Source organism: Pseudomonas boreofloridensis (genome assembly GCF_030580795.1).
Lineage (GTDB): Bacteria > Pseudomonadota > Gammaproteobacteria > Pseudomonadales > Pseudomonadaceae > Aquipseudomonas > Aquipseudomonas boreofloridensis.
Window position 1 is genome coordinate 112,180 of record NZ_JAUQOQ010000010.1, and the last position, 55,913, is coordinate 168,092.

55 protein-coding genes and 1 other RNA gene (2 of these 56 only partly in view) are annotated in these 55,913 nt (G+C 63.1%); 41 read left to right on the forward strand and 15 right to left on the reverse strand.

The window, feature by feature from the left end; all coding sequences use genetic code 11:
- The 3 genes from alg8 to yaaA all read right to left on the reverse strand — a co-directional run.
- Positions 1–676 carry the 5' portion of a mannuronan synthase gene (gene alg8 / locus Q6A47_RS14060; RefSeq protein ID WP_039579927.1) on the reverse strand. The gene continues 806 nt to the left of window position 1, outside the view, so the window shows 676 of its 1,482 coding nt (coding positions 1–676); its start codon is at positions 674–676; its stop codon lies beyond the left edge, outside the window.
- 63 nt (positions 677–739) lie between these two features.
- Positions 740–2,056 carry a nucleotide sugar dehydrogenase gene (locus Q6A47_RS14065; protein ID WP_304484605.1) on the reverse strand — a complete coding sequence of 439 codons (1,317 nt, stop codon included), beginning with the start codon at positions 2,054–2,056 and terminating at the stop codon, positions 740–742.
- Positions 2,057–2,973: 917 nt separating this feature from the next.
- The gene (gene yaaA / locus Q6A47_RS14070; RefSeq protein WP_304484606.1) at positions 2,974–3,753 is read right to left on the reverse strand and encodes a peroxide stress protein YaaA; all 780 of its coding nucleotides are present in this window, start codon (positions 3,751–3,753) and stop codon (positions 2,974–2,976) included.
- 134 nt (positions 3,754–3,887) lie between these two features.
- On the opposite strand from yaaA, the gene Q6A47_RS14075 reads away from it, so the two are divergent.
- The 5 genes from Q6A47_RS14075 to moaE all read left to right on the forward strand — a co-directional run bounded on the left by Q6A47_RS14075 (position 3,888) and on the right by moaE (position 7,983).
- Positions 3,888–5,015, forward strand: coding sequence for a polysaccharide deacetylase family protein (locus tag Q6A47_RS14075; protein ID WP_304484607.1), 1,128 nt, complete (start codon positions 3,888–3,890; stop codon positions 5,013–5,015).
- A 303-nt stretch (positions 5,016–5,318) separates the two neighbouring features.
- Positions 5,319–6,713, forward strand: coding sequence for a PhoH family protein (locus Q6A47_RS14080; RefSeq protein WP_039579916.1), 1,395 nt, complete (start codon positions 5,319–5,321; stop codon positions 6,711–6,713).
- 102 nt (positions 6,714–6,815) lie between these two features.
- Entirely contained in the window at positions 6,816–7,286 is a 471-nt protein-coding gene (moaC, locus tag Q6A47_RS14085) for a cyclic pyranopterin monophosphate synthase MoaC (protein ID WP_039579913.1), read from the forward strand.
- Positions 7,286–7,531 (forward strand): MoaD/ThiS family protein, encoded by a 246-nt coding sequence (locus Q6A47_RS14090; protein ID WP_029614993.1) that lies wholly within the window; start codon positions 7,286–7,288, stop codon positions 7,529–7,531. The genes moaC and Q6A47_RS14090 overlap by 1 nt, the downstream gene beginning before the upstream one ends.
- A 2-nt stretch (positions 7,532–7,533) precedes the next feature.
- Positions 7,534–7,983 carry a molybdopterin synthase catalytic subunit MoaE gene (gene moaE / locus Q6A47_RS14095; RefSeq protein ID WP_039579911.1) on the forward strand — a complete coding sequence of 150 codons (450 nt, stop codon included), beginning with the start codon at positions 7,534–7,536 and terminating at the stop codon, positions 7,981–7,983.
- Between the two features lie 10 nt (positions 7,984–7,993).
- Here the strand turns inward: moaE and rhlB are convergent, their stop codons facing one another.
- Both rhlB and Q6A47_RS14105 read right to left on the reverse strand, forming a co-directional pair.
- A complete protein-coding gene (rhlB, locus tag Q6A47_RS14100) occupies positions 7,994–9,469 on the reverse strand; it encodes an ATP-dependent RNA helicase RhlB (RefSeq protein WP_039579908.1) in 1,476 nt (491 codons plus the stop codon).
- Between the two features lie 102 nt (positions 9,470–9,571).
- Positions 9,572–10,228: an alpha/beta hydrolase gene (locus Q6A47_RS14105; RefSeq protein WP_039579906.1), complete on the reverse strand. Its 657-nt coding sequence runs from the start codon at positions 10,226–10,228 to the stop codon at positions 9,572–9,574.
- A gap of 335 nt (positions 10,229–10,563) precedes the next feature.
- On the opposite strand from Q6A47_RS14105, the gene Q6A47_RS14110 reads away from it, so the two are divergent.
- From Q6A47_RS14110 to Q6A47_RS14125, 4 genes are all read left to right on the forward strand, one after another.
- Complete coding sequence (locus tag Q6A47_RS14110; RefSeq protein ID WP_039579903.1) at positions 10,564–11,592, forward strand: amino acid ABC transporter substrate-binding protein; 1,029 nt, start codon at positions 10,564–10,566, stop codon at positions 11,590–11,592.
- A 67-nt stretch (positions 11,593–11,659) separates the two neighbouring features.
- A complete protein-coding gene (locus Q6A47_RS14115) occupies positions 11,660–12,838 on the forward strand; it encodes an amino acid ABC transporter permease (protein ID WP_039579901.1) in 1,179 nt (392 codons plus the stop codon).
- Between the two features lie 10 nt (positions 12,839–12,848).
- On the forward strand, positions 12,849–13,946 hold the full coding sequence (locus Q6A47_RS14120; protein WP_039579898.1) for an amino acid ABC transporter permease: 1,098 nt from the start codon (positions 12,849–12,851) through the stop codon (positions 13,944–13,946).
- 10 nt (positions 13,947–13,956) lie between these two features.
- Positions 13,957–14,721, forward strand: a complete 765-nt coding sequence (locus Q6A47_RS14125; protein WP_039579896.1) for an amino acid ABC transporter ATP-binding protein — start codon at positions 13,957–13,959, stop codon at positions 14,719–14,721.
- A gap of 54 nt (positions 14,722–14,775) precedes the next feature.
- Here the strand turns inward: Q6A47_RS14125 and algW are convergent, their stop codons facing one another.
- Positions 14,776–15,936 (reverse strand): Do family serine endopeptidase AlgW, encoded by a 1,161-nt coding sequence (algW, locus tag Q6A47_RS14130; RefSeq protein WP_039579893.1) that lies wholly within the window; start codon positions 15,934–15,936, stop codon positions 14,776–14,778.
- 181 nt (positions 15,937–16,117) lie between these two features.
- On the opposite strand from algW, the gene Q6A47_RS14135 reads away from it, so the two are divergent.
- The 4 genes from Q6A47_RS14135 (at position 16,118) to cysN (ending at position 20,340) form a co-directional block, all read left to right on the forward strand.
- Entirely contained in the window at positions 16,118–16,876 is a 759-nt protein-coding gene (locus Q6A47_RS14135) for a Nif3-like dinuclear metal center hexameric protein (RefSeq protein WP_116889016.1), read from the forward strand.
- 148 nt (positions 16,877–17,024) lie between these two features.
- Entirely contained in the window at positions 17,025–17,942 is a 918-nt protein-coding gene (gene cysD / locus Q6A47_RS14140) for a sulfate adenylyltransferase subunit CysD (RefSeq protein WP_029612121.1), read from the forward strand.
- Positions 17,943–18,043: 101 nt separating this feature from the next.
- Positions 18,044–18,385 (forward strand): four helix bundle protein, encoded by a 342-nt coding sequence (locus Q6A47_RS14145; RefSeq protein WP_029612122.1) that lies wholly within the window; start codon positions 18,044–18,046, stop codon positions 18,383–18,385.
- 53 nt (positions 18,386–18,438) lie between these two features.
- Positions 18,439–20,340 carry a sulfate adenylyltransferase subunit CysN gene (cysN, locus tag Q6A47_RS14150; RefSeq protein WP_304484608.1) on the forward strand — a complete coding sequence of 634 codons (1,902 nt, stop codon included), beginning with the start codon at positions 18,439–18,441 and terminating at the stop codon, positions 20,338–20,340.
- A 195-nt stretch (positions 20,341–20,535) separates the two neighbouring features.
- On the opposite strand, the gene Q6A47_RS14155 is transcribed toward cysN, so the two are convergent.
- Complete coding sequence (locus Q6A47_RS14155; RefSeq protein ID WP_029612123.1) at positions 20,536–21,015, reverse strand: Lrp/AsnC family transcriptional regulator; 480 nt, start codon at positions 21,013–21,015, stop codon at positions 20,536–20,538.
- Positions 21,016–21,142: 127 nt separating this feature from the next.
- On the opposite strand from Q6A47_RS14155, the gene Q6A47_RS14160 reads away from it, so the two are divergent.
- Complete coding sequence (locus Q6A47_RS14160; RefSeq protein WP_304484609.1) at positions 21,143–22,339, forward strand: methionine gamma-lyase; 1,197 nt, start codon at positions 21,143–21,145, stop codon at positions 22,337–22,339.
- A 63-nt stretch (positions 22,340–22,402) separates the two neighbouring features.
- Here the strand turns inward: Q6A47_RS14160 and Q6A47_RS14165 are convergent, their stop codons facing one another.
- The gene (locus Q6A47_RS14165) at positions 22,403–22,840 is read right to left on the reverse strand and encodes a Z-ring associated ZapG family protein (RefSeq protein ID WP_029612124.1); all 438 of its coding nucleotides are present in this window, start codon (positions 22,838–22,840) and stop codon (positions 22,403–22,405) included.
- A gap of 135 nt (positions 22,841–22,975) precedes the next feature.
- On the opposite strand from Q6A47_RS14165, the gene Q6A47_RS14170 reads away from it, so the two are divergent.
- From Q6A47_RS14170 to zapE, 3 genes are all read left to right on the forward strand, one after another.
- Entirely contained in the window at positions 22,976–23,611 is a 636-nt protein-coding gene (locus tag Q6A47_RS14170; protein ID WP_304484610.1) for an alpha/beta hydrolase, read from the forward strand.
- Between the two features lie 25 nt (positions 23,612–23,636).
- Positions 23,637–24,986: a tryptophan--tRNA ligase gene (locus tag Q6A47_RS14175; protein WP_029612126.1), complete on the forward strand. Its 1,350-nt coding sequence runs from the start codon at positions 23,637–23,639 to the stop codon at positions 24,984–24,986.
- A 113-nt stretch (positions 24,987–25,099) separates the two neighbouring features.
- A complete protein-coding gene (gene zapE / locus Q6A47_RS14180; protein WP_029612127.1) occupies positions 25,100–26,194 on the forward strand; it encodes a cell division protein ZapE in 1,095 nt (364 codons plus the stop codon).
- 105 nt (positions 26,195–26,299) lie between these two features.
- Here zapE and Q6A47_RS14185 read toward each other — a convergent pair whose 3' ends face one another.
- The gene (locus Q6A47_RS14185) at positions 26,300–27,196 is read right to left on the reverse strand and encodes a GlxA family transcriptional regulator (RefSeq protein WP_162889598.1); all 897 of its coding nucleotides are present in this window, start codon (positions 27,194–27,196) and stop codon (positions 26,300–26,302) included.
- Between the two features lie 287 nt (positions 27,197–27,483).
- Entirely contained in the window at positions 27,484–28,524 is a 1,041-nt protein-coding gene (locus tag Q6A47_RS14190) for an NADP(H)-dependent aldo-keto reductase (protein ID WP_029612129.1), read from the reverse strand.
- 261 nt (positions 28,525–28,785) lie between these two features.
- Here Q6A47_RS14190 and rplM point away from each other — a divergent pair, with 261 nt between their 5' ends.
- The 7 genes from rplM (at position 28,786) to Q6A47_RS14225 (ending at position 33,657) form a co-directional block, all read left to right on the forward strand.
- Positions 28,786–29,214, forward strand: a complete 429-nt coding sequence (gene rplM, locus Q6A47_RS14195) for a 50S ribosomal protein L13 (protein WP_029612130.1) — start codon at positions 28,786–28,788, stop codon at positions 29,212–29,214.
- Positions 29,215–29,228: 14 nt separating this feature from the next.
- Complete coding sequence (rpsI, locus tag Q6A47_RS14200) at positions 29,229–29,621, forward strand: 30S ribosomal protein S9 (RefSeq protein WP_029612131.1); 393 nt, start codon at positions 29,229–29,231, stop codon at positions 29,619–29,621.
- A 261-nt stretch (positions 29,622–29,882) separates the two neighbouring features.
- A complete protein-coding gene (gene petA, locus Q6A47_RS14205) occupies positions 29,883–30,476 on the forward strand; it encodes a ubiquinol-cytochrome c reductase iron-sulfur subunit (RefSeq protein ID WP_029612132.1) in 594 nt (197 codons plus the stop codon).
- A complete protein-coding gene (locus Q6A47_RS14210) occupies positions 30,476–31,687 on the forward strand; it encodes a cytochrome b (protein WP_304484622.1) in 1,212 nt (403 codons plus the stop codon). Before petA ends, Q6A47_RS14210 begins: the two co-directional genes overlap by 1 nt.
- The gene (locus Q6A47_RS14215) at positions 31,687–32,466 is read left to right on the forward strand and encodes a cytochrome c1 (protein ID WP_039579871.1); all 780 of its coding nucleotides are present in this window, start codon (positions 31,687–31,689) and stop codon (positions 32,464–32,466) included. Before Q6A47_RS14210 ends, Q6A47_RS14215 begins: the two co-directional genes overlap by 1 nt.
- 122 nt (positions 32,467–32,588) lie before the next feature.
- Positions 32,589–33,212, forward strand: a complete 624-nt coding sequence (locus tag Q6A47_RS14220; RefSeq protein WP_029612134.1) for a glutathione S-transferase N-terminal domain-containing protein — start codon at positions 32,589–32,591, stop codon at positions 33,210–33,212.
- A gap of 10 nt (positions 33,213–33,222) precedes the next feature.
- A complete protein-coding gene (locus tag Q6A47_RS14225; protein WP_029612135.1) occupies positions 33,223–33,657 on the forward strand; it encodes a ClpXP protease specificity-enhancing factor in 435 nt (144 codons plus the stop codon).
- A 47-nt stretch (positions 33,658–33,704) separates the two neighbouring features.
- Here Q6A47_RS14225 and Q6A47_RS14230 read toward each other — a convergent pair whose 3' ends face one another.
- The 5 genes from Q6A47_RS14230 to Q6A47_RS14250 form a co-directional block, all read right to left on the reverse strand.
- On the reverse strand, positions 33,705–33,923 hold the full coding sequence (locus Q6A47_RS14230) for a YgdI/YgdR family lipoprotein (protein WP_029612136.1): 219 nt from the start codon (positions 33,921–33,923) through the stop codon (positions 33,705–33,707).
- 78 nt (positions 33,924–34,001) lie between these two features.
- Entirely contained in the window at positions 34,002–34,580 is a 579-nt protein-coding gene (locus tag Q6A47_RS14235) for a BON domain-containing protein (protein WP_304484611.1), read from the reverse strand.
- Positions 34,577–35,170: a phosphoheptose isomerase gene (locus Q6A47_RS14240; RefSeq protein ID WP_029612137.1), complete on the reverse strand. Its 594-nt coding sequence runs from the start codon at positions 35,168–35,170 to the stop codon at positions 34,577–34,579. The genes Q6A47_RS14235 and Q6A47_RS14240 overlap by 4 nt, the downstream gene beginning before the upstream one ends.
- Before the next feature lie 88 nt (positions 35,171–35,258).
- Positions 35,259–35,630, reverse strand: a complete 372-nt coding sequence (locus tag Q6A47_RS14245; RefSeq protein ID WP_295481189.1) for a YraN family protein — start codon at positions 35,628–35,630, stop codon at positions 35,259–35,261.
- Entirely contained in the window at positions 35,630–37,447 is a 1,818-nt protein-coding gene (locus Q6A47_RS14250; protein WP_304484612.1) for a penicillin-binding protein activator, read from the reverse strand. Before Q6A47_RS14250 ends, Q6A47_RS14245 begins: the two co-directional genes overlap by 1 nt.
- A 187-nt stretch (positions 37,448–37,634) precedes the next feature.
- Here Q6A47_RS14250 and rsmI point away from each other — a divergent pair, with 187 nt between their 5' ends.
- The 17 genes from rsmI to ftsZ form a co-directional block, all read left to right on the forward strand.
- Positions 37,635–38,510 (forward strand): 16S rRNA (cytidine(1402)-2'-O)-methyltransferase, encoded by an 876-nt coding sequence (rsmI, locus tag Q6A47_RS14255; RefSeq protein ID WP_304484613.1) that lies wholly within the window; start codon positions 37,635–37,637, stop codon positions 38,508–38,510.
- A 67-nt stretch (positions 38,511–38,577) separates the two neighbouring features.
- Positions 38,578–38,937: RNase P RNA component class A (rnpB, locus tag Q6A47_RS14260), an RNA gene on the forward strand.
- Positions 38,938–39,247: 310 nt separating this feature from the next.
- Complete coding sequence (gene mraZ, locus Q6A47_RS14265; RefSeq protein WP_029612140.1) at positions 39,248–39,703, forward strand: division/cell wall cluster transcriptional repressor MraZ; 456 nt, start codon at positions 39,248–39,250, stop codon at positions 39,701–39,703.
- Entirely contained in the window at positions 39,700–40,647 is a 948-nt protein-coding gene (gene rsmH, locus Q6A47_RS14270; RefSeq protein WP_162889560.1) for a 16S rRNA (cytosine(1402)-N(4))-methyltransferase RsmH, read from the forward strand. Before mraZ ends, rsmH begins: the two co-directional genes overlap by 4 nt.
- Positions 40,644–40,937 carry a cell division protein FtsL gene (gene ftsL, locus Q6A47_RS14275; RefSeq protein ID WP_029612141.1) on the forward strand — a complete coding sequence of 98 codons (294 nt, stop codon included), beginning with the start codon at positions 40,644–40,646 and terminating at the stop codon, positions 40,935–40,937. The genes rsmH and ftsL overlap by 4 nt, the downstream gene beginning before the upstream one ends.
- The gene (locus Q6A47_RS14280; RefSeq protein WP_162889597.1) at positions 40,937–42,667 is read left to right on the forward strand and encodes a peptidoglycan D,D-transpeptidase FtsI family protein; all 1,731 of its coding nucleotides are present in this window, start codon (positions 40,937–40,939) and stop codon (positions 42,665–42,667) included. Before ftsL ends, Q6A47_RS14280 begins: the two co-directional genes overlap by 1 nt.
- Complete coding sequence (locus Q6A47_RS14285; protein ID WP_304484614.1) at positions 42,667–44,154, forward strand: UDP-N-acetylmuramoyl-L-alanyl-D-glutamate--2,6-diaminopimelate ligase; 1,488 nt, start codon at positions 42,667–42,669, stop codon at positions 44,152–44,154. Before Q6A47_RS14280 ends, Q6A47_RS14285 begins: the two co-directional genes overlap by 1 nt.
- Entirely contained in the window at positions 44,147–45,514 is a 1,368-nt protein-coding gene (locus Q6A47_RS14290; RefSeq protein WP_304484615.1) for a UDP-N-acetylmuramoyl-tripeptide--D-alanyl-D-alanine ligase, read from the forward strand. Before Q6A47_RS14285 ends, Q6A47_RS14290 begins: the two co-directional genes overlap by 8 nt.
- Positions 45,514–46,596 (forward strand): phospho-N-acetylmuramoyl-pentapeptide-transferase, encoded by a 1,083-nt coding sequence (gene mraY / locus Q6A47_RS14295; RefSeq protein WP_029612145.1) that lies wholly within the window; start codon positions 45,514–45,516, stop codon positions 46,594–46,596. The genes Q6A47_RS14290 and mraY overlap by 1 nt, the downstream gene beginning before the upstream one ends.
- A gap of 6 nt (positions 46,597–46,602) precedes the next feature.
- A complete protein-coding gene (murD, locus tag Q6A47_RS14300; protein WP_029612147.1) occupies positions 46,603–47,949 on the forward strand; it encodes a UDP-N-acetylmuramoyl-L-alanine--D-glutamate ligase in 1,347 nt (448 codons plus the stop codon).
- Positions 47,946–49,160, forward strand: coding sequence for a putative lipid II flippase FtsW (gene ftsW, locus Q6A47_RS14305; RefSeq protein WP_039579846.1), 1,215 nt, complete (start codon positions 47,946–47,948; stop codon positions 49,158–49,160). The genes murD and ftsW overlap by 4 nt, the downstream gene beginning before the upstream one ends.
- On the forward strand, positions 49,150–50,229 hold the full coding sequence (murG, locus tag Q6A47_RS14310) for an undecaprenyldiphospho-muramoylpentapeptide beta-N-acetylglucosaminyltransferase (RefSeq protein ID WP_039579844.1): 1,080 nt from the start codon (positions 49,150–49,152) through the stop codon (positions 50,227–50,229). Before ftsW ends, murG begins: the two co-directional genes overlap by 11 nt.
- A complete protein-coding gene (murC, locus tag Q6A47_RS14315) occupies positions 50,222–51,676 on the forward strand; it encodes a UDP-N-acetylmuramate--L-alanine ligase (RefSeq protein WP_029612148.1) in 1,455 nt (484 codons plus the stop codon). Before murG ends, murC begins: the two co-directional genes overlap by 8 nt.
- On the forward strand, positions 51,673–52,629 hold the full coding sequence (locus Q6A47_RS14320) for a D-alanine--D-alanine ligase (protein ID WP_029612149.1): 957 nt from the start codon (positions 51,673–51,675) through the stop codon (positions 52,627–52,629). The genes murC and Q6A47_RS14320 overlap by 4 nt, the downstream gene beginning before the upstream one ends.
- Positions 52,630–52,634: 5 nt before the next feature.
- Entirely contained in the window at positions 52,635–53,504 is an 870-nt protein-coding gene (locus Q6A47_RS14325) for a cell division protein FtsQ/DivIB (RefSeq protein ID WP_039579840.1), read from the forward strand.
- A gap of 14 nt (positions 53,505–53,518) precedes the next feature.
- Entirely contained in the window at positions 53,519–54,775 is a 1,257-nt protein-coding gene (ftsA, locus tag Q6A47_RS14330; protein WP_039579839.1) for a cell division protein FtsA, read from the forward strand.
- Between the two features lie 57 nt (positions 54,776–54,832).
- Positions 54,833–55,913, forward strand: partial view of a cell division protein FtsZ gene (gene ftsZ, locus Q6A47_RS14335; RefSeq protein WP_116888994.1) — the 5' portion only. It continues 116 nt past the right edge of the window; the window shows 1,081 of its 1,197 coding nt (coding positions 1–1,081); the start codon lies at positions 54,833–54,835; the stop codon falls past the right edge of the window.

The window sequence follows — 55,913 nt, forward strand, 5'->3', positions numbered from 1 at the left end:
TGTAGCCGCCGCGCACTTCGCAGAATTCGTTGGTGGTCAGGCCACCGACGTTGGGGTAGAGCTTGAACCACGGCACGGTCTTGCGCACCACGCCTTCGGCCAGCACGGTGTCGCCGTCGATCACCGCCACCACGGCGTTCTCGTCCGGCAGCGAGCGGGAGATGGCGCGAAAGCCATAGGCCAGGCCGTCACGTTTGCCGGTGCCGGCGATACGCACGAAGTCCAGGGCCACGTGCTCGGGCGGGTTGTACTTGGCCCACAGGCTCTTGACCAGCAACTCGTCGGACTTCTCCACCAGCGAGCAGACCACGGTGGTGGGGTAGCCGCAGTCGATCGCTTCGCGGATCACCGAGCTGTACACCTGGGCGGTGGTCAGCGCATCGATACGAAAGCTGGTGACCATCAGGTACACGTGCGACGGATCGGCGGCCTTGCCCAGCTTCTGCACCTTGCGGCGCAGGTAGGGGTAGACCAGGTACAGGAAGATCATGCCGCGGATGAAATGGGTGGCGCCCATGGAGTAGCGCCAGATGCCGACAGCGCCGACCAGGAAGATGAAGTGCTTCGATTGCGAGTCGAAGATATCGCTGGGCAGGGCCAGGGCGATCAGCATGAGCAGGCTCATGAAGAGCAGCCATCCGGCGCACTGCAGCAGCACTGTCTGGAGCCTTTGCATGTTCAGCATCCGTCGCGAGAAATCGGGAAAAGGCGGGGCCGGGTGGCCCCGCGTCGGGCTGGCTTACCAGCAGATGCCTTCGGTGCGGCTGGCGGTGCTGGTGGGCTTGCTCATAAAACCGACCAGGTCGATCACCTGCTTGCCTGCCGGGGCCTGCTGGGCGAGGGCGCGGAACTGCTCGTCACGGTTGCCCAGGACGATGATGTCGGCGCCGTCGATCACCTGCTGGAAGTCGGCGTTGAGCAGCGAGGACACGTGCGGGATCTTCGACTCGATGTAGTCTTTGTTGGCGCCGTGGACACGGGCGTACTCGACGTTCTGGTCGTAGATGTTCAGCTCGTAGCCCTTGCCGATCAGGCGCTCGGCCAGTTCCACCAGCGGGCTTTCGCGCAGGTCGTCGGTGCCGGCCTTGAAGCTCAGGCCAAGCAGGGCGACCTTGCGCTTGTCATGGCTTTCGATGATGTCGAAGGCGTTCTGCACCTGGGACTCGTTGCTGCGCATCAGCGAATCGAGCAGCGGTGCTTTCACGTCGAGGCTGGCGGCGCGGTAGGTGAGGGCGCGCACGTCCTTGGGCAGGCACGAGCCGCCGAAGGCGAAGCCAGGGCGCATGTAGTACTGCGACAGGTTCAGGGCCTTGTCCTGGCAGACCACGTCCATCACTTCGCGGCCATCGACGCCCACGGCCTTGGCGATGTTGCCGATTTCGTTGGCGAAGGTGACCTTGGTGGCGTGCCAGACGTTGCAGGTGTACTTGATCATCTCGGCCACTTCGATCGGCTTGCGGATGATCGGCGCGTCGAGCTCTTCGTAGATGGCTTGGAGCACGTCGCCGCTGGCGCTGTCCAGTTCGCCGATGACGGTCATCGGTGGCTGGTCGTAGTCCTTGATCGCGGTGCTTTCGCGCAGGAACTCGGGGTTGACCGCCACGCCGAAATCGACGCCCGCCTTCTTGCCGGAGCAGTCTTCCAGGATCGGAATCACCACGTTCTTCACGGTGCCCGGCAGCACGGTGCTGCGCACCACGATGGTGTGGCGGCGGGTGGTGTCGCGCAGCACATAGCCGATCTCGCGGCACACCGATTCGATGTACTCAAGGCCCAGGTCGCCATTTTTCTTGCTGGGGGTGCCGACGCAGATCATCGACACGTCGCTGGCGCGGATCGCTTCGGCGAAGTCAGTGGTGCCACGCAGTCGGCTATTGGCGATGCCCTGTTGCAGCAATTGCTCCAGGCCCGGCTCGACGATGGGCGACTTGCCCTGATTGATCAGGTCGATCTTGGTGGTGGACACGTCCACGCCGATCACTTCATGACCGCGTGCCGACAGGCAACCTGCACAGACGGCACCTACGTAACCCAAACCAAAGATGCTGATACGCATCGTATTCACCTCGTGTGTATATCGCGCCGGTTCTTTCACAGAACCGAGCCGGGTTGATTGACCTGCTCTTGCAGGCGCACGGATCCATGGCGAAGTGACACTTCACCGGGCGCAGGCATGAACGAATCCGGAGCGCATACTGCAGTGCGCTCAAACTTGGCAATTAAATGGCCAGTAATTAAAAGGCGTGCCCTTGAATGCAGCCGTCTTTATTGCAACGCCTTATGCGGTGCGTTGCTGTGCTTGTTCTTTCAAGTGAGTAAATCCTTTGAAATCAACCACTAGGACGAATAGTAAGGGGCGCGTCTCTCCTTCTTGGACCGGCCGCTGGGTATACCCGAAGCGGTAGCCGAAGTTGTCGGGGCCGGCAGTGGAAACCGGCCTTAAGTTAGCTGTAAGTCATCTCTCACGTTGCACGCTGGTGAATCGTTACGGGTGGTATGAGCGGTGCTCGGAAGGTAAGTTCCGGGGTGGGTTCGACGCAGATGAAAGATTTCTAAATATTTTTTCAATGATAAATACTTTCATTCTGATGGCACGGTCCGGTTTCGTCCCGATATATAAAGGGGCAAAACGAGGTGGGATGGTTATATGCCAGCATCGGAAATTTTTTTTCAAAAAAAGTCGGAAATTTACGAGTGGTCGTTCATGAACCTAGGCCACAGACAGGGTTGATGGTTTTTTGGCGACCATTTTTTGGCGTTCCTGGTGTCGAATTTTCGCTGAGCTGACGACGACCACAGACGGCTGCATTTGACCGCCGGGTTTTTGTGGCTTTCGTGACCAGGGATCGAGGCTCATTGTTCGTGACGATACGTGGACCTCCCGCAGGTGACGGGCGTGCAGGTCCAAGGCCTGGAGGCGGGGTGGGTGTGGGTCACCGATTAGCCCCGCCTGGGAGTGGCGGGGCGGTGGGGTCAGGGCTCGGGCTGGTCGCGCAGGAACACCAAATGGTCTGGCCGCGACTGCTCGGCACTGTAGTAGTAGCCCTGGACGTCGAAGCCCTTGAGCTGCTCGGGGTCGGCGATGCGCTCCTGGATCACGAAGCGGCTCATCAGGCCACGGGCTTTCTTGGCGTAGAAACTGATGATCTTGTATTGGCCGTTCTTCAGGTCCTTGAAGTCGACGTGGATCACCCGCGCCTTGAGCGCGTTTTTCTTCACCGCACCGAAGTACTCGTTGCTGGCCAGGTTCAGCAGCAGGTCATCGCCCTGGTCGGCCAGGGCCTGGTTCAACCATTCGCTGATGCGCGTGTCCCAGAAGGCGTAGAGGTCCTTGCCGCGAGCGTTTGCCAGCTTGGTGCCCATCTCCAGGCGATAGGGCTGCATCAGGTCCAGCGGACGCAGCAGCCCGTACAGGCCCGAGAGCATGCGCAGGTGCTGCTGGGCGTAGGCGAAGTCGTCTTCGCTCAGGCTTTCGGCGTCCAGCCCGGTGTACACGTCGCCCTTGAAGGCCAGCAGCGCCTGCTTGGCGTTGCTGGGGGTGAAGTCGGCCGTCCAGCTACCGAAGCGGGCGGCGTTGAGGCCGGCGAGCTTGTCGGACAGGTGCATCAGTTCGGCGATCTGCGCCGGCGAAAAATCGCGCAGTTGCTCAATGAGGATCTGCGCATGATCCAGGTGCTGGGGCAGGGTATGACGCTGGGTGACGGGTGGGGTGTCGTAGTCGAGGGTCTTGGCGGGGGAAATCACCGTCAACATGGGGTCGGCTCCTGGAAAGGTTGGCGTGATTCTACGGGGGCCTGCGCTGGCGCGCCAAACTATGCCTGCCATAGGCACAGACCATCGGCGGCTGTGACGCTATAGTGCGTCAGTTCATTTTGCGGAGACTGCTCGTGCGCATCGCCCTCGCTCTTCTGTTCGCGCTGTTCGCTACGGCGGCGCAGGCCGCCCCGCCGCTGGCGGTCAGTTTCGACCGCAGCCTGTGGCCGGAACAGCTCGACAGCCCGGTCCTGTTCGATGTGGCCTCGCGGGCGCAGATCCTTTCCTTCGCTCAGGTGCTGCATGAAAGCGAGATGCTCGATGAAGGCAGCCTGGCGGCGCGTCTGGGGCTGCGCCAGATCAACCTGTCGGTGGTGCGCGCGGTGCGGGCGCGGATGTGGCAGCGCCTGTGGGAGAACTACCAGCAGGCGCAACTGAGCTGCGAGGAGGATGCGTCGTTCTGCTACGCCGTGGACTCGATGGCGGATCTGCGCACGCGCTCGGCGACCTTCGCCAGCGAGGTGGGCGAGTTCTACCAGGGGTGGGTCGAGCCCAGTCATCGCTTCAACCAGCGCTACCTGGACGAGCAATTGCGCAAGGCCGCGCTGTTTCCGCAGACCAGCAGCGAGGTCGAACGACTCTCCAGCCGCGAGCGCAGCGGCGACGAGCTCAACGATCGGGTGTTCCTGCTGACCTTCGCCGGAGGCCCGGGCCCGGTGGGCAGCAGCAGCGATACACTCGCCGACTACCTGCGCCGGCAGAAGCTGGGCGGCACCTTCTTCGTGCTCGGCAGCCGCGTGCAGCAGCGCCGCGACGCCAGCCAGGGCGCGGATGTGGCGAGCTTGTACGCCGGGCAGTGCGTGGGCATCCAGGGCTGGGAATACCGCTCGCATGCCCAGTGGCAGGATTGGCAGGACTCGCTGCGGCGCAGCCAGGCGCAGGTGCAGGCGCTGATGCCCGAGCAGTATGTCCCCCTGTTTCGACCACCCTATGGCCAGCGCCGCGCCGATGGCGAAGGCTTCATGACCGCGCAGGGGCTACAGGTGTCGTTGTGGGACATCGATGCCCAGGACGACACCGCGCTGGACGCCGAGCAATCGGCCCAGCGCGTGCTGACGCTGATGCTGTTATGGCGCAAGGGTGTGATCCAGTTCCATGACAGCCAGCCCAAGGCCCAGCCTGCGCTCGACTGGCTGCTGCAGCACACGGCGCAGAGCGGTATCGGCTGGGAAGACTGCCACGCCTACGCGACGGCGCGCTGACGGTGGTGCAGGAGAAAAAACGGCTCCATCCCTGACTGTAGTCGTCGTTGCGCATCACGCCAAGGGCGCTTCGTCATTCAGCAAAATAAACTTCATGTGCGCGTAAAAAGTCTTTTTTCCGTCACGCTTTTTGCGGTATGAAGGAGCCAGACAGCCGATTCCTGCAGCACAGGTGGCGTCATCCAGGCCCTCCTTCTGCCAGGTGCGCTCCCCGCCCGTAACGACGCGGATACGGGGAGAACGGCGGTCACTCTGCGGCGCAGTACGCCTGTGCCGTCCTGCTTTCACATAAGGTGACCGAGTATGGATGACCAAGGACGCAACCCTTCCTCCAACAAGCCCATCCTGTATGTCCTCGATACCAACGTCCTGATACACGACCCCAACGCCTTGCTCAACTTCGAGGAGCACCACGTCGCCATCCCGATGACGGTGCTGGAGGAACTCGACAAGCTCAAGACCGGCAAGCAGACCATCGCCGCCGAATGCCGCCAGGCCATCCGCCTGATCGATCAGACCCTGGGCGAGGCCTCGCCCACCGACGTCGAACAGGGCGTGCCGATCCAGCGTGGCAAGAGCGGCCCCAAGGGTTTCCTGTCGATCCTGATGAGTCCGCGCCACGAGCCGTCGCGGCTGCTGCCCGAACACCTGAACGACAACATCATCATCAACCAGTTGCTGGAGCTGCGGGCTCGGCGCGGCGACCTGGACGTGGTGCTGGTGACCAAGGACATCAACATGCGCCTGAAGGCGCGTGCCTGCGGTATCGCCGCCGAGGACTACAGCACCGACCAGTTGGTCGACGACGTGTCGCTGTTGTCCAAGGGCTACCATTCGGTCAGCGGCTCGTTCTGGGACCGCGTGAGCAAGGTCGACACCCGCCAGGAGCGCGGCCGTACCTGGCATCGCGTGCAACTGAGCGAGCCGCTGCCGGCGGTGCACGTGAACGAATTCATCATCGACGAGCAAGGTTTCGTCGGCTGGATCAAAGGGGTGCGCGAAGGCGAATTGCTGCTGCTGGACCTGCACCAGGAACCGTTGCTGCATCAGGAGGCCTGGGGCCTGAAGCCGCGCGACATCCATCAGAGCCTGGCGCTGTTCGCCTTGCTCGACCCGGACATCCACTTGGTCAACCTGACCGGCGCCGCCGGCTCGGGCAAGACCATCCTGGCGCTGGCCGCTGCCATCGAGCAGACCATGGTCAGCAAGCGCTACCGGCGCATCATCGCCACCCGCAGCGTGCAGGGCCTGGACCAGGAGATCGGCTTTCTGCCGGGCACCGAGGCGGAGAAGATGGAGCCTTGGCTGGGCGCCATCACCGACAACCTCGAAGCCTTGCACATGGATGACGAGAGCACCCATGGCAGCGTGGAGTACATCCTCGAGCGCGTGCCGTTGCAGTTCAAGTCGCTGAACTACATTCGCGGGCGCAGCTTCCAGCAGAGCCTGATCCTCATCGATGAATGCCAGAACCTCACCCCGCACCAGATGAAGACCATCATCACCCGTGCCGGCTCCGGCTCGAAAGTGGTATGTCTGGGCAACCTGGCACAGATCGACACCCCCTACCTGTCCGCCACCAGCTCGGGCCTGACCTACCTCACCGAGCGCTTCAAGGACTTCCCCCACGGCGTGCACATCACCCTGCAGGGCGTGCCGCGCTCGGTGCTGGCCGAGTACGCCGAGTCGCATATGTAGCCCCCAACGCCTCAACGCCGGTTCGCCGGCGCTGGGGCGCTTTGCCTGCACATTCGCCCAGTAGCGGTTTACACTCTGCACTCTCTTCACAGGAGCAGAGCAGTGCTGACTCATCTCGATTCCCAGGGGCGCGCCAACATGGTCGACGTCACTGAAAAGGCCGTGACCTCACGTGAGGCCAGCGCCGAGGCGCGGGTGCGCATGTTGCCGGCCACGCTGCGCATGATCGTCGAGGGCGAGCACCCCAAGGGTGATGTGTTCGCCGTGGCGCGCATTGCGGGTATCCAGGCGGCGAAGAAAACCAGCGACCTGATCCCACTGTGCCATCCGCTGATGCTTACCAGCGTCAAGGTGGAGCTGCGCGCCGACGGCGAAGACGCCGTGCACATCCTCGCCCGCTGCAAGCTGGCTGGGCAAACCGGGGTGGAGATGGAGGCGCTGACTGCCGCGAGTGTCGCCGCCCTGACGATCTACGACATGTGCAAGGCCGTCGACAAAGGCATGGTCATCGAGCAGGTGCGCCTGCTGGAGAAGATCGGCGGCAAGAGCGGCCATTACCAGGTGCCTGTGTGATGAAGATCAGGACGTTGTATTTCGCCCGCTACCGCGAGCGGCTCGGGCTCGACGGCGAGTCGCTCGACGGCGATTTCCAGGTGCTCGACGACGTGCGCCAGGCGTTGCTGGCCAAGGGCGGCGCGTACGCGGTGCTGGCCGAGCAGAACCTGATGTGCGCCCGCAACGAGGAATTGTGCCGGCTCGACGAGCCCGTGGAGGAGGGCGACCAGGTGGCCTTTTTCCCACCGGTAACGGGAGGCTGAGCATGGCCATACGGGTTCAGCAGGCCGTCTTCGATGCGGGCTACGAGCTCAATGCCCTGCACGCGGCGAATGTCGGCGTGGGTGCGGTGGTGGGATTCGTTGGCTACGTGCGCGACTTCAATGACGGGCGCGAGGTGGCGGGGATGTTCCTCGAGCACTATCCGGGCATGACCGAGAAGGCGCTGGGCAAGATCGTCGACGAGGCGCAGCAGCGCTGGCCGTTGTTGAAGGTCGAGGTGCTGCATCGCATCGGCGCGCTGGAGCCGGGCGAGCCGATCGTCTTCGTCGGCGTGGCCAGCGCGCACCGGCAGGCGGCGTTCGACGCCTGCAATTTCATCATGGACTACCTCAAGACCCGCGCGCCCTTCTGGAAGAAGGAAACCACCCAGGAGGGGCCGCGCTGGGTGGAAGGCCGCCAGAGCGACCAGGACGCGGCCGAGCGCTGGCAGTAGCCAGGCGCGTCTACACCGACGGGTTGGCGCTCGCCTGGGCCTTGCGCGGCACCGGCGTGAGCAACGCGTCCGGCGGCATCTCGCATTTGATCTTGCGCCCCAGCAGTTCTTCGATCGCCGGCAGTTGGTAGGCGTCGTCCTCGCCGGCGAAGCTGATCGACACCCCGCTGGTGCCTGCACGCCCGGTGCGGCCGATGCGGTGCACGTAGTCGTCCGGGTCTTCCGGCAGGGTGAAGTTGATCACATGGCTGATGCCGTCGATGTGAATGCCGCGTCCGGCCACATCGGTGGCCACCAGCACGGTGACGCGCCCTTCACGGAAGTTCTCCAGGGTGCGGATCCGCTTGTGCTGCGGCACGTCGCCGGACAGTTGCGCGGCGTTGACGCCATCGCGCACCAGGCGCTCCTCGATGCGCCGCACCTCGTCCTTGCGGTTGGCGAAGACCATCACCCGCTGCCAGCCGTTCTGCGTCACCAGGTTGTACAGCAGCTTGTACTTGTCGCTGCCGGCCACGGCATAGACGTGCTGCTCGACGGTTTCGCTGGCCACGTTCTCCGGCTCGATCTCGACGATGGCAGGATCGGTGGTCCACTGCTTGGCCAGGTTCATCACGTCGTCGGTGAAGGTGGCGGAGAACAGCAGGGTCTGACGTTCGCTCTTGGGCGGGGTCTGACGGATGATCTGCCGCACCTGCGGGATGAAGCCCATGTCGAGCATGCGATCGGCCTCGTCCAGCACCATCACCTCGACCATGTCCAGGTGCACTTCGCCGCGTTGCTGGAAGTCCAGCAGGCGCCCAGGCGTGGCCACCAGAATGTCGCAGTGGCGTTTCTCCAGGGCCTTGAGCTGCTTGTCGTACTCCATGCCGCCGACGAAGCTCATCACGTTGAGCCCGCTGTAGCGGGTCAGGGCTTCGGCGTCCTTGGCGATCTGCACCACCAGTTCACGGGTGGGCGCGATGATCAATGCGCGCGGCTCGCCCATGTAGCGTTCCTTGGGCGGCGGCGTCTGTTGCAGTTGCGCAATGATCGAGATGAGGAACGCGGCGGTCTTGCCGGTGCCGGTCTGGGCCCGACCGATGGCGTCCTGGCCGCGCAGGGTGTGGCCCAGCACCTGCGCCTGGATCGGCGTGCAGTAGGGGAAACCCAGGTCGTGGATGGCATGCATCAACGTGTCGGAGAGCTTGAAGTCGTGGAAGCGGGTCTTGCCTTCCTGGGGTTCGACCACGAAATCTTCCGGTTTCCACAGGCTGGCCTGCGGCTTGGGTTTGCGCTCGCGGCGCGGTTTTTCCCGCGGGGTCCGGGCGACCGGTGCAGTGGCCTGAGGCGCTGGCTCCGGCTGAGGGCTGGGCGCGCTGGCGCGCTCGGGCTTGGGCGGGTGAGCGGCAGTGGGCTGCGGCGTTTGGGCTGTCACGGGGGCAGAGGGCGCGACGGCCTGCGGGGCGGCGTCGGCTTTGCCGAATATCTTCTTGAGTGCCTTGAGCACGGTCGTCTCGTCAATTGATTAAGGAATGTACGCCGGGCAGTGTAATGCAAGAACCCCACTCGGCGTAGTGCAATGCGCCCGCGACTACAGGCGCGTGGGAAATCACTGAAGCCGCTGCGCCAGCCAGTCGTGGATGTCGCTCAGTTCTTCCACCAGCACTTCGTGTTCCATGGGGTATTCGTGCCAGCGCGCCGCTACGCCCCAGGTATTGAGGTACTCGAACGCCGTGCGCCCCATGGAGGGAATGACCACCGGATCGTGCACGCCATGCAGGCACAGGGCGGGCGTGCGCTGCTGGCAGGCACTGAGCTGGTGCGTGTCGCTGAAGGTCGGGGCGTAGGTCGACAGGGCGATGACGCCGCCCAGGGCCTCTTGCCACTTTATATACGCGGTGTGCAGCACCACGGCGCCGCCCTGGGAGAAACCGGCCAGGACGATGCGGGCCAGGTCGATGCCCTTGGCCTGTTCGGCTTCGATCAAGTCGATGACCTGCGCGGCGGAGGCGTCCAGTTGCGCTTCGTCGATGGCGCGCGCCGGGCTCATGGCCTTGATGTCGTACCAACTGGGCATGGCATAGCCGCCGTTGATGGTCACCGGGCGGGTTGGCGCCTGGGGCATGATGAAGCGCGTGCTGTGCAGTCGTTCCTGAAGAAATTCGGCCACCGGTAGGAAGTCGTAACGGTCGGCGCCCAGGCCGTGCAACCAGATCACACAGGCATCGGCCGTATTCTGGGGTTCGAGGATCAACGGTTGGGTCATGAATGCTCCGAAAAAGTGCGTGGGAACTCATTGAGTGCGTGAAAAGGCGGCGTGGATGGCGAGGGCCATAACTGCATGTCGCAACGCTGCAACTTTACCCTCTTGACGTCTGCTTAAACGCTTTAGGCGGTCACTGTGGTACGCCCCTTGCTATGTCCATGTCGCTGCACGGGGCGAAACCGGACCGGTAACACCGTCCACTTGCAGGAAAGGCTGTCACAGAACGGCCCGTTGCGCCAATTGACCCGAATAACACGCCAACCAGGGTCGGATGCGCCTCATGAGGGCGCGGTGCAATTCCGGCTCGATACAACAAGAGCATTTGGAGGTTGTTGATGAAGATGTTGAAAACCACGCTGGCAGTCCTGACCGCTGCCGCCGCCTTCGGTGCCGTGAGCACCGCACAGGCCGGGGCCACGCTCGATGCGGTGCAGAAGAAGGGCTTCGTCCAGTGTGGCGTGAGCGACGGCCTCCCGGGCTTCTCCGTCCCTGACGCCCAGGGCAAGATCGTCGGCATCGACGCCGATGTCTGCCGCGCCGTGGCGGCGGCCGTGTTCGGCGATGCCAGCAAGGTCAAGTTCAGCCAGCTCAACGCCAAGGAGCGCTTCACCGCGCTTCAGTCCGGTGAAGTCGATGTGCTGTCGCGCAACACCACCTGGACCAGCTCGCGCGACGCCGGCATGGGCCTGGTGTTCACCGGGGTCACCTACTACGACGGTATCGGCTTCCTGGTCAACAACAAGCTCGGCGTGAAAAGCGCCAAGGAGCTCGACGGCGCTACTATCTGCATCCAGGCCGGCACCACCACCGAACTGAACGTTTCCGACTATTTCCGCGCCAATGGCCTGAAGTACACCCCGATCACCTTCGATACCTCCGACGAGAGCGCCAAGTCGCTCGAGTCCGGGCGTTGCGACGTGCTCACCTCGGACAAGTCGCAGCTCTACGCACAGCGCTCCAAGCTGGCCGCGCCGGGCGACTACGTGGTGCTGCCGGAAACCATTTCCAAGGAGCCCCTCGGCCCGGTAGTGCGCAAGGGTGACGAAGACTGGTTCAGCATCGTGCGCTGGACGCTGTTCGCCATGCTCAACGCCGAGGAAGCCGGTGTGACCTCCAAGAACGTCGAAGCCGAGGCCAAGTCCACCAAGAACCCGGACGTGGCGCGCATGCTCGGCGCCGACGGTGAGTACGGCAAGGACCTCAAGCTGCCCAAGGACTGGGTGGTGCAGATCGTCAAGCAGGTGGGCAACTACGGCGAAGTGTTCGAGAAGAACCTGGGCAAGAGCACGCCGCTGCAGATCGACCGCGGGCTGAACGCCCTGTGGAACAACGGCGGCATCCAGTACGCGCCACCGGTGCGCTGATCGCCGTCACCCGCGACGGCATGTGGCCGTCGCGGGTCGTTCCACTTCCTTGCTTTCGGTGCCTTTCATGAACAATCCAACCGGCGCGCGCAAAGGGCTGTCCCTGAGCGATCCGCGCGTGCGTGCGTGGCTGTTCCAGGTCGTCACGGTCGTGGCCGTGATCGCCCTGGGCTGGTTCCTCATTCACAACACCCAGACCAACATGCAGCACCGGGGGATCACCTCGGGCTTCGATTTCCTCGAGCGCAGTGCCGGCTTCGGCATCGCCCAGCACCTGATCGACTACAACGAGACCGACACCTACGCCCGCGTGCTGTTGGTGGGGTTGCTCAATACCCTGCTGGCCAGTGCCATCGGCATCGTCCTGGCCACCGTGCTCGGCTTCATCATCGGCGTGGCGCGGCTGTCGTCGAACTGGGTGATCGGCAAGCTGGCGGCGGTGTACGTCGAGACCTTCCGCAACATCCCGCCGTTGCTGCAAATCCTGTTCTGGTACTTCGCCGTGTTCACCGCGCTGCCGGGACCGCGCGGCAGCATCAACATCGATGACCTGTTCTTCATCAGCAGCCGCGGTGTGAACATGCCCGGTGCGTCGATGGGCGAAGGCTTCTGGCCGTTCGTGGTGTCCTTGTTGCTGGCGCTGGTGGCAATCGTGGTGATGGTGCGCCAGGCCAACCGGCGTTTCGATGAAACCGGCCAGCCGTTTCACAAATTCTGGGTCGGCCTGCTGCTGTTGGTCGGTATCCCGGGGGTGTGCGTGCTGCTGTTCGGCAACCCGCTGCAGTGGCAGGTGCCGCAGCTCAAAGGGTTCAACTTCACCGGCGGCTGGGTGCTGATTCCCGAGTTCCTGGCGTTGACCCTGGCGTTGTCGATCTACACCGCTGCGTTCATCGCCGAGATCGTTCGCGCCGGCATCCGCTCGGTCAGCCATGGCCAGACCGAGGCGGCGCGCTCGCTTGGGCTGCGCGAAGGACCGACCCTGCGCAAGGTGATCATCCCCCAGGCCATGCGGGTGATCATTCCACCGCTGACCAGCCAGTACCTGAACCTGACCAAGAACTCGTCGCTGGCGGCGGTGATCGGCTACCCCGAGCTGGTGTCGCTGTTCGCCGGTACGGTGCTGAACCAGACCGGCCAGTCGGTGGAGGTGATGGCGATCACCATGGGCGTGTATCTGACCATCAGTATCAGCATCTCGTTGCTGATGAACGGGTACAACAAGCGCATTGCGCTGATCGAACGGTGAGGGCCGGCGCATGACTACCCATTTTTTCAAACCCGACATGCCGCCACCGGTGAAGACCGTCGGCGTGCTCGCCTGGCTGCGGGCCAACCTGTTTTCCAGTTGGGCCAATACCCTGCTGACGCTATTCGCGCTGTACCTGATCTGGCTGATCGTGCCGCCGCTGCTGCACTGGGCGTTCCTCGACGCCAGTTGGACCGGGAGTACCCGTGCCGACTGCAGCGGGCAGGGCGCTTGCTGGGTGTTTATCCAGCAGCGTTTCGGCCAGTTCATGTATGGCTACTACCCCAGCGAGTTGCGCTGGCGGGTGGACTTGAGCGTGTGGCTGGGCGTGATCGGCGCCGCGCCGCTGTTCATCCGGCGTTTTCCGCGAAAACTGCCCTACGGCCTGTGCTACCTGGTGCTGTATCCGATCCTCGCCTACCTGTTGCTGCACGGCGGCAGCTTCGGCCTGAGCAGCGTGCCGACTTCGCAGTGGGGCGGGCTGATGCTGACGCTGGTGATCGCCACCGTGGGCATCGCCGCTGCCTTGCCACTGGGGATTCTGCTGGCGCTGGGCCGGCGCTCGAACATGCCGGTGGTCAAGGCGGTCTCGGTGACCTTCATCGAGTTCTGGCGCGGCATTCCGCTGATTACCGTGCTGTTCATGTCGTCGGTGATGCTGCCGCTGTTCATGCCTGAGGGCACCAGCTTCGACAAACTGCTGCGGGCCATGATCTTCGTCATCCTGTTCGAGTCGGCGTACATCGCCGAAGTGGTGCGTGGCGGCTTGCAGGCCATCCCCAAGGGGCAGTACGAGGCCGCCGCCGCCATGGGCCTGGGCTACTGGCGGGCCATGGGCCTGGTGATCTTGCCCCAGGCCTTGAAGCTGGTGATTCCGGGCATCGTCAACACCTTCATCGCGCTGTTCAAGGACACCAGCCTGGTGATCATCATCGGCCTGTTCGACTTGCTCAACAGCACCCGCCAAGCCACGGCAGACCCTGCCTGGCTGGGTATGGCCACCGAGGGCTACGTGTTCGCCGCCCTGGTTTACTGGATTTTCTGTTTCGCCATGTCGCGCTACTCCATGCACCTGGAGCGCAAGCTGGACACTGGCCACAAGCGTTAGGAGTTTCGAGATGAGTGAAGCGATCAGACACAGCGCCGGCCCCGAAGGCATCATCCAGATGCAGGGCGTGAACAAGTGGTACGGCCAGTTCCATGTGCTCAAGGACATCAACCTCAACGTGCGACAGGGCGAGCGCATCGTCCTGTGCGGCCCGTCGGGCTCGGGCAAGTCCACCACCATCCGCTGCCTCAACCGGCTGGAGGAACACCAGCAGGGGCGCATCGTGGTCGATGGCGTGGAGTTGACCAACGACCTCAAGCAGATCGAGGCGATCCGTCGCGAGGTCGGCATGGTGTTCCAGCACTTCAATCTGTTCCCGCACCTGAGCATTCTGGAGAACTGCACCTTGGCGCCGATGTGGGTGCGCAAGCTGCCACGGCGCAAGGCCGAGGAAATCGCCATGCATTACCTGGAGCGGGTGCGCATTCCCGAGCAGGCGCACAAGTATCCGGGGCAGTTGTCCGGCGGTCAGCAGCAGCGGGTGGCCATCGCCCGCGCGCTGTGCATGAAACCCAAGATCATGCTGTTCGACGAGCCGACGTCGGCGCTGGATCCGGAAATGGTCAAGGAGGTGCTCGACACCATGGTCGGACTGGCCGAAGACGGCATGACCATGCTCTGCGTGACCCACGAGATGGGCTTCGCCCGCACCGTGGCGAATCGGGTGATCTTCATGGACAAGGGCGAGATCGTCGAGCAGGCCGCGCCGGACGACTTCTTCGACCGCCCGCGCAGCGACCGCACCAAGCTGTTCCTGAGCCAGATCCTGCACTGATGAAGCGGGGCTTTCCAGAAGCGGCTTGCCCGCTTCTGGAGGCGTGGGGTTGGCTTACTTCTCTTCCTGCTTGGCCACCGGCGCTGGTGGCGGGCGCAGGCCCACTTCGGCGATCAGCTTGAGCTGCTTGCCATTGCGCATCACCTCGATGCTGATCTTTTCGTTCGGCTTGATCCGCGCCACCTGGTTCATCGACTTGCGGCCATCACCGGCCGGCTCGCCGTTGATGCTCAGGATCACATCACCCAGTTGCAGGCCCGCGCGCTGGGCCGGACCGTCACGGAAGATGCCGGCCACGACGATGCCGGGACGACCCTGCATGCCGAACGACTCGGCCAGTTCCTGCGACAACGGCTGCACTTCGATGCCCAGCCAGCCGCGAATCACCTGGCCGTGCTCGACGATCGACTTCATGACCTCCAACGCCAGCTTGGCCGGGATGGCGAAGCCAATGCCTTGGGAGCCGCCGGATTTGGAGAAGATCGCGGTGTTGATGCCGATCAGGTTGCCGTCGGCATCGACCAGCGCACCGCCGGAGTTGCCCGGGTTGATGGCCGCGTCGGTCTGGATGAAGTCTTCGTAGTTGTTCAGCCCCAGTTGGTTGCGGCCCGTGGCGCTGATGATGCCCATGGTTACGGTCTGGCCGACGCCGAAGGGGTTGCCGATGGCCAGGCAGACATCGCCGATGTGCACGTTGTCGGAGCGGCCGATGGTGATGGCCGGCAGGTCTTTGAGATCGATCTTCAGCACCGCCAGGTCGGTTTCCGGGTCGCTGCCGATCACCCGCGCCAGGGTTTCGCGGCCGTCCTTGAGCGCCACCACGATCTGGTCCGCGCCGCTGGTGACGTGGTTGTTGGTCAGCAGGTAGCCTTCGCGGCTCATGATCACCGCCGAGCCCAGGCTCGACTCCCAGCGCCGTTGCTTGGGCAGGTTATCGCCGAAGAAGCGGCGGAATTGCGGGTCTTCGAACAGCGGGTGAGCGTTCTTGTTCACCGCTTTGGTGGTGTACAGGTTGGCCACGGCTGGGGCAGCGACGGTGACGGCGTCGGCATAGCTGACCGGGCCCTGCACGATCCGCGAAGTCTGCGGCGCCTGCTGCAGGTTGACGTCCTGGCTGGGCAGGCCGACCCATTCCGGGAACCGCTGGATGATCAGTGCGGCGATCAGCACGCCAGTGAGCAGGGGCCAGCCAAAGTAACGCAGAGCCTTGAACATCGAAAAAATCCTGGAGTGGGGCGGGGGCCTGAACGCGAACGCGCGCGATGATACACCTGTAGGCGCGGCTTTGCCCGCGCCGCAGGCTCCGGTTTCCCCGGCTACCGCGACAGCCCATAATGGCGGCCAGTATACGAGGCCTGGCGCCCGTTGAAGCAGCGAATTACGAGGAGATATGTGGATGGCCGTCGCCCTGAGCACCCTGGTCGAGGAAGCCGAGCGCTACCTTGGCAGCGCCAAGATCCAGGATTACTGCCCCAATGGCTTGCAGGTCGAAGGGCGTGCGCAGGTCAGGCGCATCGTCACCGGCGTAACCGCCAGCCAGGCCTTGCTCGACGCGGCGGTCGAGGCCGACGCCGACCTGGTGCTGGTACACCACGGTTATTTCTGGAAGGGCGAAAGCCCGTGCATCACTGGTATCAAGCAGCGCCGCATCAAGACCCTGCTCAAGCACGACATCAGCCTGCTGGCGTTCCACCTGCCGCTGGACGTGCACCCGGAAGTCGGCAACAACGTGCAGTTGGCACGCCAGCTCGACATCACCGTCGAAGGCCCGCTCGATCCGGACAACCCACGGGTGATCGGCCTGATCGGTTCGCTGGCCGAGCCCATGGCCGCCAGCGATGTCGCCCGTCGCGTGCATGAGGCGCTGGGCCGTGAGCCGTTATTGATCGAGGGCCCGGGCCTGGTTCGCCGGGTGGGCTGGTGCACCGGCGGCGGGCAGGGCTACATCGATGCTGCCATCGCTGCCGGTGTGGACCTGTTCATCAGTGGCGAGGCGTCCGAGCAGACCTTCCACAGTGCCCGTGAGAACGGCGTCAGCTTCATCGCCGCCGGGCATCACGCCACCGAGCGCTATGGCGTGCAGGCGCTGGGCGACTATCTGGCCAGGCGCTTCGCCCTCGAACACCTGTTCATCGACTGCCCCAATCCGATTTGAATGCCGCAGGCGAGGGCCAAACCGGCAGTCATATCATTAGACCGTTTCGATCTAGCTGACCGCCTAAATAGAATCAGACGCTGTGATAAAGTGCTCCGCTCGAACACGGCCCGCTGGCCGTCCATAAGATCGTTTTTCGTGAGTAGCCATGGTCGACAAACTGACGCACTTGAAACAGCTGGAGGCGGAAAGCATCCACATCATTCGCGAGGTGGCCGCCGAGTTCGACAATCCGGTGATGCTGTACTCGATCGGCAAGGACTCCGCCGTGATGCTGCACCTGGCGCGCAAGGCCTTCTTCCCGGGCAAGCTGCCGTTTCCGGTGATGCACGTCGACACCCGCTGGAAATTCCAGGAGATGTACCGCTTCCGCGACAAGATGGTCGAGGAAATGGGCCTGGAGCTGATCACCCACGTCAACCCCGAGGGTGTGGCGCAGGGCATCAACCCCTTCACCCACGGCAGTGCCAAGCACACCGACATCATGAAGACCCAGGGCCTCAAGCAGGCGCTGGACAAGCATGGCTTCGACGCCGCCTTCGGCGGTGCGCGCCGCGACGAAGAGAAGTCGCGGGCCAAGGAGCGCGTGTATTCGTTCCGCGACAGCAAGCACCGCTGGGACCCGAAGAATCAGCGTCCGGAGCTGTGGAACGTCTACAACGGTAAGGTCAACAAGGGCGAGTCGATCCGCGTCTTCCCATTGTCGAACTGGACCGAGCTGGACATCTGGCAGTACATCTACCTCGAAGGCATCCCGATCGTGCCGCTGTACTTCGCCGCCGAGCGCGAAGTCATCGAGAAGAACGGCACCCTGATCATGATCGACGACGAGCGCATTCTCGAGCATCTGACCGATGAAGAGAAAGCCCGCATCGTCAAGAAGAAGGTGCGTTTCCGAACCCTGGGCTGCTACCCACTGACAGGTGCTGTCGAGTCGGAAGCCGAGACGCTCACCGACATCATTCAGGAAATGCTCCTGACGCGCACTTCCGAACGCCAGGGCCGTGTCATCGACCACGATGGCGCAGGTTCCATGGAAGACAAGAAACGCCAAGGGTATTTCTAAGCTTCAAGTTACAAGCGGCAAGCTGCAAGACAGAAGCTGAACGCGTAGCGTTTGAGACTTGTGGATTGCCGCCGTATTGCGGGCGGCTCGGAGTGCTCGTAATGGATTTTGAGAAGCTGGCAGTTTGGCAACGAAGTAAGCGTTTGGCCATTGAGTTGTACCGGATACTGGCTGGGTGTCGTGATTATGGATTCAAGGATCAGGTCACGCGGTCAGCACTTTCCATCCCGTCCAATATTGCCGAGGGCATGGAGCGGCGCGGGAGCAGAGAGAAGGTTTGGTATCTCAGCGTTGCGAAAGCGTCCTGCGGGGAGTTGCGTACACAGCTGATGATCGGTGGTGAGATAGGTTACATCGACGCTGGGCTGGCTAGCGGCTGGATTAATGAAACCCGCGAGCTCTCCAGAATGCTGAGTGGGTTGATCAACAGAATGTCTAACTAGTTGTACGCCGACAGGCTTGCCGCTTGACGCTTACAGCTTGGAGCTCGAATGAAATGAGTCACCAATCCGAATTGATCAGCGAGGATATCCTCGCCTACCTGGCTCAGCACGAGCGCAAAGAACTGCTGCGTTTCCTCACCTGCGGCAACGTCGACGACGGCAAGAGCACCCTGATCGGGCGCCTGCTGCACGATTCGAAGATGATCTACGAGGACCACCTCGAGGCCATCACCCGTGACTCGAAGAAGTCCGGCACCACCGGCGAGGAAGTCGATCTGGCGCTGCTGGTCGATGGCCTGCAGGCCGAGCGCGAGCAGGGCATCACCATTGATGTCGCCTACCGCTACTTCTCGACTGCCAAGCGCAAGTTCATCATCGCCGACACCCCCGGCCATGAGCAGTACACCCGCAACATGGCCACCGGTGCGTCCACCTGCGACCTGGCGATCATCCTCGTCGATGCCCGCTATGGCGTGCAGACCCAGACCCGCCGCCACAGCTACATTGCCTCGCTGCTGGGCATCAAGCACATCGTGGTCGCGGTCAACAAGATGGACCTCAAGGGCTTCGACGAGCAGGTCTTCGAGTCGATCAAGGCCGATTACCTGGCGTTCGCCGAAGCCATCGACCTGAAGCCGAGCAGCCTGCACTTCGTGCCCATGTCGGCGCTCAAGGGCGACAACGTGGTCAACCGCAGCGAGCGTTCGCCGTGGTACACCGGCCCTGCGCTGATGGAAATCCTCGAAACCGTGGAAGTGGCGGCCGACCGCAATGTCACCGACCTGCGCTTCCCAGTGCAGTACGTCAACCGTCCGAACCTGAACTTCCGTGGCTTCGCCGGCACCCTGGCCAGTGGCGTGGTGCACAAGGGCGACGAGATCGTGGTGCTGCCGTCGGGCAAGAGCAGCCGGGTCAAGTCCATCGTCACCTACGAAGGTGAGCTGGAGAACGCCGGGCCTGGCCAGGCCGTGACCCTGACCATGGAAGACGAGATCGACATCTCCCGTGGCGACTTGCTGGTGCATGCCGACAACGTGCCGCAGGTGGCCGACCAGTTCGACGCCATGCTGGTGTGGATGGCCGAAGAGCCGATGCTGCCGGGCAAGAAGTACGACATCAAGCGCGCCACCAGCTATGTGCCGGGCTCGATCGCCAGCATCGCCCACAAGGTCGATGTGAACACGTTGGAGAAGGGCGCCGCCAGCGCGCTGCAACTGAACGAGATCGGCCGGGTCAAGGTGTCGCTGGACGCTGCCATCGCCCTCGACGGCTACGACAGCAATCGCACCACCGGGGCGTTCATCGTCATCGACCGCCTGACCAACGGCACCGTCGGTGCCGGCATGATCATCGCCGAGCCTGTACTGCCACATGGCGGCGCCGGTCAGCACGGCAAGGCCGCGCATGTCTCGACCGAGGAGCGCGCCCTGCGCTTCGGCCAGCAGCCGGCGACCGTGCTGTTCAGCGGCTTGTCCGGCGCCGGCAAGAGCACGCTGGCCTATGCCGTGGAGCGCAAGCTGTTCGACATGGGCCGCGCGGTGTATGTGCTCGACGGGCAGAACCTGCGCCATGACCTGAACAAGGGCTTGCCGCAGGATCGCGCCGGGCGTACCGAGAACTGGCGCCGTGCCGCCCATGTGGCGCGCCAGTTCAACGAAGCCGGTCTGCTGACCCTGGCAGCGTTCGTCGCCCCGGATGCCGAAGGCCGTGAGCAGGCCAAGGCGTTGATCGGCAAGGAACGCCTGGTCACCGTCTACGTGCAGGCCTCGCCGCTGGTCTGCCGCGAGCGCGACCCGCAGGGGCTGTATGCTGCCGGTGGCGACAACATCCCGGGCGAGAGCTTCCCGTTCGATGTGCCGCTGGATGCGGATTTGGTGATCGATACCCAGGGCACCAGCGTCGAGGACGGCGTGAAGCAGGTGCTTGAGGTGCTGCGCCAGCGCGGCGCTATTTAAGGCTGCGCTAGGACGCGGACTCCAGGTTCCGCGCCAGTTGGGTGATTGGCCGACAGTCACGGGGTTGCGCAGCAGCCCGGTGCTGTCGGCCAAGTCTTTACTGAATCCATAAGGGCCGCCGATTCGACTCCCGAGCGCTTGACTCAAGTCGCACGTGCCCAAAGCGGCAGAACACTGGCCGACGGTTGAGCGGGTTTATAGCGGTCGCTCCGCCACCGGAATCACCCGCCGCTGCTTCACCGCCTTGTACGAAAAACTCGAGTAGATCTCCTTCACCCCCGGCAGCGTCTGCAGCACTTCGCGGGCGAATTCGCCGAACGATTCAAGATCGTGGGCCAGGATTTCCAGCAGGAAGTCATAGCGTCCGGACACGTTGTGACAGGCGACGATCTGCGGAATCTCCATCAGCCGTTGCTCGAACACTCGAGCGGCTTCTTTGTTGTGCGACTCCATCATGATGCTGACGAAGGCCGTAACGCCGTAGCCCAGGGCTTTGGGTGACAGCGTGGCCTGGTAGCCCGTGATGTAGCCGGCTTCTTCCAGCAGCTTGACCCGCCGCCAGCAGGGTGAGGTGGTCAGCGACACCTGGTCGGCGAGCTCGGCCACGGTCAGGCGAGCGTTGTTCTGCAGCGCGTTCAGAAGAGCGCGGTCGGTGCGGTCCAGAGGCGTTGGCATGTTATGCCCTTTGTTCGTTCTATTGAGTGTTTCCATTCCAGAAATTCGTTCAGCGGCGGGACAGTTTGGAATAGTTTCGCCTGTCACCGGGCATAAGCTTAGAACAAACAACAACGAGGCCGATGCCATGCGCGCCGCCAGCCACAAGCCAGGATTTTCCACCCGCGCCATTCACCTGGGTTACGACCCTCAGTCCCACGGCGGCGCCTTGGTGCCGCCGGTTTATCAAACTGCCACCTACGCCTTCGCAAGCGTCGAATATGGCGCGGCCTGTTTCGCCGGCGAACTGGCCGGGCACGTCTACAGCCGTATTTCCAACCCGACCCTGGCGTTGCTGGAGCAACGCATGGCCTCGCTGGAGGGGGCCGAGGCCGGGCTGGCGCTGGCCTCGGGTATGGGCGCCATCACCTCGACCCTGTGGACCTTGTTGCGCCCTGGCGATGAGCTGATCGTCGGCGAGACCCTCTATGGTTGCACCTTCGCCTTCTTGCACCACGGCATCGGCGAGTTCGGCGTGAAGATCCGTCACGTCGACTTGAACGACCTCGCCGCCCTCGAAGCGGCGATCACCCCGCAGACGCGCATGATCTATTTCGAGACCCCGGCGAACCCTAACATGCACCTGGTCGACATCCCCGCAGTGGTCGGCGTGGCCCGCCGGCATGAGCTACTGGTGACGGTCGACAACACCTACTGCACGCCTTATCTGCAACGGCCACTGGAGCTGGGGGCGGATTTGGTGGTGCACTCGGCCACCAAGTACCTCAGCGGTCACGGCGATCTCACGGCCGGGATGGTGTTAGGGCGCCGGGCACTGATCGAGCGCATTCGCTTGCAAGGCCTCAAGGACATGACCGGCGCGGTGCTCTCGGCGCAGGACGCTGCATTGCTCATGCGCGGCCTCAAGACCCTGGCGCTGCGCATGGAGCGTCACTGCAGCAACGCGTTGCGCGTCGCGCAGTTCCTCGAGCGCCAGGCGCAGATCGAGGTGATTCGCTACCCTGGCCTGTCGAGTTTTCCCCAGTTCGGTTTGGCCCAGCGACAGATGCGCCTGCCCGGCGGCATGATCGCGTTCGAACTCAAGGGCGGGCAGCAGGCCGGGCGACGGTTCATGAACGCGCTGCAGGTGTTCAGCCGGGCCGTGAGCCTGGGCGATGCCGAGTCGCTGGCCCAGCATCCGGCGAGCATGACCCATTCCAGCTATACCGCCCAGGAGCGGGCCGAACACGGCATTTCCGAAGGGCTGGTGCGGCTGTCGGTAGGGCTTGAGGACATCGAAGACTTGCTGGCCGACCTGGGTCAGGCGTTACGGGCGAGTGTCTGAAACGCCGTTCCTCACCTTCGTCGAGACATGAAAAAGGCCGCTGCAAGCGGCCTGGTTCGAGTTTCAGCGCTTCAGGCCGTAGCTCTCGTCCAGCATACCGGGCGAATTCGGGGCTTTCGGCGCGTAGTCCAGCGGCACCTCGGCAGAGTCCTTCGGTGGCGTGAGGCGATCACGCGGGCCGTGGGCGGCATCGGGGTGCAGCGAGGCCAGCAGACGTTGACGCGTCAGTTCGTCCAGGGCCAGGCGATTGGCGCCGTCGGCCAGATGTTCCTGCACGTCCTGGTAGCTTTGGGTGAGTTTACGCACCAGCGAAGCGGTGCTGTTGAAGTGGGTGACCACTTCGTTCTGGTAATTGTCGAAACGCTGCTGGATATCGTCCAACTGGCGTTGCGTGCTGCTGGGAGCCGCATTGGGAAGCAGGCGGGCCAGGGCGAAACCGACGACGACACCAACGACCAGTGCCACGGTCGGCAGCAACCAAACAAGGAGCGAGTGTTCCACGAGTCCTTCCTCTATAAACGGCTTTGCTTTACGTTAACGGCTCAGACCTGCGCTGTATACCGCGAGCGATCGCAAATCAGAACAGAATTCCCCTCCTAGACGAATTGACCTTTGCCAAGGTCACGGAGTAGTGCCTTGCTTGTCCGCGAAACCCCCTTGTTCATCGATGGCCCCTGCGGTCCTCTGGAGGCGCTGTACCTGGATGTGGCCGACGCCCGTGGCGCGGTGCTTATCTGCCACCCCAACCCAGTCCAGGGTGGCACCATGCTCAACAAGGTGGTCTCGACCCTGCAACGTACCGCCCGTGACGCCGGCTACGTCACCTTGCGCTTCAACTACCGGGGCGTCGGCCAGAGCGCTGGCAGCCACGACATGGGCGCCGGCGAAGTGGCCGATGCCGAAGCAGCAGCGGCCTGGCTGCGCGAGCGCCATCCTGGCCTGCCGCTAGTGCTGATGGGGTTCTCCTTCGGTGGCTTCGTCGCGGCCAGCCTGGCCGGTCGCCTGGAGGCGGCTGGCGTGGAGTTGGCGCACCTGTTCATGGTCGCCCCGGCGGTGATGCGCCTGACCGAGCAGTTCCCGTTGGCGCAGCGCTGCACGCTGACGGTGATCCAGCCTGACACCGACGAGGTGGTCGAGCCTCGGTTGGTCTATGAATGGTCCGACGCGCTGACGCGCCCCTATGAGCTGCTGAAAGTGGCAGAATGCGGACACTTCTTCCATGGCAAGCTGACCGATCTGAAGGATCTGCTGCTGCCGCGTCTTTCGAACTGAGCCAAGCCTGAACAAGCGATCTCCCATGACCACGCGCATTCTCACCGGTATCACCACCACCGGCACCCCGCATCTGGGCAACTACGCCGGCGCCATCCGCCCGGCGATCCTTGCCAGCCAGCAGCCCGGTGCCGACTCGTTCTACTTCCTGGCCGACTACCACGCCCTGATCAAGTGTGACGATCCACTGCGCATCCAGCGCTCGCGCCTGGAAATCGCCGCCACCTGGCTGGCCGGCGGCCTGGATCCGAACAAGGTCACCTTCTACCGCCAGTCCGACATCCCGGAAATTCCCGAGCTCACCTGGCTGCTGACCTGCGTTGCCGCCAAGGGCCTGCTCAACCGCGCCCACGCCTACAAGGCGTCGGTGGACAAGAATCTGGAAACCGGCGAAGACCCGGATGCCGGTGTGTCGATGGGCCTGTACAGCTACCCCGTACTGATGGCCGCCGACATCCTCATGTTCAACGCGCACAAGGTCCCGGTCGGCCGTGACCAGATCCAGCACGTGGAAATGGCCCGCGACATCGGCCAGCGTTTCAACCACCTGTTCGGCCAGGGCAAGGAGTTCTTCGTCATGCCCGAGGCGCTGATCGAGGAAAGCGTGGCCACGCTGCCGGGCCTGGATGGGCGCAAGATGTCCAAGAGCTACGACAACACCATCCCGTTGTTCACCAGCGCCAAGGACATGAAGGACGCCATCTCGCGGATCGTCACCGATTCGCGCGCCCCGGGCGAGGCCAAGGATCCGGACAACGCGCACCTGTTCACCCTGTACCAGGCCTTCGCCAGCGTGGACCAGGCAGGCGAGTTCCGCGAAGAGCTGCTGCAAGGCCTGGGCTGGGGCGAAGCGAAACAGCGTCTGTTCCAACTGCTCGATGGCCAACTGGCCGAGAAGCGCGAGCACTATCATCAGCTCATCGCGCGCCCCGCCGATCTCGAAGACATCCTCCTGGCGGGCGCTGCCAAAGCCCGCAAGATCGCCACGCCGTTCCTCGAGCAACTTCGCGAATCGGTCGGCCTGCGTTCGTTCCGCAGCAGCGTTCAGGCCAGTGCCGAAGGCAAGAAAAAGGCGGTCAAAAGTGCGCGCTTCGTTAGCTTCCGCGACGAAGACGGCAGCTTCCGCTTCCGCCTGCTGGCCGCCGACGGTGAGCAGTTGCTGCTGTCCAAGCGCTTCGCCGACGGCAAGAGCGCGGGTGCGGTGAGCAAGCAACTGCAGCAGGGCGGCGACGCTGATGTGCGGGTCGAGGGCCTGGGCTTCTCGCTGTGGCTGGCGGAGGAGCAGGTGGCCGAAGGGCCGCAGGCGGTCGATGAGCAAAGCCGCGACGCTGCTGTACAACGTCTGCGCGAGGCGCTTGCGCCACAGGCCGACTGAGTCAGCCTGACCGGGTCAACCTGACCGGATCAATCCGCCGCAACGCCAATTGCCATTATGCGGGCCGCTCGCTACAGTGACGGCCCGTTTTTTGTTGCCTCGCTAACGAAATCATGACGCCCCTAGAACGATACCAAGCAGATCTCAAACGCCCCGACTTCTTCCATGACGCGGCGCAGGAAACGGCGGTGCGTCATTTGCAGCGCCTGTACGACGACCTGATCGCCGCGCAGAACAACAAGCCAGGTATGCTCGGCAAGCTGTTCGGCAAGAAGGAGCAGACGCCGGTCAAAGGCCTTTATTTCTGGGGCGGGGTAGGGCGGGGCAAGACCTACCTGGTCGACACCTTCTTCGAGGCGCTGCCGTTCAAGGAGAAGATGCGTACCCACTTCCACCGCTTCATGAAGCGCGTGCACGAGGAAATGAAGACCCTCAAGGGTGAGAAGAATCCGCTGACGATCATCGCCAAGCGCTTCTCCCAGGAAGCGCGGGTCATCTGCTTCGACGAGTTCTTCGTCTCCGATATCACCGATGCCATGATTCTCGGCACCTTGATGGAGGAGTTGTTCAAGAACGGCGTGTCGTTGGTGGCCACCTCCAACATCGTGCCGGACGGCCTGTACAAAGATGGCCTGCAGCGCGCGCGCTTCCTGCCGGCCATCGCCATGATCAAGCAGTACACCGAGGTGGTGAACGTCGACAGTGGCGTGGACTATCGCTTACGTCACCTGGAGCAAGCCGAGCTGTTCCATTTCCCGCTCAACGAGGCCGCCGAGCAGAGCATGCGCGCCAGCTTCAAGGCGCTGACGCCGGAGTGCACCCAGGCCGTCGAGAACGATGTGCTGGTGATCGAGAACCGTGAGATCCATGCCTTGCGCACCTGCGACGATGTCGCCTGGTTCGACTTCCGCGCGCTGTGCGACGGCCCGCGCAGCCAGAACGACTACATCGAGTTGGGCAAGATCTTTCACGCCGTGCTGCTGAGTAACGTCGAGCAGATGGGCGTCACCACCGACGACATCGCCCGGCGTTTCATCAACATGGTCGACGAGTTCTACGACCGCAACGTCAAGCTGATCATCTCGGCCGAGGTCGAGCTCAAAGACCTCTACACCGGCGGTCGCCTGAGCTTCGAATTTCAGCGCACCCTCAGCCGCCTGCTGGAAATGCAGTCCCACGAATTCCTGTCGCGCGCACACAAGCCCTAGCGGGCAGCGGCAAGCGGCAAGCTGTAAGAAAAAGCCAGAGCAGAATGCGATCCGCTCTGGCTTTTTCTTGTAGCTTGAAGCTCACAGCTTGCCGCTGCAGGAGGCCTAGGCCTCCTGCATGAATTGCTGGCGATACTGGTTGGGGGACAGTTCGGTGTGCTGGCGGAAGAGACGGGCGAAGAAGCTGGCGTCGTCGTAGCCGACTTCGTAACTGATGGTCTTGATGCTCTTGCGGGTGCTGGAGAGCAGGCCCTTGGCCGTTTCGATGCGCAGGCGCTGCAGGTAGTGCAGCGGTTTGTCGCCAGTGGCGCCCTGGAAGCGGCGCATGAAGTTGCGAATGCTCATGCCATGATTGCGCGCCACGTCCTCGAAGCGGAACTTGTCGGCGAAGTGCTCCTCCAGCCAGTGCTGGACCTGCAGGATGATCAGGTCCTGGTGCAGCTTCTGGCCACCAAAGCCCATGCGTCCTGGGGTGTAGTTGCGCTGCACCTCGTAGAGGATGTCGCGGGCCACGGCGCGCGCCACGTTCGCTCCGCAGAAACGCTCGATCAGGTAGATGTACAGATCGCAGGCCGAGGTGGTGCCCCCTGCGCAGTACAGGTTGTCGGCGTCGGTCAGGTGCTTGTCCTGGTTCAGGCGAATGTTCGGGAAACGCTCGGCGAAGCTGTTGAAGAAGCGCCAGTAGGTGGTCGCCTCCTTGCCGTCGAGCAGACCGGATTCGGCGAGCCAGAGCACGCCACTGGCTTCACCGCAGAGCACGGCGCCGCGGGCATGCTGCTCGCGCAGCCAGGGCAGCACTTGGGGATAGCGGGCGAGCAGGATGTCGAAGTCTTCCCAGAAGGCCGGAAGGATGATCACGTCGGCGTCACCCAGTGCCCCGTCCACGGGCAACTGAACATCACTGAAGCTGTTGACGGGCTGGCCGTCGGGGCTTACCAGGTGAATCTCGAACATCGACTGCAGGCCCAGGCCCAGCTGTTTGCTGTAGCGCAGGCTGGCCAGGTGGAAGAAGTCCTTGGCCTGCATCAGTGTCGATGCGAAGACTTTATCGATTGCCAGGATGCTGACGCGCCGCAATGACGCGGAGGGTTGGGTAAACATCATCGTCGTTGTTCTTATAGGGGAAAGTGGACAATCACCGGCTGGATCGTCTTATGTTTTCCGGTTGGCTGCAAGCTTTAAGCGGCAAGCTGCAAGCTGCAAGCTGCAAGCTGCAAGATGAAAGCGATAGTCCAGACACCCACGTCCTGCTTTTTCTTGCCGCTTGCCGCTTTCAGCTTGCCGCTTCCTCAAGGTGCGGGGTTGGGCTGCTGCTGGTGCAGGGCTTCGATCGCTGCCAGGAGTTCGTCGCTCAACACCAAGTCGGCGCTGGCGAGGTTGCTTTGCAGTTGCTTCAGGTCGGTGGCGCCGATGATGTTGCTGGTGACGAAGGGCTGGCCGGTGACGAAGGCCAGGGCCATCTGTGCGGGGTCCAGGCCGTGCTCGCGGGCCAGTTGCACGTAGCGGCTGCAGGCGGCCACGGTCTGCGGGTTGGAGTAGCGGGCGAAGCGGCTAAAGAGGGTCAGGCGGGCGTTCTCGGGGCGGGCGCCGTCCTCGTACTTGCCCGTCAGCATGCCGAAAGCCAGCGGCGAGTAGGCCAGCAGGCCGCATTGCTCGCGGATCGCCACTTCCGCCAGGCCCACCTCGAAGCTGCGGTTGAGCAGGTTGTAGGGGTTCTGGATCGATACCGCCCGTGGCCAGCCGCGGGTCTCGGCCAGGTGCAGGAACTTCAGGGTGCCCCAGGGCGTTTCGTTGGACAGGCCGATATGGCGGATCTTGCCAGCGCGCACCTGTTCGTCGAGCACCTCCAGAGTTTCCTCCAGCGGGGTGAACAGGTCATTGGGCTGGTGCTGGTAGCCCAGCTTGCCGAAGAAGTTGGTGGAGCGCTCTGGCCAATGCAATTGGTAGAGGTCGATGCGATCGGTCTGCAGGCGTTCGAGGCTGGCATCCAGCGCCGCGACGATGTGCTGGCGGTTGTGCTTGAGCTGGCCGTCGCGGATATGGCTGATGCCGTTGCCAGGACCGGCCACCTTGCTGGCGAGGATCCAGTCGTCACGGTCGCCGTTGGCGCGGAACCAGTTACCGATGATGCGCTCGGTGGCGGCGTAGGTTTCCGGGCGCGGCGGCACCGGATACATCTCGGCGGTGTCGATGAAGTTGATGCCGGCGGCCTTGGCCAGGCCGATCTGGGCGAAGGCCTCGTCCTGGACGTTCTGCTCGCCCCAGGTCATGGTGCCCAGGCACAGGGCGCTGACGTCGAGGTCGGTACGGCCGAGCTTGCGGTAATGCATGGGGAAGGCTCTCTGCAGTTGAAATAAGCCATCAAAGCAGGTTGATATTCTCAGCGCAATCTGGATAATGACGACCCTCTCCGTGTGGCGGAAGTGATGCACCACCATGCAGGAGGAACCTTTGTCGAACATTGGACGCGCCGACCCGAGCCCCCACTTAGCGCCCAATGCGAGGCTGCGCGCTTGCCCTTGGCAAGCTGTGCACTATCCAGTAAGATTCGCCGTCTATTTTTCGCTGGGCGGCCTCTGAGGCTTTAGAGAATGAAAACTTTTACTGCTAAACCGGAAACAGTAAAGCGCGACTGGTACGTAGTTGACGCCGCTGGTCAGACCCTGGGTCGTCTGGCTACCGAAATCGCTCGTCGTCTGCGTGGCAAGCACAAGGCAGAGTACACTCCTCACGTTGACACCGGCGACTACATCGTCGTCATCAACGCCGAGCAGGTTCGTGTCACTGGTGCCAAGTCTTCGGACAAGATGTACTACTCCCACTCCGGCTTCCCGGGCGGCATCAAGGAAATCAGCTTCGAGAAGCTGATCGACAAGGCCCCTGAGCGTGTCATCGAGACCGCGGTCAAAGGCATGCTGCCGAAGAACCCGCTGGGTCGCGACATGTACCGCAAGCTGAAAGTGTACGCGGGTGCTGCTCACCCTCACACTGCTCAGCAGCCTCAAGAACTGAAGATCTAACGGGATAGTTCATTATGTCGGCGACTCAAAATTACGGCACTGGCCGTCGCAAGACCGCAACCGCTCGCGTTTTCCTGCGTCCGGGCACTGGTAACATCTCCATCAACAACCGTCCTCTGGACACCTTCTTCGGTCGCGAAACCGCTCGCATGGTTGTTCGCCAGCCGCTGGAGCTGACCGAGAGCACCCAGAAGTTCGACATCTACGTCACCGTCGCCGGTGGTGGTGTCAGCGGTCAAGCCGGTGCGATCCGCCACGGTATCACCCGCGCTCTGATGGAATACGACGAAACCCTGCGTGGCGCGCTGCGTCGTGCTGGCTACGTCACCCGCGACGCTCGTGAAGTCGAGCGTAAGAAAGTGGGTCTGCGTAAAGCGCGTAAGCGTCCTCAGTACTCCAAGCGTTAATACCGCTTCGGCAGTCGAAAAAAGCCCGGTTCTTTGGAACCGGGCTTTTTTTATGTCTGCCATTTCTCCCCAGCGGATTCGCAGGCGCTTGCCACATAGACGTAGATCAAGCAAAGCGCGGGTTGTGTCCTTGGCAGCGCTAATCACCTTGTCAGTGTGTGGACTTGTTTCCTACCATGGCGACCAATTTTTAGCGCCACAGACATTACTAATAGACGCCTGTTGCGACGGGCGAGAAGAAAGCTGATGGGAGAGGATTGAATGAGCAATGACGGCGTCAACGCAGGCCGGCGCCGCTTCCTCGTAGCTGCCACATCCGTGGTGGGGGCTGCAGGGGCGGTCGGGGCTGCGGTACCGTTCGTGGGGTCATGGTTCCCAAGCGCCAAGGCCAAGGCGGCTGGGGCACCTGTGAAGGTCAATATCGCCAAGATCGAGCCAGGGCAGCAGATGGTCGCTGAATGGCGTGGGCAACCGGTGTTCATCGTGCGGCGAACGCCGGAGATCCTCGGGAATCTGCAAAAGCTCACGGGCGAGCTCTCCGACCCGCAGTCCAAGGAGTCGGTGCAGCCGACCTACGTCGATCCGCAGGTTCGGTCGATCAAGCCGGAAATACTCATCCTCGTCGGGCTGTGCACGCACCTGGGCTGTTCGCCCACCTTCCGTCCGGAAGTGGCGCCAGCCGACCTGGGTCCGAAGTGGGTGGGCGGCTATTTCTGCCCTTGCCACGGTTCGCACTACGACCTCGCTGGTCGCGTATACAAGTCGCAGCCGGCGCCGCTCAATCTGCCCGTGCCGCCGCATTCGTACGAGTCTGACGACATCATCGTCATCGGCGTCGATCAGGAGAACGCATGATGAGCAAGTTCATGGACTGGGTGGATGCGCGCTTCCCTGCCACCAAGATGTGGGAAGAGCACCTGAGCAAGTACTACGCGCCCAAGAATTTCAACTTCCTGTACTTTTTCGGCTCCCTGGCGCTGTTGGTGCTGGTCAACCAGATCGTCACCGGCGTCTGGCTGACCATGAGCTTCACGCCCTCGGCTGAAGAGGCCTTCGCCTCGGTCGAGTACATCATGCGCGACGTCGAGTACGGCTGGATCCTGCGCTACCTGCACTCTACCGGCGCTTCGGCGTTCTTCATCGTGGTGTACCTGCACATGTTCCGTGGGTTGCTCTACGGTTCGTACCAGAAGCCGCGCGAACTGGTGTGGCTGTTCGGCATGCTGATCTACCTGGCGCTGATGGCCGAGGCCTTCATGGGGTACCTGCTGCCCTGGGGCCAGATGTCCTACTGGGGTGCCCAGGTGATCATCTCGCTGTTCGGTGCCATTCCGGTGATCGGTGACGATCTCACGCAGTGGATCCGCGGTGACTACCTGATCTCCGGCATCACGCTGAACCGCTTCTTTGCCCTGCATGTGGTGGCCCTGCCGATCGTCATTCTCGGCCTGGTGGTGCTGCACATCCTGGCGCTGCACGAAGTGGGTTCGAACAACCCTGACGGCATCGACATCAAGAAGCACAAGGACGAAAACGGCATCCCGCTCGACGGCATTCCGTTCCACCCGTACTACACCGTCAAAGACATCGTCGGGGTGGTGGTCTTCCTCTTCGTATTCTGTTCCGTGGTGTTCTTCTTCCCGGAAATGGGTGGTTACTTCCTGGAAAAACCGAACTTCGAGCAGGCCAACGCCTTCAAGACGCCTGAGCACATCGCCCCGGTATGGTACTTCACGCCGTTCTACGCCATCTTGCGCGCGGTTCCTGACAAGCTCTTCGGTGTCATCGCCATGGGCGCGGCGATCGCGGTGCTCTTCGTGCTGCCCTGGCTCGACCGCAGTCCAGTGCGCTCGATGCGCTACAAGGGCTGGCTGAGCAAGGTGTTCCTGCTGGTGTTCTGCGTGGCCTTCATCATCCTCGGCATCCTCGGCGTGCTGGCGCCAACGCCCGGGCGAACCCTGCTGTCGCAGATCTGCACCGTGCTGTATTTCGCCTACTTCGTGCTGATGCCCTTCTACACGAGGCTCGAGAAGACCAAACCGGTTCCGGAAAGGGTGACTGGCTGATGAAAAAGTTGATTGCAGTACTTTGCCTGGCATTGATGCCTGGCCTGTCGTTCGCTGCTGAGCATGGCGTTGAGCTGGATAAGGTCGATATCGACCTGGCTGACAAGGCCGCGATGCAGGATGGCGCTCGGACCTTCGCCAACTATTGCATGGGGTGTCACAGCGCCAAATTCCAGCGTTATGAGCGAGTCGCCGACGACCTCGGTATCCCGCATGAGGTGATGCTGGAAAACCTGGTGTTCACGGGCGCCAAGATCGGCGACCACATGAAGATCGGCATGCGTCCCGATGACGCCAAGACCTGGTTCGGCGCGGCGCCGCCGGACTTGACGCTGGTCGCCCGGGTCCGCGGCAACGATTGGCTGTACAGCTACCTGCGCAGCTTCTACCAGGACCCGTCGCGCCCCTACGGTGTGAACAACAAGGTCTTCCCCAACGTCGGCATGCCCAACGTGCTGGTGGGCCTGCAGGGCAATCAGGTGATCGGCTGCAAGCAGATCCAGACCGTGGTCGATGGCAAGAAGCAGTTCGACCCGCTGACCGGCGCTCCGCTGACCCATGAAGCCTGCGATCAGCTGACCGTGGAGCCGAAATCCGGTACCCTGACGGCCGAGCAGTTCGACGAGAAGGTCAAGAACCTGGTGACCTTCCTGGCCTATTCGGCCAACCCGGTCAAACTGGAGAGTCAGCGCATCGGCACTTATGTCCTGCTGTACCTGGCTTTCTTCTTCGTGTTCGCCTACTTGCTCAAGCGCGAATACTGGAAGGACGTGCACTGATCACGCAGTAGTTGCTGGTAGTTGAACGCGCCCTGGGGCGCTGCCATGCGAATGCACGGCAGCCCCCCAGGGCGCGTTTGCATTTGCAGTTTCACACGCATACCCCCGCGAGGAGCCGCTACATGGGCGCAACCAACAGGTTAGCCTGCTATTCCGACCCCGCCGACCACTATTCCCATCGTGTGCGCCTGGTGCTCGCCGAGAAGGGCGTCAATGCGCAGATCGTCGACGTCGTCGCCGATCGGCTGCCGCCCAAGCTGGTCGAAGTGAACCCCTACGGCAGCGTGCCGACCCTGGTCGATCGCGACCTGGCCTTGTACGAGCCGACCGTGGTGATGGAATACCTCGAAGAGCGTTACCCTCATCCGCCGCTGATGCCGGTGTATCCGGTGGCGCGTGGCAACAGTCGGCTGCTGATGCACCGCATCCAGCGTGACTGGTGTGCGCTGGCCGATCTCATCCTCGATGCGCGGACCGGCGAAACCTCGCGCAGCGAGGCGCGCAAGTCGCTGCGTGAGAGCCTCACCGGCGTCTCGCCGCTGTTCGGCGAGTTCGCCTGCTTCATGAGCGAGGAGCAAAGCCTGGTCGATTGCTGTCTACTGCCCATCCTCTGGCGTTTGCCGGTACTGGGTATCGAACTGCCGCGGCAAGCCAAGCCGCTGCTGGATTACATGGAGCGACAGTTCGCCCGCGAGCCTTTCCAGGCGAGCCTGTCCGCTACCGAACGTGAAATGCGCAAGCTTTAAGGAGCCGTTGATGAACTCCAGTCGCCCCTATCTGGTTAGAGCACTGTACGAGTGGATCGTCGACAACGATTGCACGCCCCACATGCTGGTCAATGCTGAGTATCCAGCGGTCCAGGTCCCGCAAGGCTTTGCCAGCGATGGTCAGATCGTGCTGAATATCTCGCCCAGCGCCGTGCGCAACCTGCACATGGACAACGATGCGGTGAGTTTCGAGGGGCGTTTTGGTGGTGTGGCCCATTCGCTGTACGTGCCGAGCGCCGCGATTCTGGGCATCTATGCACGCGAGAACGGCCAGGGCATGGTCTTCGAGCTGGAGCCTGCGCTGATGGAGGATGAGGCGCTCGAGGAAGACGATAGCGTCCAGCCCGATGACGACGGTCCACCGGAAGGTGGAGGTCAGCCACCGCGACCCAGCGGTCGACCAAGCTTGAAGGTGGTCAAGTAACAAAAAAGGCGATCCGGAAGGATCGCCTTTTTGCTTTCAAGCCCGGATTACAGGTCTTTGATGGTGCGGACCTGATCCTTGTTGATGCGGGTCGGCTTGCCATCGAGCTGCTTGAACTCGTAGAAGCCCGAATCGTCATCGAACTTGGGCTTGTCGAGGGTCTGCAGCTCGCGGCCGTCGTTGAGGGTGATCACGCTCGGGGTGGAGCAACCTGCCAGGGCAGCGAAACCGGCGATGGCGATGAGGGACAGCAAAGACTTCTTCATGGCTTTTCCTGAATGGTCAGAAACGAGACGAATTCATGTGCGCGATGGCGCGGGCATCGGTACTGCCGCGCCTGGATGTCAGTCGATGTACTCGAACAGCTTGACGATCTTCTGCACACCCGACGCACCTTGTACCACATTGGTGGCCGCGTTGGCTTGTTGCTGGGTCACCAGACCCAGCAGATAGACGATGCCATTTTCGGTGATCACCTTGATGCGTGAGCTGGAGACGTTGGGATCGCCGAGCATCTGGGTCTTGATCTTGGTGGTCAGCCAGGCATCGTTATTGCGTGCCAGGATCGACGAAGGCTGCATCACCTGCAGCTCGTTGTGTACCTTCTTGACGCGCTGCACCTGGCTGGCGGTCTGCTCAGCGAGGCTCTTGAGGTCAGCGCGCGGCACTTGGCCGGCGAGCAGGACGATGCCGTTATAGCTGCTGACCACCACGTGCGAGCCGTTGTCCAGGTCAGGACTGGCCTTGGCCACGTTGACCGAGACCTTGGTCTCGATCAGCGAGTCGTCGATCTTGCTGCCGAGGGTGCGGGTGCTGCGGTCATCCTCGATAGGCGAATTGCGGGTCTCGTTCAGCACCGAGCTGCAGCCGGTGATGCCGAGGCACAGGGTCAGGGCCATCAGGCCGAGGCGCTTGGGGATCATTCTTCACTCCCGAACAGTTGGCTGTCGATCAGATCGCACAGGCAGTGGATCGCCAGCAGGTGGACTTCCTGGATACGCGCAGTGACCGTGGCCGGAACGCGGATTTCCACGTCCTCGGGCAGCAGCAGCGAGGCCATGCCGCCGCCGTCACGTCCGGTCAATGCTACGACAATCATTTCACGATCATGTGCCGCCTGGATCGCCTGGATCACGTTGGCGGAGTTGCCGCTGGTGGAAATGGCCAGCAGCACGTCGCCGGGTTGACCCAGGGCGCGAATCTGTTTGGAGAACACCTCGTTGTAGCTGTAGTCGTTGGCGATCGAGGTCAGGGTCGAGCTATCGGTGGTCAGGGCGATGGCCGGTAAGCTCGGCCGTTCGCGCTCGAAGCGGTTGAGCAGTTCCGAGGAAAAATGCTGGGCATCGCCTGCCGAGCCGCCGTTGCCGCAGGCGAGCATCTTGCCCTCGTTGAGCAGGGCATTGACCATGACCAAGCTGGCCTGCTCGATGTAGGGTGCCAGGATGTCCATTGCCTGTTGCTTGGTATCGATGCTGGCCTGAAACAGCCGGCGGATTCGGGATTGCATGTCCATCTGGTGTGACCTTAAGTGCGGCGGAGGCCTGCGCGACGCGCAACAGGGGCCGGCCCGCGAAACATAGAGCAAAGAAATCGGAATGGGTTCAGCATTCGAAGGCGTTTTTCAGCCATTGAAGCGGCCGACCTGCGTGGTGGCTGCCCTGCAGGGCGACGACGTCGAAGCGGCAGGGGCGATGGGCCCAGCGCGACTCCTTCTGCAGGAACTCGGTGGCGGCCAGCGCCAGGCGTTTCTGCTTGCGCCCGTCGATACTCTCCAGGGCGCCGCCGAAGCCCGCATGCAAACGGTAGCGGACTTCGACGAATACTACTGTATCGGCGTCGAGCATGACCAGATCAAGCTCGCCTCCCTTGCATCGCCAGTTGCGCGTCAGCAACTGCAGGCCATGACCCTGGAGAAAGGCCAGGGCCTGGCATTCCGCAGCAAGCCCGGCGCTGGCGGGCGATGGGTGGTGCATCAGCGTGGCGTGTCCGGCAGGCGTTTGACTTGGCCACCGGCGAATTCTGCCCATGGCAGTTGGCGCTCGACACGCTGGTTGGCGTTGATGCTCAAGCTGCCGGACAGGCCTTGCATGCGGTTGTCGGGCAGGGCCTTGAGCTGACCCAGGCGTGGCGCCAGGCTGTAGGCGTCAACACCCATGGCGTACAAGCGTCCGAGGCTGCCACCGGCTTGCGGCCACTGTTGCACCACCTGCTGGCGCAGGCTGTTGCCGGTGTCCAGCAGCCATGGCGTTTCGCAGAAGCGGATGCCGTTCATGTCGTTGTACTGGTTCACATCGCCGCTGGCACTGTACAGGTTGGACGTGGCATAGACCGGCACATCGCCAGCGTACTGGAAGTTGAGCGTGGGCTTGATCTGCTGCGCTTGCTGTGGCGTGGCGGCGAGGAAGATGAAGTCGATATCCTGGCGACGCGACGGTTGGGCTGCAATGTTGCCGCCCACGGCGCTCTGCAGGCTCTTGGCGCGACCTTCGCTCTGGCGCAGTTGGAACAGGTCGGCAATTTGCTGAGCCAGGGCCACGGGCTGGGCGATGCGCTCGGCAGCGAGCAAAGTGCCGCCGTTGCTTTCCCAGTCCTGGCGGAAGGCTGCCAGCACACGGTCACCCCATTCGCCGCTCGGCACCAGGGCCACGGCGCGCACCAGACCATCTGCGTGGGCTCGACGCGCCACTTCTCGGGCTTCGTCTTCGGCAGCGAGACCGAACTGGAACAGTTGTGGCGAGGATTTCTGCCCAGCTTCGGCGTAGTTCAGTGCCAAAGTGGTGATGGGCAATTGCGGGTAATCGGCAAGTTTCTTGACCAGCGGCTTTTCCAGAGGTCCGATGACCAACTGCACGCCTGCGGCCTGGGCCTGGCGGTAGAAATCATCCAGCGAGGTGAGGCGCGAGCTGTCGAACACCTGCACGGCCGGAGCTGGCTGACCGGACTGCTGTGCCTGGAAGTGGGCGGCCATGAAGCCGTCGCGCAGGGCGCGGGCCACGCCTGCCAGAGGGCCTTCCTGGGGCAGCAGCAGGGCGATCTTGGTCAGCGGTTGGCTGGCCAGTTGCTTGAGCTTGACCAAGGCTTCAGGCAGTTGCTTGGCGGCGGCGTGGTCGGGATGCTGCTGACGCCAGGCGTCGATGGCCGCCTGCTGCTGTTCCAGGGTGCCGGCACTCTTGACTGCCAGGGCCAGGCTGGTCCAGCCGGCCAGGGTCGCGTCGGTGCTCGGCTGCTGCAGTTGTTCGGCAGGCAGCGAGGCGACCAGCGACCAGATGGCGTCGTTGTTCTTCGCCGCCGGTTCGCCGCTGAGCAGTGGCGCCAGCAGGACGCGCTGTTGGGCGGCGGCCAGGGCCTGACCGTCGGCTTCCAAGGCAGCGGCATGCACGCTGTAAGTGCGCACTTGCTGTTGCTCGGGCAGTTCGCCGACATGTTGCAGGCTTGGGTGCGCCAGGGCTGTGAGGGCAGCCTTGGGCTGGTTGCGACTCATGGCCAGTTCGGCAGCGAGGGTGCTGGCGAAGATTTGCTGGGCAGGCTTGAGACCCTCCAGTGGCACCTGTTCGAGGATGCGCGCGGCGCGCGGGAAGTCCTTCTGCCGGTAGGCCATGTCGGCCGCGCTCAGGCGCAGCAGGGCGGCGTCTTCGGCGGACTTGCTCGACGCGGCCTTCTCGAGCAACTGCTCGATGCTGGCGTCCGGGGTGCGCGGCAACTCGCCCAGGCTGGATGAGGGCGAGCTGGCGCAGGCTGCCAGCAGGGCAGCGAGACAGAAGGCTGAGAGCAGCCGCAGGCAAGCGATCATGTAAGGATCCTGTTACTCGATCAAGGAGGTGGGCGATTGTACCCAAGCACTGGCCGGGGCGCGATGTCGCTGACGGTGAAGCTTCACTATAGGTCGCTTGTCGCGGCCCGAGTTCGAAGTTGTTTGCGCGCTGTTGCAAGTGCTCGGGCTACAATGGCGCCTTTGATCGGCAAGACAGGTGCGCGCAGTGACGGATGTTGCAGGGGTTTCACAATCTACCGCCGGGACGCTTTACGTCGTGGCCACGCCCATCGGCAACCTCGATGACATGAGCGCCCGGGCGCTCAAGGTGCTGGCCGGTGCGGCGTTGATCGCCGCCGAGGATACCCGCCATTCGGTACGCCTGCTGCAGCATTTCGGCATTGATACTCCCCTGGCCGCCTGCCATGAGCACAACGAGCGCGACGAGGGCAGCCGCTTCATCGCGCGACTGCTGGCAGGCGATGATGTGGCGCTGGTGTCCGACGCCGGCACGCCGTTGATTTCCGATCCTGGCTACCATTTGGTGCGTCAGGCGCGCGCGGCCGGTATCAAGGTGGTGCCGGTGCCGGGCGCCTGTGCCCTGATCGCCGCGCTCTCGGCGGCCGGCCTGCCCTCGGACCGTTTCATTTTCGAAGGCTTCCTGCCAGCCAAGTCGGCCGGACGTCGCGCTCGCCTCGAGCAGGTCCGGGAGGAGCCGCGTACGCTGATCTTCTACGAAGCGCCGCACCGGATTCTTGAATGCCTGGAAGACATGCAGGCGGTGTTCGGCGATGAGCGTCCGGCATTGCTGGCGCGCGAGCTCACCAAAACGTTCGAGACGCTCAAGGGCTTGCCGCTTTGCGAGCTGCGCGAGTTCGTCGCCGCCGATACCAACCAGCAGCGCGGCGAGTGCGTCGTGCTGGTGGCAGGCTGGACGGCGCCTCAGGACGAGCAGGCCATCAGTCGCGAAGCCCAGCGCGTATTGGACCTGCTATTGGCAGAGTTGCCGCTCAAGCGCGCAGCAGCGTTGGCGGCTGAAATTACCGGCGTGCGTAAGAATCTTCTTTATCAGGCGGCATTGGATAAACAAAAAAGCCAGTAGTGGCTTAATGACATTATTTAAGTGAAGGCTTGTTCTTGCGCCCGCCTGCCGTTACCCTTGTCGGCGGAGAGTCGATCGGACAGTCGCTGCCTGCTTTTGTTCCGCAAAAGTAGGGGGAGGAAAGTCCGGGCTCCGCAGGGCAGAGTGCCAGGTAACCCCTGGGAGGCGTGAGCCTACGGAAAGTGCCACAGAAAACAACCGCCTAAGCACTTCGGTGCCGGTAAGGGTGAAAAGGTGCGGTAAGAGCGCACCGCACGACTGGCAACAGTTCGTGGCTAGGTAAACCCCACTCGGAGCAAGACCAAATAGGGTTCCTTATGGCGTGGCCCGCGTCGGAACCGGGTAGGTTGCTAGAGGCGTCCAGTGATGGCCGTCGTAGAGGAATGACTGTCCTCGACAAAACCCGGCTTACAGATCGACTCTCCACCTTCCCCTTTCTCTGCTGCAATCGATAGCAGATCCCCTGTGGTAATGCCGAAAAGTTCTTACTCTTAATAAATCACTTTAACTTCACACTCTATCCATTTGAGTGCGCGTGATTTTTTCCGTCAATTTTGTCTCCCGGTAGTCTTTCCCCCTTCCTTTGTTGCGCTAAATCTCGGTCCTGTAAGGGTTTTCCTTATGAACGTGCCTTGACGGTGCGGCGGGCGGATTCCTATAGTGTGCGCAAGTGGCAGAAAGTGGGACGAAGTGGGTTTTCTGGCACAAAAACGATAACATTGTGGGGAATCGCAGCCGTGTTTCGCGGAGCCAACGCCGTCAGTCTCGATGCCAAGGGCCGTCTCGCCATGCCGAGCCGGTACCGTGACGAGCTCGATTCGCGTTGCAACGGCCAGCTCATCGTGACCATCGACGCTGTAGATCCTTGCCTGTGCGTTTATCCGCTCGACGAGTGGGAGCAGATAGAAGCCAAGTTGCGTGCCTTGCCATCGTTGCGTGAGGAAAACCGTCGCCTGCAGCGTCTGCTGATTGGCAACGCGGTGGACCTGGAGCTCGATGGCAGTGGTCGTTTCCTGGTGCCGCCTCGCCTGCGTGAGTACGCCCGGCTCGACAAGAAGGCGATGCTGGTGGGGCAACTGAACAAATTCCAGCTGTGGGATGAGGATGCCTGGAACGCGGTTTCGGCAGCCGACCTCGCCGCTATCCAACAACCGGGCGCCATGCCCGACGAACTGCGTGACCTGATCCTGTGACCATAGATAGCGGCTTCAACCACATTACCGTCCTGCTCGACGAAGCTGTCGAGGCACTGGCCTTGCGCGCCGACGGTTGCTATCTGGACGGCACGTTCGGGCGGGGCGGCCACAGCCGTCTCATGCTCAGTCGACTGGGGCCGCAGGGGCGGCTGCTGGGTTTCGACAAAGATCCACAAGCGATTGCCACGGGGCAAGCGCTGGCGGCCGAAGACGGCCGCTTTGTCATTGTGCAGCGCAGCTTCGCCGAGATGGGCGATGAAGTTCGCACGCGCGAGCTGCATGGCAAAGTCAGTGGTGTACTGCTCGATCTGGGCGTGTCCTCGCCACAGTTGGATGACCCTGAGCGCGGCTTCAGCTTCCTCAACGACGGTCCGCTGGACATGCGCATGAACCCCGGTCAGGGCGTCAGCGCCGCCGAATTCATTGCCTCGGCGGCAGAAGAGGACATTGCCCGGGTGTTCAAGGAATACGGCGAAGAGCGCTTCGCCAAGCGCATGGCCCGTGCCGTGGTCCAGCGCCGTGAACAGCAGCCGTTCACCCGCACCGCCGATCTGGCCGAAGTGCTCAAGGTCGCCAACCCCGCCTGGGAGAAGGGCAAGAACCCGGCCACGCGTGCTTTCCAAGGGCTGCGCATCCACGTCAACAACGAACTGGGCGATCTTGAAGCCGGCCTCGAAGCAGCGCTCGACGCATTGGAGGTGGGTGGTCGCCTGGTGGTCATCAGCTTCCATTCGCTCGAAGACCGCATCGTCAAGCTGTTCATGCGCAAGCTGGTCAAGGGCGAAGCAGACAACCTGCCGCGCAACCTGCCGGTTCAGCACAAGGCCTTCGAACCGAAGATCCGCCTGATCGGCAAGGCGCAGTTCGCCTCCGATGAAGAACTCAAGGCCAACCCGCGGGCGCGTAGCGCCGTCATGCGCGTGGCGGAGAAACTGCGGTGAGCCGGCTGTTCGCCAAGCCGCTGCCGGGCGGAAGCTTCCTGATGCTGCTGCTGTTCGTCGGCGTGCTGGGCTCGGCCATTGCCGTCTCCTACAGCGCGCACTGGAACCGCCAACTGCTCAACACCCTTTACAACGAACTCAGCGAGCGCGATAAGGCGCAAGCCGAGTGGGGCCGGCTGATTCTCGAGCAAAGCACCTGGACTGCCCACAGTCGCATCGAGAGCCTGGCGTCGGGCCAGTTGAAAATGCGTGTACCCAATGCCGACGAAGTGCGGATGGTGACGCCATGATGAAGCTCGAGGGGGCACTGTACCCCTGGCGCTTCCGCGTCGTGGTGGGCTTGCTCGCGCTCATGGTCGGCGCCATCAGTTGGCGCATCATCGACCTTCAGGTGGTCGACCGCGACTTCCTCAAGGGCCAGGGCGATGCCCGCAGCCTGCGTCATATCCCGATTCCCGCACACCGTGGTCTGATTACCGACCGCAACGGTGAACCGCTGGCCGTCAGTACGCCGGTCACCACGTTGTGGGCCAATCCCAAGGAAATGCAGGCTTCCAAGGAGCGCTGGCCGCAACTGGCCGCGGTGCTCGGGCAGAACCCGCAGCAACTGATCGAGCGCCTCACCCAGCAAGCCAACAAGGAATTCATCTATCTGGTCCGCGGCCTCACGCCGGAGCAGGGGCAACAGGTGCTCGACCTGAAAGTACCCGGTGTGTACGGGCTGGAAGAGTTCCGTCGCTTCTACCCAGCAGGTGATGTGACCGCGCACATGGTGGGCTTCACCGACCTGGACGACCACGGCCGCGAAGGTGTCGAGCTCGCCTACGACGAGTGGCTCGCCGGCGTGCCAGGCAAGCGACAAGTGATCAAAGACCGTCGCGGACGGCTGATCAAGGACATCCAAGTGACCAAGAACGCCAAGGCCGGCAAGACCTTGGCGTTGTCGATCGACCTGCGCCTGCAATACCTGGCGACCCGCGAGCTGCGCAACGCCATCGCCGAGCAGGACGCCAAGGCCGGTAGTCTGGTGATCATGGACGTCAAGACCGGCGAGGTGCTGGCGATGGTCAACCAGCCCACCTACAACCCCAACAACCGCCGCAGCATGTTCCCGGCAGCCATGCGCAACCGCGCGATCATCGACGTGTTCGAGCCAGGCTCCACGGTCAAGCCGATCTCCATGAGTGCGGCGCTGGAAAGCGGGCGCTGGAAGCCGACCGACAAGGTCGAGGTGTATCCCGGCAGTCTGCAGATCGGTCGCTACACCATTAAAGACGTGTCCAAGAGTGAAGGGCCGATCCTCGACCTCACCGGCATCCTGATCAACTCCAGTAACGTCGGCATGAGCAAGATCGCCTTCGACATCGGCGGCGAAGCCATTTACCGGGTGATGTCGCAGGTCGGCCTGGGTCAATACACCGGCCTGGGCTTCCCGGGCGAACGGGTCGGCAACCTGCCTAATCACCGCGAATGGCGCAAGGCCGAAACGGCCACCCTGTCGTACGGCTACGGCGTGTCGGTCACCGCGCTGCAACTGGTGCATGCCTACGCCGCATTGGCCAACGACGGCAAGATGGTGCCGCTGTCGATCCTCAAGGTCGACAAACAGCCCGACACCGTCCAGGCCATTCCGAAAGAGACTGCCAAGACCATCCAAGGCATGCTGCAGCAGGTCATCGAGGCCCCGCGCGGCGTGTTCCGTGCCCAGGTGCCGTTCTACCACGTGGCCGGCAAGTCGGGCACCGCGCGTAAGGCTACCGTGGGCTCCAAGGGCTACACCGAAAACGCCTACCGTTCGCTGTTCGCTGGCTTCGGCCCGATGAGCGACCCGCGCTATGCCATCGTCGTGGTCATCGATGAGCCGGGCAAGGGCGGTTACTTCGGTGGCCTGGTATCTGCGCCGGTGTTCAGCAAGGTCATGTCCGGCACCCTGCGGTTGATGAACGTGCCGCCTGACAACCTGCCGCCGGCCAATGCCCAGCAGGCCAGTGCAGTGTCCGCCAATGGAGGGCGTGGTTGATGACGATGCCATTGAGCAAACTGTTCGCCCACGCCAGCCGCGAACCGCTGATCCGCGAACTGACCCTCGACAGCCGTAACGTGCGCCCCGGCGATCTGTTCCTGGCGGTGCCCGGGGCCAAGCTCGACGGGCGCGTCCATATCGCCGATGCCCTGGCGCGTGGCGCAGCCGCCATTGCTTATGAAGAGCAGGGCGCCACCGTACTGCCGCTGACCGATGTTCCACTGATTCCAGTGAAGGGCCTGATTGGCCAGCTGTCGTCGATTGCCGGGCGCTTCTACGGTGAGCCGAGCCGTCAGCTTGAGCTCATTGGGGTCACTGGTACCAACGGCAAGACCAGCGTCACTCAACTGGTGGCCCAGGCGCTCGACTTGCTGGGTCAGCGTTGCGGCCTGATCGGCACCCTGGGTACCGGTTTTCACGGTGAGCTGCAAAGCGGCCGACTGACCACGCCAGACCCCATCGCCGTGCAGTCGACGCTCAACGACTTGAAAAAAGCCGGCGCCAAGGCCGTGGCCATGGAGGTTTCCTCCCATGCCCTCGAACAGGGCCGGGTGGCGGCGCTGGCGTTCGACATCGCCGTGATGACCAATCTGTCGCGCGATCACCTGGACTATCACGGCAGCATGCAGGCCTACGAGGCGGCCAAGGCCAAGCTGTTCGCTTGGCCGAGCCTGCGTTGTCAGGTGGTCAATCTGGACGACGACTTTGGTCGGCGCCTGGCCAAGGCCTATGCCCAGCGACCTGCTGCCGATCATATCGAGACCCGATTGCTCAGCTATAGCCTGGAAAACCGGGACGCCTCGTTGTACTGCCGCGAAGCCTGCTTCGACGACGATGGCGTGCGCGCGATCCTGGTCACTGCCCAAGGCGAGCGTACCCTGCGCAGTCAACTGCTGGGCCGCTTCAACCTGAGCAACGTGCTGGCGGCAGTGGCCACGCTGCTGGCGCTGGAGTACCCGCTGGACGACATCCTCAAGGTGATCCCGCAATTGCAGGGCCCGGTGGGTCGCATGCAGCGCCTGGGCGGCGGCGAGAAGCCGCTGGTGGTGGTCGATTACGCCCACACCCCCGACGCGCTTGAGCAGGTGCTGCAAGCCCTGCGTCCGCACGCCCGGGGCCAGCTGCTGTGCCTGTTCGGCTGTGGCGGCGACCGTGACCGCGGCAAGCGTCCACTGATGGCCGAGGTGGCCGAGCGCCTGGCTGATCGCGTGCTGGTCACCGACGACAATCCACGCACTGAAGATCCGCTGAGGATCTTCGATGATATCCGCCCCGGTCTGCGCGCCGCCGACGCCGTCGAGTTCATGGGCGGTCGTGGCCAGGCCATTGCCCATTTGATCGCCAGCGCCGCTGCGCACGACGTGATCGTGCTGGCGGGCAAGGGGCACGAGGACTACCAAGAGATCAATGGCGAACGCCTGGCGTTCTCCGATTTGCTCGAAGCCGAGAAGGCCCTTTCAGCCTGGGAGGCTCCACATGCTTAAGCCAATGACACTCAGCCAGCTGACCACAGCATTGGGTGCTCATCTGGTCGGTGCCGACGCAAGCTTTACCAGCGTGAGCATCGACAGTCGCAGCGTGATGCCAGGGCAACTGTTCGTTGCGCTGGCTGGTCCGCGTTTCGACGGCCACGATTATCTGGCCGATGTAAAAACCAAGGGCGCAGTCGCGGCACTGGTCGAGCGTGAAATCGACGGTGTCGACCTGCCGCAGTTGCGCGTCGCTGACTGCCGTCTGGCACTGGGTCAATTGGGCGCGTTGAACCGTGCTGCCTTCGACAAGCCCGTGGTGGCCATTACCGGCTCCAGCGGCAAGACCACGGTCAAGGAAATGCTCGCGTGCGTCCTGCGCACGCGCGGACCGGTGCACGCGACCCGCGGCAACCTGAACAACGACCTCGGCGCACCGCTGACCCTGTTGGAAATCGCCGCAGAGCACACGGCTGCGGTGATCGAGCTGGGCGCCTCGCGGATCGGCGAAATTCGCTACACCGTCGGCCTCACCCAGCCGCAGGTGGTGATTCTGAACAATGCCGGCACCGCCCATGTAGGCGAGTTCGGCGGTCCTGAGAAAATCGTCGAGGCCAAGGGCGAAATCCTCGAAGGGCTGGGCGAGGGCGGTACTGCCGTGCTCAACCTGGGCGACAAGGCGTTCCCGATCTGGCACGCGCGCGCCGGCCAGCACAAAGTGCTGAGCTTCGCCCTGAGCGACCCGCGCGCCGACTTCCACGCCAGCGACATCGGTCGCGATGCCCGTGGCTGTCCCTCGTTCACCCTGCACAGCCCGGCGGGCAGCGCAGCGGTGCAACTGAATCTGCTGGGCGTGCACAACGTCAGCAACGCCCTGGCCGCCGCTGCCGCTGCCCACGCCGTCGGCGTGAGCCTGCCGGGCATCGCGGCAGGGCTGGCGGCGGTGCAGCCGGTCAAGGGCCGTTCGGTCGCCCAGATCGCCCCGAGTGGCGTGCGGGTGATCGACGACACCTACAACGCAAATCCCACCTCGGTCTGCGCCGCCATTGATATACTCGCCGGCTTTTCCGGCCGCACCGTCCTGGTGCTCGGGGATATCGGCGAACTGGGCCAGTGGGCCGAGCAAGGCCACCGTCAGGTCGGCGAGTACGCGCAGGGCAAGATCGACGCTTTGTACGCCACCGGTTCCAACATGGCCCACGCGGTCCAAGCATTTGGCGCCCATGGCCGCCATTTCGCCACTCAAGCCGAGCTGATCGACGCCGTACAGGTCGAGTCCGCCGGCGATACCACTATCTTGATCAAGGGCTCGCGCAGCGCTGCGATGGAACACGTCGTGGCTGCACTGTGCGAGACCAGCGGGGAGAAACATTAATGCTGCTGCTGTTGGCTGAGTATCTGCAACAGTTCTACAAGGGCTTCGCGGTCTTCCAGTACCTGTCCCTGCGCGGGATCCTGGGCGTGCTGACTGCCCTGTCCCTGGCGCTGTGGCTGGGGCCGTGGATGATTCGTACCCTGCAGATTCGCCAGATCGGTCAGGCCGTGCGTAACGACGGCCCGCAATCGCACCTGTCCAAATCTGGCACGCCCACCATGGGCGGCGCGCTGATCCTCTCGGCCATCGCCATCAGCACCTTGCTGTGGGCGGACCTGAGCAATCGCTATGTGTGGGTGGTGCTGATCGTCACCCTGCTGTTCGGCGCCATTGGCTGGGTCGACGATTACCGCAAGGTGATCGAGAAGAATTCCCGGGGGCTGCCAAGCCGCTGGAAATACTTCTGGCAATCGGTATTCGGCCTGGGCGCTGCGGTGTTCCTCTACATGACTGCACCCACCAGCGTCGAAACCACCCTCATTGTGCCGTTCCTCAAGGACTTCACCATCCCGCTGGGTGCCGGCTTCGTGATCCTCACCTACTTCGTCATCGTCGGCTCGAGCAACGCGGTCAACCTGACCGATGGCCTCGATGGTCTGGCGATCATGCCGACGGTGATGGTCGGCGGCGCATTGGGCATCTTCTGCTACCTGTCGGGCAACGTGAAGTTCGCCGAGTACCTGCTGATTCCTTACGTGCCGGGTTCGGGCGAATTGATCGTGTTCTGCGGCGCGCTGATCGGCGCCGGCCTGGGCTTCCTGTGGTTCAACACCTATCCGGCCCAAGTGTTCATGGGCGACGTCGGCGCGCTGGCGCTGGGCGCTGCGCTGGGCACCATCGCCGTGATAGTCCGTCAGGAAATCGTGCTGTTCATCATGGGCGGTGTGTTCGTCATGGAAACCCTGTCGGTGGTGATTCAGGTCGCCTCCTTCAAGCTCACGGGCAAGCGCGTGTTCCGCATGGCGCCGATTCATCATCACTTCGAACTCAAGGGATGGCCCGAGCCGCGGGTGATCGTCCGATTCTGGATCATCACCGTGATTCTGGTGCTGGTCGGCCTTGCCACCCTGAAACTGAGGTAAACGAGCGTGTCACTGATCGCTTCCGACCAATTCCGCATCGTTGTCGGCCTCGGCAAGAGCGGCATGTCTCTGGTTCGCTTCCTGGCGGGCCAGGGCATCGCCTTTGCGGTCGCCGACACCCGCGAGCAACCGCCGGAACTGGACACCCTGCGCCGTGACTACCCGCAGGTGGAAGTACGCTGTGGTGAGCTGGACGTCGACTTCCTGTGCCGCGCCAGCACCTTGTACGTAAGCCCCGGCCTGGCCCTGTCCACGCCAGCGCTTCAACAGGCCGCCGCGCGTGGCGTGACGCTGTCCGGCGACATCGAGTTGTTCGCTCGTCAGGCCAAGGCGCCGATCGTGGCGATCAGCGGTTCCAACGCCAAGAGCACGGTCACCACTCTGGTGGGCGAGATGGCCGCCAAGGCCGGTAAGCGCGTGGCCGTCGGCGGTAACCTCGGCACGCCGGCACTGGATCTGCTCGACGACAGCGTCGAGCTGTACGTGCTGGAACTGTCGAGCTTCCAGTTGGAAACCACCGATCAGCTCAACGCTGAAGTGGCCACCGTGCTCAACATCAGCGAAGACCATATGGACCGCTACAGCGGTCTGCCGGCCTATCACTTGGCCAAGCACCGCATTTTCCGAGGTGCTCGCCAGGTGGTGGTGAACCGTCAGGACGCCTTGAGCCGGCCGCTGCCGGTCGAAGGGCGTCCCTGCTGGACATTCGGTCTCAACGCGCCGGACTTCAAGGCTTTCGGCCTGCGAGAAGCCGATGGCGAGAAGTACCTGGCATTCGAATTTCAATCGTTGATGCCGGTGCGTGAACTGAAGATCCGCGGTGCGCACAACCAGAGCAACGCCCTGGCGGCGTTGGCCCTGGGTCATGCAGCCGGGTTGCCGTTCCAGCCGATGCTCGAGGCGCTGCGCGAATTCACCGGCCTGGCTCATCGCTGCCAATGGGTGCGCGAGCGCAACGGTGTGAACTGGTACGACGATTCCAAGGCCACCAATGTCGGTGCCGCGCTGGCGGCCATTGAAGGCCTGGGCGCAGACATCGAAGGCAAGCTGGTCCTGATCGCCGGCGGTGACGGCAAGGGGGCTGATTTCGCCGCCCTGCGCGAGCCGACCGGCCGGCATTGCCGCGCCGTAGTGCTGCTGGGTCGTGATGCCCAACGCCTGAGCGAGACGCTTGAAGGCGCGGTGCTGCTGGTGCGAGTCGCCAGCCTGGAGGAGGCCGTGAAGCGCTGCGCTGAACTCGCCGAGCCGGGCGATGCGGTGCTGCTGTCGCCTGCGTGCGCCAGCCTGGACATGTTCAGGAATTTCGAAGAACGCGGGCGTCTGTTCGCCCAGGCAGCGGAGGGGCTGGCATGATTTTCGGCATCATCAAGCCGTATCCGTCACCGCTCATCAGCGGGCGTGGCATCGACCTGGACTTCCCGCTGCTGGCCGGCTGCCTGGCGCTGCTGGGCCTGGGCCTGGTGATGATCACCTCGGCTTCGTCGGAAGTGGCTGCGGTGCAGTCGGGCAATCCGCTGTACCACATGATTCGCCACCTGGTGTATGTCGCCCTGGGCCTTGGCGCCTGCGGCGTGACGATGATGGTGCCGATCGCCACCTGGCAGCGCATGGGCTTCATGATGCTGATCGGCGCTTTCGGCCTGCTGGTGCTGGTGCTGGTGCCCGGCATTGGCCGTGAAGTGAACGGCTCGATGCGCTGGATCGGTTTCAGCTTCTTCAACGTACAGCCATCGGAAATCGCCAAGGTGTTCGTGGTGATCTACCTGGCGGGTTACCTGGTACGCCGGCAGACCGAAGTGCGCGAGAGCTGGATGGGCTTCTTCAAGCCGTTCATCGTGCTGCTGCCGATGGCCGGCCTGCTGCTGATGGAGCCGGACTTTGGCGCCACGGTGGTGATGATGGGCGCTGCGGCCGCGATGCTGTTCTTAGGTGGGGTGGGGTTGTTCCGCTTCTCGCTGATGGTGGTACTGGCGGTGGTCGCGGTGTTCGTCCTGGTGCAGGCTCAGCCTTATCGGATGGCGCGCCTGATCACCTTCACCGACCCCTGGTCCGATCAGTTCGGTTCCGGTTACCAGCTCACCCAGGCGCTGATCGCTTTCGGTCGCGGCGAGTGGCTGGGCGTGGGCCTTGGCAACAGCGTGCAGAAACAGTTCTACCTGCCCGAAGCGCACACCGACTTCGTGTTCTCGGTACTGGCCGAGGAACTGGGTGTGGTTGGCTCGCTGTGCACCGTGGCGCTGTTCGTGTTCGTCACCATCCGCGCCCTCTACATCGGTCTGTGGGCCGAGAAGGCCAAGCAATTCTTCGCCGCCTACATGGCATTCGGCCTGGCGTTCCTGTGGATCGGCCAGTTCCTCATCAACATCGGTGTGAACGTCGGTCTGCTGCCTACCAAAGGCCTGACCCTGCCGTTCCTCAGTTACGGGGGCAGTTCGCTGGTCATCTGCTGCGCCTGCGTAGGGCTGCTGCTGCGCATCGAATGGGAGAGCCGAACGCACCTGGGCAGCGAAGAGCACGAGTTCAAGGAAAGCGATTTTGCCGAGGAGACCAGTCATGGGCGCTGACGGCAAGAACGTCTTGATCATGGCCGGTGGCACTGGCGGGCACGTGTTCCCGGCGCTGGCCTGCGCGCGTGAATTCCAGGCCCGTGGCTACAGCGTGCATTGGTTGGGCACCCCTCGCGGCATCGAGAACGAGCTGGTGCCGCAGGCTGGCCTGCCGCTGCACCTGATCCAGGTCAGCGGTCTGCGCGGCAAGGGCAAGCTGTCCCTGCTCAAGGCGCCGTTCACCTTGGTCAAGGCCGTGTTGCAGGCACGGCGCATCATCCGCGAACTGCAACCGGTGTGCGTGCTCGGTTTCGGTGGCTATGTCACAGGCCCCGGCGGCGTCGCCGCGCGGTTGTGCGGCGTGCCGCTGGTGATCCACGAGCAGAACGCCCGCGCTGGTACCGCCAACCGCTTGCTTGTGCCATTGGCTGCGCGGGTCTGCGAAGCCTTCCCCGACACCTTCGAGGCCAGCGAGAAACGCCGCACCACCGGTAATCCGGTACGCCGCGAACTGTTCCTGGAGTCGCCACGCCTGCCCCTGGCCGAGCGCCGCGCACGGCTGTTGGTGCTCGGCGGTAGCCTGGGTGCGGAACCATTGAACAAATTGCTGCCTAAGGCCCTGTCCGAAGTGTCCGTCGACCTTCGTCCCGAGGTGTTCCACCAGGCCGGCAAGCAACACGCCGAGGTCACCGCCGAGCGTTATCGCGAGGCCGGGATCGACGCCCAGGTGGAGCCCTTCATCAAGGACATGGCCCATGCCTACGGCTGGGCAGACATGGTGGTGTGTCGGGCCGGAGCCCTGACCGTCAGCGAACTCGCGGCGGCGGGCCTGCCTTCGATGCTGGTGCCTTTGCCCCACGCCATCGACGACCACCAGACCCACAACGCCCAATACCTGGCTCGGGAAGGCGCCGCCTTCCTGCTGCCACAAGCGACAACTGGCGCAGCGCAGCTCGCTGAACGCCTGAACGAGGTGCTGATGCAACCCGAGAAACTCGACACCATGGCCGGCACCGCTCGCCGCCTGGCCAAACCTGCCGCAACCAGCACCGTAGTCGACATCTGTCTGGAGGTGGCCCATGGTTGAAAGCCAGAAAGCCATGCCGCAACCCAAGATGGGCCGCATCCGCCGTATCCACTTCGTCGGTATCGGCGGCGTGGGCATGTGCGGGATCGCCGAAGTACTGCTGAACCTGGGCTACGAAGTATCCGGCTCGGACCTCAAGGCCTCGCCGGTCACCCAGCGCCTGGAGTCCTTCGGCGCCGAGATTTTCGTGGGTCACCGCGCCGAAAACGCGGCCACCGCCGACGTGCTGGTGGTGTCCAGCGCCATCAACCCGGCCAACCCGGAGGTCGCCACTGCCCTGGAACGTCGTATTCCGGTAGTGCCACGCGCCGAAATGCTCGCCGAACTGATGCGCTACCGTCACGGCATCGCCGTGGCTGGCACCCATGGCAAGACCACGACCACCAGCCTGCTGGCGTCGGTGTTCGCAGCCGGTGGCCTGGACCCGACGTTCGTCATCGGGGGTCGCCTGACCGCCGCCGGCACCAATGCGCAACTGGGGACCAGCCGCTACCTGATCGCCGAGGCCGATGAAAGCGATGCCAGCTTCCTGCACCTGCAACCGATGGTTGCGGTGGTCACCAACATCGACGCTGACCATATGGCGACCTACGAAGGTGACTTCAACAAGCTGAAGAAGACCTTCGTCGAGTTCCTGCACAACCTGCCGTTCTACGGTCTGGCGGTGATGTGCCTGGACGATCCGGTGGTGCGTGAAATCCTGCCCCAGGTCAAACGTCCGACCGTCACCTACGGTTTCAGCGACGAGGCCGACATTCGCGCCATCAACGTACGCCAGCAGGGCATGCAGACCCACTTCACCGTGCTGCGCCGCGACCGCGAGCCGTTGGAGGTGTCGGTGAACATGCCCGGCAACCACAACGTGCTCAATGCGCTGGCCACCATCGCCATCGCCACCGACGAGGGCATCAGCGACGAGGCCATCGTCCAGGGCTTGTCGGGTTTCCAGGGCGTTGGGCGACGCTTCCAGGTATACGGCGAACTGCCGGTCGAAGGTGGCAGCGTGATGCTGGTCGACGACTATGGTCATCACCCGACCGAAGTGGCGGCCGTGATCAAGGCCGTGCGTGGTGGCTGGCCAAGCCGGCGCCTGGTGATCGTCTACCAGCCGCACCGCTACAGCCGGACCCGCGATTTGTACGACGATTTCGTACAGGTGCTGGGCGATGCCAACGTGCTGCTGTTGATGGAGGTGTACCCGGCCGGTGAAGAGCCGATTCCGGGCGCTGACAGCCGTCAGCTGTGCCACAGCATCCGCCAGCGCGGCAAGCTCGACCCGATCTACATCGAGCGCGGCGCCGAACTCGCGCCCCTGGTCAAGCCGCTGCTGCGCGCCGGTGACATCCTGATCTGCCAGGGCGCCGGCGATGTCGGCGGCCTGGCGCCACAACTGATGAAAAGCCCGTTGTTCGCTGGCGCCGTCGCCCAGCAGGAGAAATCGCTGTGAGTACCGCGTACGACAAACTGCACTCCACCCTCGACATCAAGGCCTTCGGCCGGGTGGCCGTACTCTACGGTGGCAAGAGCGCCGAGCGTGAGGTGTCGCTGAAATCCGGCGCTGCGGTGATCGAGGCGCTGACGGCAGCGGGTGTGGACGTGGTGGCCATCGATGTCGGCGACGACCTGCTCGAGCGCCTGCAGCACGAGCGGATCGACCGCGCGTTCATCATTCTGCATGGCCGTGGCGGCGAAGACGGCAGCATGCAAGGCCTGCTGGAGTGCCTGGGCATTCCGTATACCGGTAGCGGCATCCTGGCTTCGGCACTGGCCATGGACAAACTGCGCACCAAGCAGGTGTGGCAGAGCCTGGGCATTCCGACCCCGCGTCACGCCGTGCTCAGCACTGAAAACGACTGTGTCGAGGCAGGTAAGGAACTGGGCTTCCCGCTGATCGTCAAACCTGCCCATGAAGGTTCGAGCATCGGCATGGCCAAGGTGAACAACGTCGAGGAACTGGTCGCTGCCTGGCAGGACGCCGCTCGCTACGATTCCCAAGTGTTGGTGGAGCAGTGGATCCACGGCCCGGAGTTCACCATCGCGGTGCTGCGCGGCCAAGTGCTGCCACCGATCGCGCTGGGTACCCCGCACGTGTTCTACGACTACGACGCCAAGTACGTCGCCAACGACACTCAGTACCGCATTCCGTGCGGGCTGGACCGCCACAAAGAACAGGAACTGATCGACCTGACCGCGCGCGCCTGCGATGCCATCGGCATCGAGGGTTGGGGCCGTCTGGACGTGATGCAGGACGAGCAGGGCCGGTTCTGGCTGCTCGAAGTCAATACCGCACCGGGCATGACCGATCATAGCCTGGTGCCCATGGCGGCCCGCGCGGCCGGACTGGACTTCCAGCAACTGGTGCTGGCGATCCTGGCCGACAGCGTAGCGACGCGAGGTTAATCACCATGCAAGGCGCAATGATACGTCAGCAGCAACCCGTGACCGGCCGTAGCAAGCCGGTGCCGCGCGGTGCCAGCCGACTGGTGGCCGACGAGCCCGTATCGGCGCGCCTGCCTCGGCCGAACTTCGGCGGCCTCAAGCGCCTGCTGTGGCCGGTGCTGCTGGTGGCGGCCGGTTTCGGCGCCTATGAGGGCGCGATCAGGCTGATGCCCTATGCCGACCGGCCGATCACCAAGATCGCCGTGCAGGGCGACCTCAGCTACATCAGCCAGCAGGCGGTACAGCAGCGTATTGCGCCCTACGTGGCGGCTAGCTTCTTCAGCGTCGACCTGCCGGCGATGCGCACCGAGCTCGAGCAGATGCCGTGGATCGCTCACGCCGAAGTGCGTCGGGTCTGGCCCAACGAGGTGGTGATTCGCCTCGAGGAACAGTTGCCTGTCGCGCGCTGGGGCGACGAGGCCTTGCTCAACAACCAGGGCCAGGCCTTCACCCCGCGCGAGCTGGCCAACTATGAGCACCTGCCGCAGTTGTTCGGCCCGCAACGCGCTCAGCAACAAGTCATGCAGCAGTATCAGGTACTGAGCCAGATGCTGCGTCCCCTCGGGTTCTCCATCGCTCGCCTGGAGCTGCGCGAGCGAGGCAGCTGGTTCCTGACCACGGGTGCGGGTAGCACCGGTCCAGGCATCGAGCTGCTGCTGGGACGCGATCATCTGGTGGAGAAGATGCGCCGGTTCATTGCCATTTACGACAAGACACTCAAAGAGCAGATCGCCAACATCGCCCGCGTCGATCTGCGGTACGCCAACGGATTAGCCGTTGGCTGGCGGGAACCGATTGCACCGACGACGGCCCAACCCGCCGTTGCGAAGAATTAGAGAGAGGCAGGACCATGGCAAACGCGCATAGCGGCAAAATGATCGTCGGGCTGGACATCGGCACCTCCAAGGTCGTCGCCCTGGTGGGCGAAGTGGCTGCGGACGGCACCCTGGAGATCGTCGGGATCGGTACTCATCCGTCCCGCGGCCTGAAGAAAGGTGTAGTGGTGAACATCGAATCGACCGTGCAGTCGATCCAGCGCGCGGTGGAAGAGGCGCAGTTGATGGCGGGCTGCCGCATCCACTCGGCGTTCGTCGGCGTGGCCGGCAATCACATCCGCAGCCTTAACTCCCACGGTATCGTCGCCATCCGCGACCGCGAGGTCAGCGTCGCCGACCTGGAGCGCGTACTCGACGCCGCCCAGGCCGTGGCCATTCCTGCCGACCAGCGCGTGCTGCACACCTTGCCGCAAGACTACGTGATCGATAACCAGGAAGGCGTGCGTGAGCCCCTGGGCATGTCCGGCGTACGCCTGGAGGCCAAGGTCCACGTGGTCACCTGCGCGGTCAACGCAGCGCAGAACATCGAGAAGTGCGTGCGCCGCTGTGGCCTGGAAATCGACGACATCATCCTCGAGCAACTGGCCTCGGCCTACTCGGTGCTGACCGACGACGAGAAGGAACTGGGCGTGTGCCTGGTGGACATCGGCGGCGGCACCACCGACATCGCCATCTTCACCGAAGGCGCGATTCGTCACACCGCCGTGATTCCGATTGCAGGCGACCAAGTCACCAACGACATCGCCATGGCCCTGCGCACACCGACGCAGTACGCCGAGGAAATCAAGATCCGCTACGCCTGTGCCCTGGCCAAGCTGGCGGGTGCCGGCGAAACCATCAAGGTGCCGAGCGTCGGCGATCGTCCGCCGCGCGAACTGTCGCGCCAGGCCCTGGCCGAGGTGGTCGAGCCGCGTTACGACGAGCTGTTCACCCTGATTCAGGCCGAGCTGCGCCGCAGTGGCTACGAAGACCTGGTGCCGGCCGGCATCGTCCTCACCGGCGGTACCGCGAAGATGGAAGGCGCGGTGGAGCTGGCCGAAGAAATTTTCCACATGCCGGTACGCCTTGGCGTGCCGCACAGCGTTCGGGGGCTGAGCGATGTGGTGCGCAACCCGATCTATTCAACCGGCGTGGGACTGCTCACCTACGGCCTGCACAAGCAGACCGAGGACCTGCCCCTGACCGGCAACAGCAGCAGCAACAGCTATGGCGATGAACCGAAGGCCCCGGTGCTTGAGCGCTTCAAGCGCTGGGTCCAAGGCAATTTCTAAGTTTCAAAGCAGTAGTGGTAGGCGCTAAAAAACTAGAGAACTGTAAGGAGAGGGAAAATGTTCGAGCTCGTAGACAACGTCCCGCAAAGCCCGGTCATCAAAGTGATCGGCGTCGGTGGTGGTGGTGGCAACGCCGTCAACCACATGGTCAAAAGCAACATCGAGGGTGTGGAGTTCATCTGCGCCAACACCGATGCACAGGCGCTGAAGAGCATTGGTGCACGCACCATCCTGCAACTGGGTACCGGCGTCACCAAGGGCCTGGGCGCAGGTGCCAATCCGGAAGTCGGTCGTCAGGCCGCGCTGGAAGATCGTGAGCGCATTGCCGAAGTCCTGCAGGGCACCAACATGGTGTTCATCACCACCGGCATGGGCGGCGGTACCGGTACCGGTGCAGCGCCGATCATCGCCGAAGTGGCGAAGGAAATGGGCATTCTCACCGTTGCGGTGGTGACCCGTCCGTTCCCGTTCGAAGGCCGCAAGCGCATGCAGATCGCTGACGAAGGCATTCGCATGCTGGCTGAAAGCGTCGACTCGCTGATCACCATTCCCAACGAGAAGCTGCTGACCATCCTGGGCAAGGACGCCAGCTTGCTGTCGGCGTTCGCCAAGGCGGACGATGTGCTCGCCGGTGCCGTGCGCGGTATCTCCGACATCATCAAGCGTCCCGGCATGATCAACGTCGACTTTGCCGACGTGCGCACAGTGATGGGCGAAATGGGTATGGCCATGATGGGTACCGGCTGCGCCAGCGGTCCGAACCGTGCCCGCGAGGCCACCGAAGCGGCGATCCGCAACCCGCTGCTCGAAGACGTCAACCTGCAGGGCGCCCGCGGCATCCTGGTGAACATCACCGCAGGTCCTGACCTGTCGCTGGGTGAGTACTCCGATGTGGGTAGCATCATCGAAGCCTTCGCCTCCGACCACGCAATGGTCAAGGTCGGTACCGTGATCGATCCGGACATGCGCGACGAGCTGCACGTCACCGTGGTCGCTACCGGCCTGGGTGCGCGTATCGAGAAGCCGGTCAAAGTGGTGGACAACACCCTGCAGACCGCGCAACAGGTGTACGAAGCGTCTAATCCGGCACCCGTGCGTGCAGAACAGCCATCGGTCAATTACCGTGAGCTGGAGCGTC

What these genes read in the sequence shown, in the direction of transcription:
- Q6A47_RS14065 (WP_304484605.1), bottom strand. Translation starts at nt 2,056, where the DNA reads ATGCGTATCAGCATCTTTGGTTTGGGTTACGTAGGTGCCGTCTGTGCA.
- yaaA (WP_304484606.1), bottom strand. Translation starts at nt 3,753, where the DNA reads ATGTTGACGGTGATTTCCCCCGCCAAGACCCTCGACTACGACACCCCA.
- Q6A47_RS14080 (WP_039579916.1), top strand. Translation starts at nt 5,319, where the DNA reads ATGGATGACCAAGGACGCAACCCTTCCTCCAACAAGCCCATCCTGTAT.
- Q6A47_RS14090 (WP_029614993.1), top strand. Translation starts at nt 7,286, where the DNA reads ATGAAGATCAGGACGTTGTATTTCGCCCGCTACCGCGAGCGGCTCGGG.
- moaE (WP_039579911.1), top strand. Translation starts at nt 7,534, where the DNA reads ATGGCCATACGGGTTCAGCAGGCCGTCTTCGATGCGGGCTACGAGCTC.
- Q6A47_RS14105 (WP_039579906.1), bottom strand. Translation starts at nt 10,228, where the DNA reads ATGACCCAACCGTTGATCCTCGAACCCCAGAATACGGCCGATGCCTGT.
- Q6A47_RS14110 (WP_039579903.1), top strand. Translation starts at nt 10,564, where the DNA reads ATGAAGATGTTGAAAACCACGCTGGCAGTCCTGACCGCTGCCGCCGCC.
- Q6A47_RS14115 (WP_039579901.1), top strand. Translation starts at nt 11,660, where the DNA reads ATGAACAATCCAACCGGCGCGCGCAAAGGGCTGTCCCTGAGCGATCCG.
- Q6A47_RS14120 (WP_039579898.1), top strand. Translation starts at nt 12,849, where the DNA reads ATGACTACCCATTTTTTCAAACCCGACATGCCGCCACCGGTGAAGACC.
- Q6A47_RS14125 (WP_039579896.1), top strand. Translation starts at nt 13,957, where the DNA reads ATGAGTGAAGCGATCAGACACAGCGCCGGCCCCGAAGGCATCATCCAG.
- algW (WP_039579893.1), bottom strand. Translation starts at nt 15,936, where the DNA reads ATGTTCAAGGCTCTGCGTTACTTTGGCTGGCCCCTGCTCACTGGCGTG.
- Q6A47_RS14135 (WP_116889016.1), top strand. Translation starts at nt 16,118, where the DNA reads ATGGCCGTCGCCCTGAGCACCCTGGTCGAGGAAGCCGAGCGCTACCTT.
- cysD (WP_029612121.1), top strand. Translation starts at nt 17,025, where the DNA reads ATGGTCGACAAACTGACGCACTTGAAACAGCTGGAGGCGGAAAGCATC.
- Q6A47_RS14145 (WP_029612122.1), top strand. Translation starts at nt 18,044, where the DNA reads ATGGATTTTGAGAAGCTGGCAGTTTGGCAACGAAGTAAGCGTTTGGCC.
- cysN (WP_304484608.1), top strand. Translation starts at nt 18,439, where the DNA reads ATGAGTCACCAATCCGAATTGATCAGCGAGGATATCCTCGCCTACCTG.
- Q6A47_RS14155 (WP_029612123.1), bottom strand. Translation starts at nt 21,015, where the DNA reads ATGCCAACGCCTCTGGACCGCACCGACCGCGCTCTTCTGAACGCGCTG.
- Q6A47_RS14160 (WP_304484609.1), top strand. Translation starts at nt 21,143, where the DNA reads ATGCGCGCCGCCAGCCACAAGCCAGGATTTTCCACCCGCGCCATTCAC.
- Q6A47_RS14175 (WP_029612126.1), top strand. Translation starts at nt 23,637, where the DNA reads ATGACCACGCGCATTCTCACCGGTATCACCACCACCGGCACCCCGCAT.
- zapE (WP_029612127.1), top strand. Translation starts at nt 25,100, where the DNA reads ATGACGCCCCTAGAACGATACCAAGCAGATCTCAAACGCCCCGACTTC.
- Q6A47_RS14190 (WP_029612129.1), bottom strand. Translation starts at nt 28,524, where the DNA reads ATGCATTACCGCAAGCTCGGCCGTACCGACCTCGACGTCAGCGCCCTG.
- rplM (WP_029612130.1), top strand. Translation starts at nt 28,786, where the DNA reads ATGAAAACTTTTACTGCTAAACCGGAAACAGTAAAGCGCGACTGGTAC.
- rpsI (WP_029612131.1), top strand. Translation starts at nt 29,229, where the DNA reads ATGTCGGCGACTCAAAATTACGGCACTGGCCGTCGCAAGACCGCAACC.
- petA (WP_029612132.1), top strand. Translation starts at nt 29,883, where the DNA reads ATGAGCAATGACGGCGTCAACGCAGGCCGGCGCCGCTTCCTCGTAGCT.
- Q6A47_RS14210 (WP_304484622.1), top strand. Translation starts at nt 30,476, where the DNA reads ATGAGCAAGTTCATGGACTGGGTGGATGCGCGCTTCCCTGCCACCAAG.
- Q6A47_RS14215 (WP_039579871.1), top strand. Translation starts at nt 31,687, where the DNA reads ATGAAAAAGTTGATTGCAGTACTTTGCCTGGCATTGATGCCTGGCCTG.
- Q6A47_RS14220 (WP_029612134.1), top strand. Translation starts at nt 32,589, where the DNA reads ATGGGCGCAACCAACAGGTTAGCCTGCTATTCCGACCCCGCCGACCAC.
- Q6A47_RS14225 (WP_029612135.1), top strand. Translation starts at nt 33,223, where the DNA reads ATGAACTCCAGTCGCCCCTATCTGGTTAGAGCACTGTACGAGTGGATC.
- Q6A47_RS14230 (WP_029612136.1), bottom strand. Translation starts at nt 33,923, where the DNA reads ATGAAGAAGTCTTTGCTGTCCCTCATCGCCATCGCCGGTTTCGCTGCC.
- Q6A47_RS14235 (WP_304484611.1), bottom strand. Translation starts at nt 34,580, where the DNA reads ATGATCCCCAAGCGCCTCGGCCTGATGGCCCTGACCCTGTGCCTCGGC.
- Q6A47_RS14240 (WP_029612137.1), bottom strand. Translation starts at nt 35,170, where the DNA reads ATGGACATGCAATCCCGAATCCGCCGGCTGTTTCAGGCCAGCATCGAT.
- Q6A47_RS14245 (WP_295481189.1), bottom strand. Translation starts at nt 35,630, where the DNA reads ATGCACCACCCATCGCCCGCCAGCGCCGGGCTTGCTGCGGAATGCCAG.
- Q6A47_RS14250 (WP_304484612.1), bottom strand. Translation starts at nt 37,447, where the DNA reads ATGATCGCTTGCCTGCGGCTGCTCTCAGCCTTCTGTCTCGCTGCCCTG.
- Q6A47_RS14280 (WP_162889597.1), top strand. Translation starts at nt 40,937, where the DNA reads ATGAAGCTCGAGGGGGCACTGTACCCCTGGCGCTTCCGCGTCGTGGTG.
- Q6A47_RS14285 (WP_304484614.1), top strand. Translation starts at nt 42,667, where the DNA reads ATGACGATGCCATTGAGCAAACTGTTCGCCCACGCCAGCCGCGAACCG.
- Q6A47_RS14290 (WP_304484615.1), top strand. Translation starts at nt 44,147, where the DNA reads ATGCTTAAGCCAATGACACTCAGCCAGCTGACCACAGCATTGGGTGCT.
- mraY (WP_029612145.1), top strand. Translation starts at nt 45,514, where the DNA reads ATGCTGCTGCTGTTGGCTGAGTATCTGCAACAGTTCTACAAGGGCTTC.
- ftsW (WP_039579846.1), top strand. Translation starts at nt 47,946, where the DNA reads ATGATTTTCGGCATCATCAAGCCGTATCCGTCACCGCTCATCAGCGGG.
- murG (WP_039579844.1), top strand. Translation starts at nt 49,150, where the DNA reads ATGGGCGCTGACGGCAAGAACGTCTTGATCATGGCCGGTGGCACTGGC.
- murC (WP_029612148.1), top strand. Translation starts at nt 50,222, where the DNA reads ATGGTTGAAAGCCAGAAAGCCATGCCGCAACCCAAGATGGGCCGCATC.
- Q6A47_RS14325 (WP_039579840.1), top strand. Translation starts at nt 52,635, where the DNA reads ATGCAAGGCGCAATGATACGTCAGCAGCAACCCGTGACCGGCCGTAGC.
- ftsA (WP_039579839.1), top strand. Translation starts at nt 53,519, where the DNA reads ATGGCAAACGCGCATAGCGGCAAAATGATCGTCGGGCTGGACATCGGC.